This window comes from Shimazuella alba (assembly GCF_009831235.1).
In the GTDB taxonomy this organism is placed as follows: domain Bacteria; phylum Bacillota; class Bacilli; order Thermoactinomycetales; family Thermoactinomycetaceae; genus Shimazuella; species Shimazuella alba.
Map to the genome: position 1 here is coordinate 461,374 of NZ_WUUL01000001.1, position 41,728 is coordinate 503,101.

The 41,728-nt window shown below is 36.6% G+C and carries 43 protein-coding genes, 4 pseudogenes and 2 riboswitches (1 of these 49 cut by a window edge); of the genes and pseudogenes, 18 read left to right on the forward strand and 29 right to left on the reverse strand.

Annotated elements, in window-relative coordinates:
* Positions 1-7, reverse strand: the beginning of a protein-coding gene (locus GSM42_RS02325) for a VOC family protein (RefSeq protein ID WP_160799611.1). It extends 425 nt beyond the left edge of the window; the window shows 7 of its 432 coding nt (coding positions 1-7); it begins with the start codon at positions 5-7; its stop codon lies beyond the left edge, outside the window.
* Between the two features lie 399 nt (positions 8-406).
* Here GSM42_RS02325 and GSM42_RS02330 point away from each other — a divergent pair, with 399 nt between their 5' ends.
* The 3 genes from GSM42_RS02330 to GSM42_RS02340 all read left to right on the forward strand — a co-directional run bounded on the left by GSM42_RS02330 (position 407) and on the right by GSM42_RS02340 (position 1,967).
* On the forward strand, positions 407-790 hold the full coding sequence (locus GSM42_RS02330) for a VOC family protein (RefSeq protein WP_160799612.1): 384 nt from the start codon (positions 407-409) through the stop codon (positions 788-790).
* 74 nt (positions 791-864) lie between these two features.
* Positions 865-1,239: a MerR family transcriptional regulator gene (locus GSM42_RS02335; protein WP_160799613.1), complete on the forward strand. Its 375-nt coding sequence runs from the start codon at positions 865-867 to the stop codon at positions 1,237-1,239.
* Between the two features lie 2 nt (positions 1,240-1,241).
* Positions 1,242-1,967, forward strand: a complete 726-nt coding sequence (locus tag GSM42_RS02340; RefSeq protein WP_160799614.1) for an SDR family oxidoreductase — start codon at positions 1,242-1,244, stop codon at positions 1,965-1,967.
* Between the two features lie 162 nt (positions 1,968-2,129).
* Here the strand turns inward: GSM42_RS02340 and GSM42_RS02345 are convergent, their stop codons facing one another.
* Positions 2,130-2,675: a DinB family protein gene (locus GSM42_RS02345; RefSeq protein WP_237446429.1), complete on the reverse strand. Its 546-nt coding sequence runs from the start codon at positions 2,673-2,675 to the stop codon at positions 2,130-2,132.
* Positions 2,676-2,859: 184 nt separating this feature from the next.
* Here GSM42_RS02345 and GSM42_RS02350 point away from each other — a divergent pair, with 184 nt between their 5' ends.
* Positions 2,860-3,249, forward strand: a complete 390-nt coding sequence (locus GSM42_RS02350; RefSeq protein WP_160799615.1) for a VOC family protein — start codon at positions 2,860-2,862, stop codon at positions 3,247-3,249.
* An 83-nt stretch (positions 3,250-3,332) separates the two neighbouring features.
* On the opposite strand, the gene GSM42_RS02355 is transcribed toward GSM42_RS02350, so the two are convergent.
* From GSM42_RS02355 to GSM42_RS02380, 6 genes are all read right to left on the reverse strand, one after another.
* Entirely contained in the window at positions 3,333-4,016 is a 684-nt protein-coding gene (locus GSM42_RS02355; RefSeq protein ID WP_160799616.1) for a hypothetical protein, read from the reverse strand.
* Entirely contained in the window at positions 4,013-4,906 is an 894-nt protein-coding gene (locus GSM42_RS02360) for an ABC transporter ATP-binding protein (protein ID WP_160799617.1), read from the reverse strand. Before GSM42_RS02360 ends, GSM42_RS02355 begins: the two co-directional genes overlap by 4 nt.
* Positions 4,907-4,911: 5 nt before the next feature.
* On the reverse strand, positions 4,912-5,274 hold the full coding sequence (locus tag GSM42_RS02365) for a GntR family transcriptional regulator (protein ID WP_160799618.1): 363 nt from the start codon (positions 5,272-5,274) through the stop codon (positions 4,912-4,914).
* Positions 5,275-5,479: 205 nt separating this feature from the next.
* Complete coding sequence (locus GSM42_RS02370; RefSeq protein WP_160799619.1) at positions 5,480-6,085, reverse strand: alpha/beta fold hydrolase; 606 nt, start codon at positions 6,083-6,085, stop codon at positions 5,480-5,482.
* Between the two features lie 232 nt (positions 6,086-6,317).
* Entirely contained in the window at positions 6,318-6,680 is a 363-nt protein-coding gene (locus GSM42_RS02375) for a cupin domain-containing protein (protein WP_160799620.1), read from the reverse strand.
* Positions 6,673-6,897, reverse strand: coding sequence for a hypothetical protein (locus GSM42_RS02380; protein ID WP_160799621.1), 225 nt, complete (start codon positions 6,895-6,897; stop codon positions 6,673-6,675). Before GSM42_RS02380 ends, GSM42_RS02375 begins: the two co-directional genes overlap by 8 nt.
* 256 nt (positions 6,898-7,153) lie before the next feature.
* Between GSM42_RS02380 and GSM42_RS02385 the strand changes: the two genes are divergently transcribed.
* Together GSM42_RS02385 and GSM42_RS21270 are read left to right on the forward strand one after the other, a co-directional pair.
* Positions 7,154-7,495 carry a transposase gene (locus tag GSM42_RS02385; RefSeq protein ID WP_160799622.1) on the forward strand — a complete coding sequence of 114 codons (342 nt, stop codon included), beginning with the start codon at positions 7,154-7,156 and terminating at the stop codon, positions 7,493-7,495.
* Positions 7,468-7,662 carry a hypothetical protein gene (locus GSM42_RS21270; protein ID WP_160799623.1) on the forward strand — a complete coding sequence of 65 codons (195 nt, stop codon included), beginning with the start codon at positions 7,468-7,470 and terminating at the stop codon, positions 7,660-7,662. The genes GSM42_RS02385 and GSM42_RS21270 overlap by 28 nt, the downstream gene beginning before the upstream one ends.
* A gap of 57 nt (positions 7,663-7,719) precedes the next feature.
* Here the strand turns inward: GSM42_RS21270 and GSM42_RS02395 are convergent, their stop codons facing one another.
* From GSM42_RS02395 to GSM42_RS02405, 3 genes are all read right to left on the reverse strand, one after another.
* The gene (locus tag GSM42_RS02395) at positions 7,720-8,052 is read right to left on the reverse strand and encodes a hypothetical protein (protein ID WP_160799624.1); all 333 of its coding nucleotides are present in this window, start codon (positions 8,050-8,052) and stop codon (positions 7,720-7,722) included.
* A 227-nt stretch (positions 8,053-8,279) separates the two neighbouring features.
* Positions 8,280-8,462 (reverse strand): NUDIX hydrolase, encoded by a 183-nt coding sequence (locus GSM42_RS21275; protein ID WP_160799625.1) that lies wholly within the window; start codon positions 8,460-8,462, stop codon positions 8,280-8,282.
* Between the two features lie 53 nt (positions 8,463-8,515).
* A complete protein-coding gene (locus GSM42_RS02405; protein WP_160799626.1) occupies positions 8,516-8,800 on the reverse strand; it encodes a hypothetical protein in 285 nt (94 codons plus the stop codon).
* Position 8,801: 1 nt separating this feature from the next.
* Here GSM42_RS02405 and GSM42_RS21280 point away from each other — a divergent pair.
* Positions 8,802-8,953, forward strand: a pseudogene (locus GSM42_RS21280) (Tn3 family transposase); the annotation flags it as partial.
* Between the two features lie 345 nt (positions 8,954-9,298).
* Positions 9,299-9,901 (forward strand): annotated as a pseudogene (locus tag GSM42_RS02420) (Tn3 family transposase).
* A 717-nt stretch (positions 9,902-10,618) separates the two neighbouring features.
* On the opposite strand, the gene GSM42_RS02425 reads toward GSM42_RS02420, so the two are convergent.
* The 6 genes from GSM42_RS02425 to GSM42_RS02450 form a co-directional block, all read right to left on the reverse strand.
* Positions 10,619-10,942 (reverse strand): metal-sensitive transcriptional regulator, encoded by a 324-nt coding sequence (locus tag GSM42_RS02425; protein ID WP_160799628.1) that lies wholly within the window; start codon positions 10,940-10,942, stop codon positions 10,619-10,621.
* Between the two features lie 30 nt (positions 10,943-10,972).
* Entirely contained in the window at positions 10,973-11,608 is a 636-nt protein-coding gene (locus GSM42_RS02430; RefSeq protein WP_160799629.1) for a nitrite reductase, read from the reverse strand.
* A 29-nt stretch (positions 11,609-11,637) separates the two neighbouring features.
* Positions 11,638-12,468 (reverse strand): hypothetical protein, encoded by an 831-nt coding sequence (locus GSM42_RS02435; protein WP_160799630.1) that lies wholly within the window; start codon positions 12,466-12,468, stop codon positions 11,638-11,640.
* 47 nt (positions 12,469-12,515) lie between these two features.
* A complete protein-coding gene (locus GSM42_RS02440) occupies positions 12,516-12,716 on the reverse strand; it encodes a copper ion binding protein (RefSeq protein WP_160799724.1) in 201 nt (66 codons plus the stop codon).
* Between the two features lie 148 nt (positions 12,717-12,864).
* Entirely contained in the window at positions 12,865-13,110 is a 246-nt protein-coding gene (locus tag GSM42_RS02445; protein WP_160799631.1) for a glutaredoxin family protein, read from the reverse strand.
* A gap of 14 nt (positions 13,111-13,124) precedes the next feature.
* Positions 13,125-15,536 (reverse strand): heavy metal translocating P-type ATPase, encoded by a 2,412-nt coding sequence (locus tag GSM42_RS02450; protein ID WP_202404722.1) that lies wholly within the window; start codon positions 15,534-15,536, stop codon positions 13,125-13,127.
* A gap of 760 nt (positions 15,537-16,296) precedes the next feature.
* On the opposite strand from GSM42_RS02450, the gene GSM42_RS02455 reads away from it, so the two are divergent.
* Positions 16,297-17,232: a DsbA family protein gene (locus GSM42_RS02455; protein ID WP_160799632.1), complete on the forward strand. Its 936-nt coding sequence runs from the start codon at positions 16,297-16,299 to the stop codon at positions 17,230-17,232.
* Positions 17,233-17,342: 110 nt separating this feature from the next.
* Here GSM42_RS02455 and GSM42_RS02460 read toward each other — a convergent pair whose 3' ends face one another.
* Positions 17,343-18,578 (reverse strand): MFS transporter, encoded by a 1,236-nt coding sequence (locus tag GSM42_RS02460; RefSeq protein ID WP_160799633.1) that lies wholly within the window; start codon positions 18,576-18,578, stop codon positions 17,343-17,345.
* A 268-nt stretch (positions 18,579-18,846) separates the two neighbouring features.
* Here GSM42_RS02460 and GSM42_RS02465 point away from each other — a divergent pair, with 268 nt between their 5' ends.
* Complete coding sequence (locus GSM42_RS02465) at positions 18,847-19,674, forward strand: squalene/phytoene synthase family protein (protein WP_160799634.1); 828 nt, start codon at positions 18,847-18,849, stop codon at positions 19,672-19,674.
* Positions 19,675-20,350: 676 nt separating this feature from the next.
* Here GSM42_RS02465 and GSM42_RS02470 read toward each other — a convergent pair.
* Positions 20,351-20,895: pseudogene (locus tag GSM42_RS02470) on the reverse strand (dihydrofolate reductase family protein).
* A 506-nt stretch (positions 20,896-21,401) separates the two neighbouring features.
* On the opposite strand from GSM42_RS02470, the gene GSM42_RS02475 reads away from it, so the two are divergent.
* From GSM42_RS02475 to GSM42_RS02485, 3 genes are all read left to right on the forward strand, one after another.
* Positions 21,402-23,486, forward strand: coding sequence for a carbon starvation CstA family protein (locus tag GSM42_RS02475; RefSeq protein ID WP_160799635.1), 2,085 nt, complete (start codon positions 21,402-21,404; stop codon positions 23,484-23,486).
* Complete coding sequence (locus GSM42_RS02480; RefSeq protein ID WP_160799636.1) at positions 23,483-23,683, forward strand: YbdD/YjiX family protein; 201 nt, start codon at positions 23,483-23,485, stop codon at positions 23,681-23,683. The genes GSM42_RS02475 and GSM42_RS02480 overlap by 4 nt, the downstream gene beginning before the upstream one ends.
* A gap of 178 nt (positions 23,684-23,861) precedes the next feature.
* Positions 23,862-24,410, forward strand: coding sequence for a TVP38/TMEM64 family protein (locus GSM42_RS02485; protein ID WP_160799637.1), 549 nt, complete (start codon positions 23,862-23,864; stop codon positions 24,408-24,410).
* 33 nt (positions 24,411-24,443) lie between these two features.
* On the opposite strand, the gene GSM42_RS02490 is transcribed toward GSM42_RS02485, so the two are convergent.
* Both GSM42_RS02490 and GSM42_RS02495 read right to left on the reverse strand, forming a co-directional pair.
* Positions 24,444-25,604: an aminotransferase class I/II-fold pyridoxal phosphate-dependent enzyme gene (locus tag GSM42_RS02490; RefSeq protein WP_160799638.1), complete on the reverse strand. Its 1,161-nt coding sequence runs from the start codon at positions 25,602-25,604 to the stop codon at positions 24,444-24,446.
* A 127-nt stretch (positions 25,605-25,731) separates the two neighbouring features.
* A riboswitch (SAM riboswitch) is annotated at positions 25,732-25,842 on the reverse strand.
* Positions 25,843-26,474: 632 nt separating this feature from the next.
* Entirely contained in the window at positions 26,475-26,633 is a 159-nt protein-coding gene (locus GSM42_RS02495; RefSeq protein WP_160799639.1) for a hypothetical protein, read from the reverse strand.
* 538 nt (positions 26,634-27,171) lie between these two features.
* Positions 27,172-27,282, forward strand: a riboswitch (SAM riboswitch).
* 73 nt (positions 27,283-27,355) lie between these two features.
* On the opposite strand from GSM42_RS02495, the gene metH reads away from it, so the two are divergent.
* Together metH and GSM42_RS02505 are read left to right on the forward strand one after the other, a co-directional pair.
* Positions 27,356-30,808, forward strand: coding sequence for a methionine synthase (metH, locus tag GSM42_RS02500; protein WP_160799640.1), 3,453 nt, complete (start codon positions 27,356-27,358; stop codon positions 30,806-30,808).
* Between the two features lie 12 nt (positions 30,809-30,820).
* Positions 30,821-32,677: a bifunctional homocysteine S-methyltransferase/methylenetetrahydrofolate reductase gene (locus GSM42_RS02505; RefSeq protein ID WP_160799641.1), complete on the forward strand. Its 1,857-nt coding sequence runs from the start codon at positions 30,821-30,823 to the stop codon at positions 32,675-32,677.
* 64 nt (positions 32,678-32,741) lie between these two features.
* Here GSM42_RS02505 and GSM42_RS02510 read toward each other — a convergent pair whose 3' ends face one another.
* The 3 genes from GSM42_RS02510 to blaOXA all read right to left on the reverse strand — a co-directional run bounded on the left by GSM42_RS02510 (position 32,742) and on the right by blaOXA (position 35,194).
* On the reverse strand, positions 32,742-33,188 hold the full coding sequence (locus GSM42_RS02510) for a nuclear transport factor 2 family protein (protein WP_160799642.1): 447 nt from the start codon (positions 33,186-33,188) through the stop codon (positions 32,742-32,744).
* A 113-nt stretch (positions 33,189-33,301) separates the two neighbouring features.
* A complete protein-coding gene (locus tag GSM42_RS02515) occupies positions 33,302-34,177 on the reverse strand; it encodes a peptidoglycan-binding protein (protein WP_202404724.1) in 876 nt (291 codons plus the stop codon).
* A gap of 165 nt (positions 34,178-34,342) precedes the next feature.
* Positions 34,343-35,194, reverse strand: coding sequence for a class D beta-lactamase (gene blaOXA, locus GSM42_RS02520; RefSeq protein WP_160799643.1), 852 nt, complete (start codon positions 35,192-35,194; stop codon positions 34,343-34,345).
* Between the two features lie 173 nt (positions 35,195-35,367).
* On the opposite strand from blaOXA, the gene GSM42_RS02525 reads away from it, so the two are divergent.
* Positions 35,368-36,258: a LysR family transcriptional regulator gene (locus tag GSM42_RS02525; protein WP_160799644.1), complete on the forward strand. Its 891-nt coding sequence runs from the start codon at positions 35,368-35,370 to the stop codon at positions 36,256-36,258.
* Between the two features lie 108 nt (positions 36,259-36,366).
* A complete protein-coding gene (locus GSM42_RS02530) occupies positions 36,367-37,902 on the forward strand; it encodes a DUF4153 domain-containing protein (protein ID WP_160799645.1) in 1,536 nt (511 codons plus the stop codon).
* Positions 37,903-37,939: 37 nt separating this feature from the next.
* Here the strand turns inward: GSM42_RS02530 and GSM42_RS02535 are convergent, their stop codons facing one another.
* From GSM42_RS02535 to GSM42_RS02555, 5 genes and pseudogenes are all read right to left on the reverse strand, one after another.
* The gene (locus tag GSM42_RS02535; RefSeq protein WP_160799646.1) at positions 37,940-38,416 is read right to left on the reverse strand and encodes a hypothetical protein; all 477 of its coding nucleotides are present in this window, start codon (positions 38,414-38,416) and stop codon (positions 37,940-37,942) included.
* A 130-nt stretch (positions 38,417-38,546) separates the two neighbouring features.
* Positions 38,547-39,377, reverse strand: coding sequence for an aldo/keto reductase (locus GSM42_RS02540; RefSeq protein WP_160799647.1), 831 nt, complete (start codon positions 39,375-39,377; stop codon positions 38,547-38,549).
* A 92-nt stretch (positions 39,378-39,469) separates the two neighbouring features.
* Positions 39,470-40,123 (reverse strand): YdcF family protein, encoded by a 654-nt coding sequence (locus tag GSM42_RS02545; RefSeq protein WP_160799648.1) that lies wholly within the window; start codon positions 40,121-40,123, stop codon positions 39,470-39,472.
* 95 nt (positions 40,124-40,218) lie between these two features.
* A pseudogene (locus GSM42_RS02550) lies at positions 40,219-40,320 on the reverse strand (hypothetical protein); the annotation flags it as partial.
* Between the two features lie 6 nt (positions 40,321-40,326).
* Positions 40,327-40,548 (reverse strand): hypothetical protein, encoded by a 222-nt coding sequence (locus GSM42_RS02555; RefSeq protein WP_160799649.1) that lies wholly within the window; start codon positions 40,546-40,548, stop codon positions 40,327-40,329.
* Positions 40,549-41,035: 487 nt separating this feature from the next.
* Between GSM42_RS02555 and GSM42_RS02560 the strand changes: the two genes are divergently transcribed.
* Entirely contained in the window at positions 41,036-41,698 is a 663-nt protein-coding gene (locus GSM42_RS02560) for an SOS response-associated peptidase (RefSeq protein WP_160799650.1), read from the forward strand.
* Positions 41,699-41,728 lie beyond the last annotated feature (30 nt).

Here is a 41,728-nt window from a genome sequence, read left to right on the forward strand (position 1 = left end):
CAATCATGTTTTGACATCTCCTTTCAGTTTATTTTAACATACATACAGTACGTATGTAAATACGATCGAATATGAAAAAAATGAATTCTGAATAATTACTTGGGATTTAAATTCTCCACATCTGTCTCTTCTATATCTACCTCTCCATAGTAAGATTCATTAGATTCGCACATATACTAATAAATCCTTTCCATAACAAAGAAATTAGAAAAACTCAATAAATTTCGGATTTTAGATTATTTTTCCTTTGCATTCACTTATTATTTGGTTGTATTTTTTATTTTTATACTTTGTTTGTGAAGCAAACTTGTTTACAATAATATTTGCATTACTATTTTTCATTTTTTTGATAGCATGGGTAATGGTTTTCTAGTTTTCATTTGAAAGATAGGAAAGGATGTCACCAATGAGGGGCTTTAATCACCTTACCTTGCGGATAAAAAATTTAGAGATTAGCATCGCTTTTTATTGTGATTTACTTGGGATGACTCTTGTTCATCAAGGAAAAAAAGACGCTTACTTACAATGGGGAGAAGCTTGGATATGTTTACTAGAAAGAGACAATAAACCCCCTCTGGAAGATCACTATGGAATGGATCATGTTGCTTTTTCCATCAATGAAAACGAATTTCATTTACTTAAAGAAAAAATAGTCAAACATCAAATTTCATTTGAACGAGAACCAGTGTATCGAGGAGGAGGGCTCTCCTTTCAATTTCGAGATCCAGATGGGATTTTATTAGAATATTTTACAGGAACCCTCAAGAAAAGAATGAAGACCTGGAAATAAGTTTATGAATATATTGACCTTCACACCATGTGATGCTTTATCATGAGAACCAACAATAAGAAGAGGTGAGAAGCATGCAGATTAGCGAATTAGCCCAAAAAACAGGGGTGAGTCTTCGTTCGCTGCGTTATTACGAAGAAAAAAACCTTCTAAACCCAATTCGTTTGGAAAATGGATATCGCCAATACAGGGAAATTGACATCAAGCAGATACAGCTCATTCAACTTTATTTGAGTATGGGTTTAAGTACAACAGAGATCGCTGATTTATTTAATTGCACTGCCCATGGAGAGCGAAAAGAAGCCTGTATACAAAATGGAATTAAAGTAGGTGAGCAAAAGATATCGGAAATAAGAGATCAAATCGAGGTGTTACGCAATGCCGAAGCTCAGCTTATAGAAGTTGTTGCAGACCTTAAAAGTAAATCAGCAGACAAGGAGAACCTTTAAGAATGAATAATAAAATCGCGCTTGTAACAGGGGCAAACCGTGGAATAGGAAAAGAAATTAGCCGTCAATTAGCAAAAAAAAGCTATCATGTGCTGATTGGCTGCCGGAATAAAGAAAAAGGACAGCTTACAGTGGAAGAAATGCACAATGCTGGTTTCGAGGTTGATTTACAAATCGTAGATGTAAGTGATCAAAATAGCATCAAAGAGATGATTCGTGAAATAAAAGATAAATATGGACGTTTGGATGTACTTGTAAATAATGCAGGGATTATTTTAGATCGAGGTATCTCTATCTTAGAAGTGGAAGAAAAGGTAATGAAAGAAACTTTTGAAACGAATTTTTTTGCTGCTTTAACGCTGATACAGGCTGTGATCCCATTGATGAAACAGAGCGAATATGGAAGAATAGTCAATCTTTCATCGGGTCTGGGAGCTTTTGAGATAATGAGTGGAGATGGGCCCATCCAAATAGACGGATCAAGTTCTGCTTATCGGATCTCGAAAACGATGCTCAATGCTTTAACTTGTTTAACTGCTCAAGAAGTTGCAGAACCAAACATCAAAATCAATGCTGTTTGCCCTGGTAGAGTTCAAACGGATATGGGAGGTGCTGATGCACCTAGTAAAGTCGAAGAAGGCGCAGATACTGCGGTTTGGTTAGCAACGCTTGATGAAAATGGTCCAAATGGTGGTTATTTCCGTGATCGTAAGCCCATTGCTTGGTAAAATAACAGTAGAAAGATAACCAGACTCTAGTGAGGATCTACTAAATTATTTTTCCAATATTTATCCATTGTTTACACAAAAATCTCAATCTAAAACAGTCGATTCCTAAATATTAAGAATAGACTGTTTTATTTTATGGTTCAAAAGAATGTAATGAGTTGATTATTTCTTTTGAGTAGCATATAGGAAACGACAATAACCGATCTCAGCAGCATTCTTCATAAGTTCAATGTTTAACCATGCACAAAGCTCATGAAAAGGCTTATCGGTGAATGGCCACTTCGTTCGTTCGCTTGAAAAAAGATCATCCACTGACAACTTACCTACTCGAACAACCCATTCGTCACGTAAATGATAAATTTTGTCTCTTGTTTCTTTCAAACTACCAAAACATTTAACATCTTTATGAGTTAATGTTGCATTTCCAAAAGAGTAATCAAGAACCATGGACCACCAAAATGTGACATGCCAAGTTAACCAAGCAATACTCGCAGGTCCAATATCATATGACTCTGATTCTGGCCAATCGGCTTGGCAAACACCTGATTCATTAAAAATATGAAGTCCCTCAGAAGCTGGTCGCCAGAGATATTCCTCGTCTTGCAAATCAGCTAGATGAATTTCAAGCAATTTCCATGATATTTCAAACTGGAAATTCAGTATATTTCGGATACTGTTTGTTTCTTTTTCCATACGATGATCAATCATAACCACTTCTCTCCAATGGGATAACCCTCAAGATAAATAAACATATAATCATGTTGCTTATCAAACAACTAACATAATATCAAAATGTTTGTTTATATACAATATTTTCTGCATAGCAAAATAAAATTTATTATAATAAAATCATACTTTTTGCAATGACTTTTCATCCAAAGGGGCTATATAAATGGCGATTAAAAAACTAGAACATGTTGGCATCATGGTAGCTGATCTTGAGAAATCGATAGGTTTCTACCGTGATGCCATAGGAATGGAATTGCGTGGTACACTTGTTCATACCAATCCAAGTATTATCTTAGCTTTCCTCTCCTTTCCAAACTCATCTCAGACAGAAGTAGAATTAATCCATGGTTACCAAAGCAATCTTCCAAAAGAAGGCGTTGTACATCATCTTGCTTTTACTGTGGATCATATGGAAACGGAAATCGAACGCCTCAAACAATTAGATGTAACGTTTCAGGATAAAGAAATAACGATTCTCCCTAATGGAGCAAAATATATTTTTTTCTACGGGCCTGATAATGAATCGATCGAGCTTTTTGAACCTGCAACATAAAAAAGAATTTTTGAAGCCTCTTCAAATACTACATAGAAGAAAGAACACCTGAGAATAAGTATCGACTCAAGTGTTCTTTCCATTTAAGAAGTTGCTCTTCTTAACATGAAATAGGAAACTAGGATAAAAAAGATCGTTAACAAACCGATGCCCCAACTAAGCTGAAATGCAGAATAAGCAATGACTTTTGTGAAAATAATTTGCCACCAGTGGAAGTAAGTAATAATCGCAGAAATCAGACTTCCCGCAACTAAGGAAACAATAAGAAGAATCATCATTCCATATCTGCCGAATCTCCGATGAACACTCGAAATAGAAAATCCAAGATAGTAAAGATGGAACATTAAACTGAAAATGACACAAGCTTGTATAACGACATTCCCATCATTTAGATAAGGTAAATGAAAAAAATATAATTCATTTCCCCATGCATTAGTTAAATTATTTTCTACATAAGAAAGCAACGCTAATAGCACAGTAGTGCTAAAACTAACAAAGGCAACCATCAAAAATGTTCCAAAAAAATAGTCTTTTCTTCGAAAACTAAAACCGATGGCAAAGGAAAAAGTGTTTCTTAAGGTCAATAACCCAGTAATCAGCATAAACAAGTAGACACTAGCTACTCCCCCTGTATAGATCGGTACATCACTTAACACTGCAATGATTAGGTTGATAAAAAAACTAGAGAATAAAACAATCAATGGCATGTATAGCCAAATCGAGTTATAACGCAAATGCATTCTTGTTACGTTCCACGCATGATTCATTGTCCCTTTACCACCTTTTCTCTAGATTTAGTTGTCAGATCCACTACGAACTTCTGTAACGAAATAGGAACATACTCTAGTCCTAGTGACTCTGCTTGTTTCTTATTGTTCTCTTCTTTTTTTCCTAACAGAGTAACGGTAACAAGTGATCCTATCTTTTCAACATGTATAACCTCTTTACCTTTCATATAAGTTTCCACCACCTCACTAGACCCCGACACAGAATAAATCCGACTCCTCAATGATTCTGCATCTTCATAAAAAAGTAACTCTCCTCTTTCAATGATGAGAACATGTTCTAATAATTGGCTTACTTCATCAATTAAGTGTGTAGACAATATAACCGTTCGTGGATATTCCGCATAATCTTCAATAAGACGATCATAAAAAATACCTCTTGCCACTGCATCCAAACCTAAATATGGTTCATCGAAAATCGTAAGTGGTGCACGACTGGCTAGTCCAACTACAATTCCAACCGAAGAGAGCATACCTCTAGATAATTCTTTTATTCTTCTATTCAACGGAAGTTGGAAATCTTGCGTGAGTTGGTTGGCAAGTCCATCATTCCAATTTGGATATATGGATTTTGCTGTTGCAAATACATCTGATATTTGAAAATACTCTGGATATGCTTGACTTTCTTTAATAAAACAAATTTGTTGTAACACTCTGGTATTTTCGTATGGTTCTTCTCCAAAAACTTTTACATCACCACACGTCGGGAATAATTGAGCTGTAATCATGTGCATAAGTGTTGTTTTTCCAGCACCATTTCTACCCAATAATCCATAAATCTTGTTTTCCTTTAGTGTGAAGCTCATTTGATAGATCGAAGTAACATCCTTGTAAGCTTTCGTCAATCCATTTATTTCTAATATTTGCCCCATCGAAACTATCCCCTCTCTTGAATCATTTCTGTCAATTGTTCTATCGTGATGCCTAATTTCTTTGCTTCCTGAATCATTGTGACAACATATTGTTCATAAAAAAGCTCCCGCCTCTTTTGTTTCACGATTTCTTGTGCACCTTCCGTTACAAACATGCCTATCCCTCTCTTTTTGTATAAAATCCCTTGATCTACTAGCTGGTTCACACCTTTTGCAGCAGTAGCTGGATTGATTCGATAAAAAGATGCAAATTGATTGGTAGAAGGAACTTGCGATTCTTCCATTAATCTCCCTTCTAATATGTCATCTTCTATCTTTTCAGCGATTTGCACAAAAATAGGACGGCCATCCTCTGGCAACTGTGCCATAACTCCACCACCAATTTGGTTGACTACTTATGTAACTAACCATATAAGATTATCGTCTGGATGTCAATCATTTATCAGAAAAATATGCCCTAAAATATTTTTAAAGTAATATTTATCCATTCAAAATAAAAAAACCGCCTAACGACGGAATTTTTGCTATCTATTCATAAATTGTCTTAATTCATCTACGAGACGCTCTGGTGCTTTATACATAGCCATGTGCCCAACTTCTGATATGTTTCCCATTTGTTATAAAGGCACGTTTCGAGAGGACAACACCATCTTCGCCGCCAGCTAGTATGAGAACTGGGACATTGGATTTCTCCAACACAGACACTCGATCGGGTCGATTTCTCATCGATTCAAGTGCAGCAAGTGCCCCGTTTATAGAAGTTTTATGTCCTATTTCTCTTGCAATCTGTTCGTATTCTGCTAAATTTGCAGGTGCAAATAACTTTGGAATCAAATTATTGACAAAATCATGTAACCCTTCTTCCCGAATCTTTTCCATAGCAGCAACTCTGCCTGCTTTGGCTTCCTCCGTATCAGGGAGAGCAGTGGAATGGATTAATGCAAAACGATCTAATAAATCAGCATATTTTTCTGTAAAAGCCATTAGAATGTATCCACCCAGTGAATGACCAATCAACGAAACGTTCTCTAGTTGCAATTGTTTTAGAAAGCTTGCGATTTCATCTGCATAATCTTCTATCGTAGTTGTCTGATCTGATAGGGAAGATTCTCCATGTCCAGGTAAATCAATTGCGATCACACGATATTGCTTGGCAAGGGGGCTACTACATGATCCCAACTAGGAAACCATGTACCAACACAACTGGTTTTCCTTGACCTTCGTCAACATAAAAAATAGTGGTTCCACTATTTGTTTTTATTGTTGCAAAACGAAAAAAACACGCTATTCTTTCTTTAGGATTATTTTGTTATTAACTAGATAGTGAATCCAGATAGGAAAAATGTAAAATCTTAGATCTCAATACTGTTGGGACAAATGAATCTATAAATCCTCTTTTCTATACTTGATTTTATATTTTTTCAATATTTCTTTTAGTAAATTCATTCTCAACATTACCAGTGTTTACAGTTGTATTTGGTTCAACAAGCATTAAATATACTTCTTCTTCAGCAATAGGAAGGTGTTCAACACCTTTGGGAATAACTACCATTTCTCCTTCCTCCAAAAGGATATCTTTATCCCTTAATTTTATTAACAATTTCCCTTTGACCACAAAGAAAAGTTCATCCTCTTGTTCATGACTATGCCAAACAAACTCACCTTTTAACTTGGCAATCTTAATTTGGGTATTATTAACTTCGCCAATTAATCTTTGACTAAAAAACTCTTGAATCGTAGCAAACTTTTCTAATAGATTCACTTTTTCAACCATTTTTATCACTCCCTTTATAAAAATAATAAACCAAATTTTTAAGGTAGGTCAATTCGTAAGAGACTAATTGAAAATATTCCCTTCTTAGCTTGATGGGCATGGGGATAACCCCCATAGCCATCAAGTTAATAACAAAATAATCCCTCAAAACAAAAACACCTATTCTTTCTTTAGGAACGGAAAGAAAGGATGGCGTGTTTTCTGTGAATGTATCCACCAAATAAGAACTTCATTTGTTTTCACAGGTATTGCAAAAATATCTTTCTCCTACAGAAGTCGAACAGTTGGACAATAGCTACCCAATTTGTTAGACGAAGAAGCAAATGTCGGGGACAAGATCTGGTGACCTTATGTGTTTGGTTGAGTCACAACCTAGCAAGTTCTTCTCTGACTCAGTTATGCAGTGAGTTGGAACCTGCGACAGGATTTAGCATGAGTGCAGAAGGATTAAATCAGCGTTTGAACGAACAGCAGTGTCTTTTCTTCGACAACTATTTGCACAATTACTGAAAGCAGAACTAAGTTCGTCTTGTGCCTTCCCAACCAAATATCAAGATGTTTTCACACGGATTCGCATCCTCGATTCGACCTCCTTTCAGTTACCAGATTCCTTGGCCGAGCATTACCCAGGTTCAGGAGAAAGTAGTCATGCGGCTGGGGTAAAAATTCTATTGGAATATGACTTACATAGTGGACAATTTTTGAATGTAGATATGGGAGCCAGGAAAGGAGATGATAGGCTCTTTAACCCCGTTTGTTTCCCCACTGGGACTTGTGCATACGAGATTTGGGCTACTTTTCGCTGGATAACTTAAAGCTGATCGATCAACAGAAAGCCTTTTATCTATCTCGTTTGCCACTCAAAAACCGAATCTATCAAAAGAATCCAGCACCCGAATTCCTTCGAAATGGAGCAATCAAGAAAAAACAGAGTACCCCATTTGTTAAGTGGTGCAGATCATCTTGTGATAACCCTCCGTAGCACACAGTCATTAACCAAACGGCCATAAAATTTAGAGAGATTTCTTCCTCTACAAAGTTAGTAATTAATACTGATATGATCTTGCCCGATTACTTTGTTTTTTTCTGTGTTATTCAGTATGTATAGATATTCTGGCTTTACATTAGGAGTGGGTGTGGAGCATGTACTTTCATTTACGGTATGGATATAACATTCCAATTCGGGAAGATCCTTTATAATGCTTACGAACAATTCTCTTCCCCATCTGTTTTGATCTTTTAAAGCTAGTTGAACAGCTAACGAACTCCATTGGAAACTTTTAACACCTTCCCTTTTTAGATCCAGAATGTCCTCTTTTCCAATACTGCCGCCATTTTTTAACTTTGCATATGCACTCAGTAAAGTAATCATGCTCGATATACACCTTGTCCAATTCTCACTGAGTTAGGTAAATCCATGAGTTGAGTAGAGATTCTGTCAGATACTTGTTAATTTCCGTATGTAAATGAACATTATTCAATCTTTCAAATTGAATATCAAGGGTTTTTCTTTCTTTTGCTATTGGTTGATTGCTGTAATCATGAGCAAAGTAGAACCAACCTTCCCATTGCTCGTCTTCGATTAAAAAACACAAGAGTCTAGAAGAGAGAAATGTCATGCAATACAATACCTATTTCCTCAAAGGATTCCCTCTTTACTAAATTTTCAGAAAATCCATTTGGTTCGACTTTTCCACCTGGAAAGTTCCAAAAACCATGTGTTTCTTTTAAAAGTAAGAACCTGTCATTCTGTTTAATCAGCACTCTAGAAAATTTCCTCATTATCAATCACACCTTCTTGAATTAATTGCATTTTGATCTGTAAAGCTTGGGATTCAGGTGAAGATAGTGTTTGTTTTAAATCGAATGTGTTTGATCCCTTTTTCTTTGGATAGCTGTTCAGCAGCTTCAATGAAGTATTCTTTGGTGTGGAAGTTTTTTAGAAACTCTGAATGGTTATCTAATTTTCTACTCCTAATACTCAGTAGTTTCAGCCAATCATTATACTCGATATCAATAGAGATAATACAGTCTGCATCAGGTAACATGTCCCAATCAGATTTAGCAATTTGGGATGCTAAATGGAAATAAGGATCTTCAGGATGTATTAACCACTCCATTCTCTTTTTAAACGTAGCAGACACGGAGGAAATCTTAAAGCAATTTTCTAAAAACAGCTCCCATCCTACCTGCAAAGCTTTACAGGAGTTGGGGAAAGTAGTAAAAACCATCTTTTTATAGAATACCTCCATGTGGAAGAAGTGCGTATAGAGAACATGTCTTTGGAATGAAACCCCAAAATCAATTCAAGTGGAAGCATTATCAATCTGAAATCATTTTACTGACCGCCATTCAGGAACTCCAAGAAAAAAGTTGCCGCGAAGCATGTTGTCGAGTTATTTCTCCCACTTCTAAATATCTTTGTTCCCTACCGTTTCCTGTCTCTTGAATCAGTTGCAAATAGTCAATAAGGATACAAGACAATCCCTCTAATAACTACTCTAATAGGGGGTCGTCTTTGACGCCTGGCTCCCTACTTCACGAGTTACCCCAATATAACAAAAAATATCCACTACATATCCTTTTTGAGATTCGTTCATTTCCATTATCTGGTCAAATTGAGCCTTATGACACGGATGCTGGTTCTAGGCCTGATTATGGAAGAGTGGGAAAATATTCAGCGCATCATGTTATCCCTTGTCTTCAAAACCACTACACAAAGCATCATCGTCAGAAAGTTGGGTTCTTATGCTCGTAAAAACAAGACCAAAAGTGCTCTCTGGGAGTATGACAACATCATCAAGAATCTATATTTTTTGAATTATATCGAATCTCCGCCCTTACGACGCAATGTACAAAAGACATTAAATCGGGCGAAAGTTATCATCATTATGCAAAGCAGTCTCCCATGCCAATTTTGGTAAACTTCGTTTCAAAACAGAACAAGGCAGATATGGGGAGAATGCAGTCATCTAATAAGCCAATTGCATTATTTATTACAATGTCAGTATTTTGTCCAACATACTGACTTACAGGGAAGAGAATGGACAAGACTCCGATATGTTGAAACGAATTTCTCCCGTTGTATGGCAGAATATCAATCTCTATGGCCGTTATGAGTTTAATACCAGCAAAGAGTGATTCATATGGATGAGATCATTCAAAAATTAGCTCAGTCGAAAACGATACTAGAAACGGTAACCGACATCTCATCTGAATGACATTAAGGGATTAAGTTCCTCTCTAAACTTATTGGTTCAAGAGGAACTTAATCCTTAATATACCTTTCCGGGGGATATGCAAATTTACCCAATTAGATCTCCGATACTCCCTCGATAAAATAAAGTGTACGAAACGCTTACAACAGGAGAGGGATGGGATGCGTGGTTTACTCAAGGCACCACCAAGCTAAGAGAGTGGAAAGTTAGAAGTCCATCATTTGCATGCCAAGGGTGTAGCGTCCTTTGTATTTTTCAACAACAGACGCAAAAAACAAAATCAAGCGTTTTTTTATTTTTCATATTGATTAATGCAACTGTCTCAAAATAAACTATTGTTACCTATCTCTAACTTTTTAGAAATTGATTTTAAGTCATCAAGAGATATACTTTCTTTATCATTGATAAAATCCAATATTTCCATGATCTTTTGTTCAACTTCTGTATTAGAGTCTATCTTGCCACTTGTATTTCTGATATCAGAAAGTGCTCTATTTCATGTTAATTGAATGGAGGATTTATCTGTATGGTTAATTTCTTTCTTATGTGGAAATCCAATAAAATAAATTCCTGAATAATCTCTTGATATTTCGTTCGACATACTGTACATCTTCCCTCTCAGCTGCAGTAATCTCCACTAACTTGTCCACTAAATTATGTTTGATTTGCCTTTTGTGATAAACAAGTACCATAGTAATTTTAGATAAGCAACTCTGTCCCTTATTTCATCAACTTATGCATCGTTGTCAAAAGCTCGTCGATAACTTCTTGATCTCCTTCTTGAAAACGTTCTATCACGCAACTTTTCATATGATGTTCCAACAGCAATTTCCCTACACTATTTAAAGAGGATTGAATAGAAGCTATCTGGTTTAATACATCATCGCAATACGTATCTTTTTCAATGAGCCCCTTTACTCCTCTTACCTGCCCTTCTATTCTGTTTAGCCGATTCATTAAATTTTTCTTTATTTTTTCGGAATGATGGCTTTTTCTTACTTGATGAACAGAACAACTTTCCTTCTCTATTTGTTGCTTTTCCATGAAAATTCCCGCCTTTCCATGCGAAACCATTCACTCGTTTTCAAAAGAATCACTTACCACTACTCTTAATTTCTCCATAGAAACCCGCTTTACAAACTTAGAAAACTTCTCTTTCTTTTTTCCATTTTCTTGGTAGTGACGAATCAAACCTGTAATGATAGGAATCAATTGTCTTTCCATAATCCCAGAAATCAACTGCTGACCTAGTGCTGCTTTTAACCCTTTGGGTTCACCACCAAGATAGATATCAAATGTATTTCTCATTTTTACAACGCCAATATCTTTTAATAATGGCTCGCTTGTCCCTAGTGCACATCCTGCATACCCAATCTTTAGCGGGCTTGGAGTTGGATGACCTGCAATGGTGGCATCCAATGCTTTGGCGATATCCAAACCAGCTTCTTCTGCACCTCTACAAAAATTACAGGCAATCAAGTTCTTTGAATAGAAACCAGCAGGTTGGATCTTTAAGCCAGTTCTTTGTAATTTTTCTTGTACTTCTTCTATTCGCTTATCGTCCATCACTACATACAGCTGACCAAAATTGGTCATTTCGATATTTGCATCTTCCCCCACAATGGAACCAAGTTCAGCTAATTGCTTTGGTGTAAACAAGAAACCGCCCACTTCAAAACCAGGTGTAACTGCAAATTTTGTCAAAGCCATTCCCCATACTCCCTTGATTCACATAGTATCTATGAGACTTTTACAACAAAAGGAACGGTTAGCACTTTGCCATCGTGCTTAAATTGTCCCCATATTTTGTAAGTTCCGTTCTTTGGAAATGTTGTCATAAATTTCGCATCCGGCCCTGTTGCTTTTTCTTCTATCGGATGAACATGCAAGTAGTCTTTTGCATCTTCTGTCAAAATCACGACGTGTCCAACAGCACCTAAATATGGTTGAAGATTGGTGATAGGTTTCTTGGTTTGATCGTTTTTGATGGTAAAATTCAACACTGCTTCTTTTCCTGCTTGTAAATGGTCGATCGACAGTGAAATCTCTTTACCCTCTACTGACTTGGTTAATGAACTATCGACTTGGATCGGTACTGGAGAAGCAGATTCACCTTCTACATTCACCCATTTACTTTTTGTAGTACTACTTCCACCTGTAGGTACAAAATCGGAAAACAATTTATATTCTCCACCTGATGGAAATTGTGTCTTGATTTCAAAAAGTCCTTTCCCTTTGAACTCTGGATGAATATGGCTGAAATAACGGAGATCCTTACTTACTACAATCAAATGTAATTTTTTCTCATGCGTGATATCAAATTTCTCGATCGGTTTTCCAGTTTGATCCTGAATTTGAATTTGAATCGTAGTATCTTTTTTCGCTTCCGCTTTTCCCTCTTTAAAGGAATAGGTAACTTTGGTTAAATCCTCTTTTTGGTGCTTGGTATTATGGTTGCTGTGCTCTGCATTTTGATTCTGATTGTGATTGCTGTGCGAATTTGTATTGGTACTACATGCAGTTAATAGAGCAGCGCTAACAAGTAAAATTCCAATGGTATGTTTCATCATAAAACCTCTCTTTATATTGAATGGAATCGATCCCTCTTCTCTCCATATCAGACAACTTCGTATCCTTGATCTTCAATCACTTCTTTGATCTGGTCCAAAGACAATTTATTTTCATCATATTCTACAGATACAGTGCCATTAGCTAAGTCAACTTCTCCTTTGGAGCCAATCTCTTTTAAGGCTCCTTCTATAGAAATCACACAGTGATTACAGCTCATACCTTCAACTGTCAACTTTACATATGACATCATTTAACCCTCCTTTATCATTTATTTATTTTTTGACTTGATTTAATCTCTCATTCTTAAATAGAATACCCCCCTAATCTATTCTAGTCAAGTTCGATTTCAAGGGGGGTAAACAATGAACTCTGAAGGTCCCTCCATTTACCATAAATCAACTCTCGATTTTGGATGAAATCGCCTCATAGTTATTCGAAAAACCAATAAAAGCTTGATCATCAATCAAAATCGTAGGTACAACCTGCTTCCCAGCAAGGTTATATACCTCCTGGGGGTAATCGGGATTTGTAGTACAATCTTTTTCCAAGAAAGAAGATCCATTTTCTTGAAAGTATCGCTTTGCTTCATGACAATCTGGACAAGTAGGGATCGTATAGACCACAATATTTTTTTGTTTCATCAACTTTTTTCCTCCTAGTGTTTCACTCGTTGTAAACGTAAGGCATTTAATACGACTGAAACAGAACTAAGAGCCATTGCTGCTCCAGCTAACCAAGGTGCAAGAAAACCAAAAGCAGCAATTGGAATTCCTATTACGTTATAAGCCAATGCCCAAAATAAGTTTTGTTTGATGTTACGCATCGTTTTTCTGCTCATGAAGATAGCGTCAGCAATACTAGATAGATCTCCACGCATCAAGGTGACATCAGCTGCTTCCATAGCTACATCTGTTCCTGTCCCTATCGCCATCCCAATATCAGCTGTTGCTAAAGCAGGTGCGTCATTGATCCCATCGCCAACCATTGCTACTTTCTTACCGCTTGCTTGCAGTTTTTTCACTTCAGCAGCTTTTCCTTCTGGCAATACTTCTGCTAAAATCCGGTCTACTCCCACTTCTTGACCAATTGCGTGTGCGGTCCGTTCGTTATCTCCTGTAATCATTACCACTTCTAATCCAAGTTCTTTCAGGCGTCGAATCGCTTCATGAGAAGTGTCTTTTACTGTATCTGCAACAGCGACTAATCCTGCATATAGTCCATCAATCCCTACTAACATAACCGTTTTTCCTGCTTCTTCGAGTTTAGCCATAACAGGTTCACTATCATTTCCTATTATGTTGTGTTTGGACATCAGCCTTCGAGTACCTATCAATAGTTTTTTCTGCCCTACTAAAGCACGAATACCATAACCTGGAATTGCTTCAAATTCTTCGGATTCAGGTATCGAAATTCCTTTTTCTTTAACCTCTTCTACTATTGCTTCAGCTAATGGGTGTTCCGAATTTTTTTCAGCTGCACCGATTAGTGTCAAGAAATCACGTTCCTTGATTCCATCAGCTATCACTACATCTGTTAATACAGGTTTTCCATTCGTTATCGTTCCTGTTTTATCCAACACTACTATATTGATTTGATGGGTGGACTCTAGGTGTTCTCCACCTTTAAACAAAACACCCCATTCGGCTGCTCGTCCAGATCCCGCCATGATCGACGTCGGAGTTGCTAGTCCTAATGCACAAGGGCAGGCGATGACTAAAACGGCAATTGCTTTTTCTAATGCACCCGCAAACTGCCCAGGATCAACTGCAAAATACCAAATCAAAAAGGTAACAAATGCAATCCCTACAACAATGGGAACAAAAACTCCTGAAATTTGATCTGCTACCCGTTGAATGGGAGCCTTAGATCCTTGTGCCTCTTCTACCACTTGAATAATCTGTGCAAGTGCTGTTTCTTTTCCTACTTTTGTTGCTTCTATAAGGAGTCGGCCATTTTTATTCATGGTTGCCCCAATCACTGAATTGCCTATCTGCTTCTCAACCGGTAAACTCTCTCCTGTCAGCATGGACTCATCGACAGCGGATGTTCCTTCTATCACCTCACCATCTACAGGAATCTTTTCACCTGGTCTGACTATCAAAACATCACCAGCCACTACTTCTTCAATCGGAACTGCTACTTCTTGTCCTTCTCGAATCAACAGAGCTGTTTTGGCTTGTAATCCCATTAACTTTTTTATTGCTTCCGATGAGTGTCCCTTAGCCCGTGCTTCAAATAATTTCCCAAGGATAATAAGTGTTATCAAAACAGAGCTTGTTTCAAAATATAAATTGACTTGATGTTGACCTCCATGACTACCAATGCTCGTAAAACTCAAATACAAACTATAAAAGTAAGCTGCAGATGTACCAAGAGCAACTAACACATCCATATTTGCACTTTTATTTCGTAGTGCTTTGTATGCCCCTATATAAAATGGACCGCCGATCCAAAATTGGACTGGAGTTGCTAACGCAAGCTGGAACCAGGGATTCATAAAGATTTCCGGAACCCAGATAAACGTTGTAAAAGAAAAGTGACTGACCATTGCCCAAACAAGTGGCAAAGATAACAAGGCGGAAATATAAAACTTTCGCTGTTGTTTTCTGATTACTTTTTGTCGATGATCCACATCACCAGAAGCTGCTTCCTTTGTTTGCGCACCATAACCCAGCTTTTCTACTTTTTGAATCATATCTTTTGTCGTAACTCTACCTGGAGAATACTCTATTCGCGCTGTTTCTAAGGCAAAGTTTACCGTTGCTTTTGAAACACCAGGTAGTTTATTTAAACCTTTTTCAATTCGATTCGCGCAAGCTGCACAAGTCATACCCATCAGTTTTAATTCTGCTATTTCTTTCACGGTACCGTATCCGAGGGAGGAAACTTTTGCTTCTAGTTCTCCTGCATTAGTTAGTTTCTCATCATAGGAAACAGTAGCTGTTTCTAACGCAAAATTAACATTGGCATCTGACACACCTTGAATTTTCTTCAAACCTTTTTCAATTCGATTTGCACAGGCTGCACAAGTCATACCTGTGATTTTCATCTTTTGCTGTGTGATCATGGGTGGAACTCCTTCCTTTTCATACCCTATGGGGGTATATTAGAGGTTAAAATTTTTTATCTCTAATGAATTATTCTTTTTGAAGTCCTCATTTTTATCTCAACTGCTCTAATTTTATTCCCTAGGTTATACCGTCATGTTTTTCTAGTTTGATTATAAGCTTCTCAAGAATCATAGCACAATGTAAGTAAATCCATTTGTTAACTTTTTATATCATTGTTACCTCCGTTGTTGGATGTTATAAACCTGATAGACAATGATTTGTGGTTGTTGCTCTTTCTAATAAAAAACATACCATACCCCCCAACCCTATGTAAAGCCCTTTTTTATTTTTTTAAAACAAAAGCTTTACCAATAAACATGTTACCGGAATCCTATCTTTTTTTGAAAATCAGGAGTCGAGAAAAGAATGTTAATCCCTTATATGAGATATCCACACTCTTGATTTTTATCTAATTAGAAATAAAACGAGGAGGATTAAAACCTTCATCTGCACGTTGTAGGAATATTGACTTTGGTGGGCAAAAAAGTAAACTTCCTATATTTGAAATATTTATAAGTAAATACACAACATTCTTAATATAAATTACTTGTTTTAAAGACTACAAAGAATCTGTTACAGTTAAAAAATGATGAGTATGCGTAACAATTTCCACAAGGGAGAAAAAAGTGATTTTGGTAAAATCCATCCAAGACTTGAGAACCACATGGTTTTTCAAGTCTTTTTGTAAACATCAAATAAGAAATAGGAAGGGTAGCAATGAATAAAAATAACCTAATATGTGATGTAGAAACTGGAATTTGCGGGACTTCAACCGATAATGAAATGGAAATCATCGATTTTCATAAACCAAAAGAACAGATCAAACTTTACTACTTTACAGATCCGATCTGCTCTCACTGCTGGGCACTTGAACCAGTCCTTCGTAAGTTTGTTGAACAATATGGTCATTATTTTACCTTTCACACCATTATGGGGGGGTTATTAGAAAGTTGGAATGGATTTGCAGATGTGAAAAATGGAATTAGCAGTCCTTCTGATGTAGCAAGTCACTGGAAAGAAGTAGGAGAACACTCTCGCATGCCTATTGACGGTTCCCTATGGCTTACCAATCCTATTCCATCTTCTTACCCACCATCTCGCGTGTTTAAAATTATGAAACAAAAGGACGAGAATTTAGCCAATGTTTTTTTACGTCGAGCGAGGGAAGCAGTTTTTGTATTTAATAAAAATATTGGAGAAGAAAAGGAGCTCATTCATCTTATAAATCTAATGGGTCTTGATGGGGAAACAATCGTGAAAGAAGCAGAACTACCAACAGGTCAACAACTTTTAAATCAAGATTTCGAATTTGCAAAAAGTTTCGGTGTGCGTGGATTTCCTACTATCATTATGGTCAATGAACAGAATAAAGGTGTGAAAATTGTTGGTACTCGTACCCTAAAAGACTATGTGAACGGACTAAAAAAAGTGCTCCCAATGGATATAGGTATAGAAATAAAACCACAACAACCTTTATTTGAAATTCTCAAAAAAGAAATACGTTTATTTTCTAAAGAAGTTGAAGTACTGTATGACCTCGATAAAAAGCAGATCTTCTCATTCCTAGAACAAGAACTCGATTCCAATTATTATGATATGAAAGAAATTCTAGGTGAAATTTACATCGAAAAGAAACAACCAAGACTTTTATAGAGCATGTTTTTAGAGTGCAGAGTTGGCGCCCATCTTGTGGATAAAAAAAATAAAAGCAGCGGAGTTATCATATAGCCCCACTGCTTTAAAACTCAAAGATATAGACATCATCACTCAACTTGATAAACTTTCTTCAACGTATCATCAGATGGTAGAAAGAAACCAAGAACTCCTAAAATCGGTAAAAAGCCAACAATCGTTATCGTTTTAGAAATGCCAATAGCATCTGCCAAATTTCCAAATAAAATAGAACCAATTGCCCCTAATCCAAAGATAAAACCAACTGTCAAACCTGACATTGTTCCGATCTTACTTGGAACTAACTCTTGTGCATAGACAACAGAAACGGAAAAACTCGTCATCATAATAAATCCGATTAATAATAAAAGAACAAAACTAACGATTGATCCTACAAAAGGAAGAACCAGTGTTAATGGCGCACTCCCTAACAGAGAATATAAGATTACATTTTTCTTTCCAAATCGATCTCCCAACGGACCACCAAAGAAAGTTCCTACTGCTCCGCTGATAAGAAAAGCAAATAAGTATGCTTGTGAGCTCTTTATCGTGAAATGGTAATTTTCGATCAGATAAAAACTATAGTAATTCGTCATACAAACAATATACAAGGAACGAGCTAATAAAATAAACATCGTTAAAATCAATGCAATCCAAATCGTTTTGGTAAGTTTGACTGATTTTGATACTACCTTTTTCTTTGTTAATACTCGTACTTGCAATTCATTGGTATACCATTTTGCAATATAAGCTAATAAAACGACTGCAATTGCAGCTGCGATCGTAAACCAAATAGCACCAAACTGACCAAAAGGTACAAGAATAAGTGCTGTAATAAGGGGAGCTAATGCTTGACCTGAATTACCACCTACTTGATAAATCGATTGTGCTAAACCCTTTTTAGAGCCTGCAGCTAAATGAGCCACCCGAGAACCTTCTGGATGAAAAACAGCTGAGCCAATCCCTACCAAAGCTACACTAATAATAATCCAACTATAGTTGGGAATAAGTGCTAGTAACAACATCCCGATTAAAGAACACGCCAATCCTATAGGCAGCGCATATGGCATTGGCTTCTTATCAGAAAACCAACCTATCACAGGTTGAAACAAAGATGATACAATGTTTAATACGGCTGCAATTACACCTAATTGAGTAAAGCTTAATCCCATTTCCTTTTCCAAAATCGGAAACATAGCAGGAACAACCGCTTGAAGGGTATCATTTAAAAGATGGCAGATACTAATAATAAACAATATTTTGTAAGTCGTAAGAGCCGCCATTTGATTTGGATTTTCTTGCGTAATCGTTGAAGCTGGAGAAGCCATATCTTTACTTCCTTTCTTTATTTCACATCCACATTTGTAGAATAACATTCATCGGTTAAATATTGAAGGTCTGAAACGGTTATGAAATGTTTTATTCTATTATCATTGGACGATACTAAAAAGAAGATATTCCCATCTAATACATGATAATTTTTACAATTCAATTCTTTCCTGAGTTGATGAATCAAGTATAATAGAAAAAAGTGTCTTATTTTGTTAATGAAAGAGATAGAGAGCAAATACTGATACAAAGGGTGACCACAACAGAATGAACCAATCTAGTACAAGCGCTTTACATAAGGAAGCATTTGTTATTTTAGAAAAAACAAGTAGAACTTTTTTTATCCCTATCAGCTATTTAACCGATGGCTTAAAAGAAGCTGTAGCTGCTGCTTATTTATGCATGAGAGCTATCGATGAAATCGAAGACGATCCAAAGCTTCCCACAGATGTTAAACATAAATTACTGACAGAAATCAGTGGATTATTAAAAAAACCAACATTTGATGAAACGAGATTAAAAAATTTATATGAACCTTATCAAGCCCAACTACCCGAAGTTACCCTTCGTTTAGCCGATTGGTTAAAACTATGTCCTCCAGCTCTTACAGACCGGGTAGCAGAAGCAACCTCTATCATGGCACAAGGAATGGCAAAGTGGGTAAACAAAGATTGGCAGGTCCGCTCCGAAGAGGATCTGGACGAGTATACATACTATGTTGCTGGGCTGGTAGGTGTCATGCTATCGGATATTTGGGAATGGCATGATAATACTCAAACAGATAGAGATCTAGCTATTGCATTTGGTAGAGGTTTGCAATCAGTGAATATCTTACGCAATCGATCGGAAGATAAAGAACGTGGTGTGAGTTTCTTCCCTGATGGTTGGGGTGAAGATGAGATGTTCTCCTATGCAAGGCGCAACCTAGCATTAGGCGATGCTTACATTAAAAGTTTAAAATCTGGTTCTATTCTTCATTTCTGCCAGATCCCACTTGCCCTAGCCCATGGCACTTTGGATGGCCTGTCACAAGGAAGAGAAAAAATCAGTAGAACAGAAGTTAAGGATATAGTAAGCAAAGTAGTTGGTGAATAGACAATAGAAAGGATAAATGAGTTACTCTTATGTGGGGTAACTCATTTTTATGACATTGATTTTCTAATTCCTATGTTCATTACTCTACTATCTCTAGTCTTTTACAAAATTGTGCTTGCTGGTATATTTTGAAATAGCGATACTTTCCATCCTTCTTGATTTCTTGTTGTAACTACTGTCTGAAGTGCATTCAACACTGGACGTAACTTCATTTTTCCCAACTGATACCATTCCTGCTATTTCCCTTAACTTCGAAAATGGCATTAGATGATCGTATATCTTCATTCTGTTCGGAAACACAGCTTACTATCAAAACCAGTCAACTCCTCCACTAGCTCAAATACACAAACATACCAGCCGCATAGAATCAATTTCTCCGTTTTTCATCTAATACTTCTCCAATTTTACGCGTGATAAAAAAATTATCAGCTTGAACAACATACTCCTACTACGTCTTTATATCTACAAGTGTTTGTCCTGCTTTCGTCGCTTCGATGTCTTCTAGTTTTAGTATTGGTTGAAAATCAAGTTCATACAGATACATACATTGACTTCGAGATTTTTTCTCCAAAGCTTTAACAGTAGTTTCCAATATCGCGTGATTAAATTTTTAAGTGTCTGGGTGTGCATTAAACCACCAAATGTTTCATATTTATTCTCGTTGTTTCTGTCATCTTTATTTGTATTTAATTTTATATTTTGGTAAAATAACTCCGTTTTTATATTGTTTCAGTTCGATCAATTCTAAATAAATTTTCTTTATACTAGATCCAAAAAGTGGAATACCTTCTCCAATCATTACTGGATTAACTTTTAACATAAGGGTGTCAATCAACTCATGATCAAGAAGTGAACCAGCAAGTTGACCACCACCACTAAGCCAAATTTTCTGATTTGTTGTCTGCTTTAAATGCTTGATAAATTCAATTGCATTGTCTTTCACCAATTCTACTTCTTTATTGGATTCAAATTTGATTGTTTTCGAGAATACATAATGTTTTATTCCATCGTAACCTGGCTCACCTGGTTTTTTTCCAAATTGAAATCCATACTCGTACGTTTTTCCACCCATTAAAACCGCATCATATCGTTGAATAGCAGAAATAAAATCTGGAACATGCTCATCATCATAAATAAAAATAGTGTCATCTGCTACCCATTTAGATCTGCAATGTACCCATCCGCTGTTGTTGCTACATGATAAATCAACTCACAAGTCATATCGAAATTTACCTCCATTGGGATATAATGGTATAAACTTTTCTAAAAAGGTTACATTCATTTTTTAAGAACATTACAAAACCCCTCAACCATTTTTCGGTTAGGAGTTAGGTGTCGCCACAAAAAGACACAATAACTACTCAAATTTTAAAGAGTCCATATTTATCCATTCATATAATAAAAAGCCTATAATTCTATCCAAATGAGATAGATCATAAATATTTCTTTTAAAAATAGAATTAGTGGCACATTGGCTTTTCATCATCCTTTTCGTTTCATCATCTTTCATGCTAAAGTGAAAATCCATCTAAGTCAATGTAAATTAAATTTAATCTTTTTTTAAATAAATCAAAAAAAGAATATAAAATAGTGCTAATTTTTAGTTATTATAACTTTGTAAATATATTTGCAATTATCTCGACTGAAATAATTACCTCTATTTTCACACTTATACCATGTTATTATAATATTCATAACTAAATTTATATTTAGAAAGGAAATAGAAAATGAAAAAACATTGGTGGTCTTATCTGATATGGGCTTTTATTTCCGTTCTTGGCGCTTCAGGGTTTGCGATACTCGCTTTAAAACGTGGGGAAACAGTTAATTCTTTTTGGATGCTCATTGCTGCTGTTTGTACTTACGCCGTTGCGTATCGTTTTTATAGTCGATTTATGGCAAAAAAAGTATTTGAATTGGATGATCAGCGGAAAACACCTGCTGAAATTCATAACGATGGGAAAGATTTTGTTCCAACAAATAAATGGGTACTATTTGGTCATCACTTCGCAGCGATTGCTGGTGCCGGCCCTTTAGTTGGACCCATTTTAGCTGCGCAGATGGGATTTTTACCAGGAACAATTTGGGTCATTGTAGGCGTCGTACTTGGGGGAGCAGTACAAGATTTTATTATTTTATTTGGCTCTATGCGTAGAAATGGAAAATCGCTCGGAGAAATCGCTCGACAAGAAATCGGTCCTGTCTCAGGTTTTACATCTTTAATTGCAATCTTAGGAATTATGACTATTCTGCTTGCCGTATTAGGATTGGTCGTTGTGAAAGCGCTTGCCGACAGTCCCTGGGGTCTTTTTACGATTGCAATGACCATTCCCATCGCACTTCTTATGGGAATTTATATCCGCTATATAAGACCCGGAAAAGTATTGGAAGCTTCACTCCTTGGAATCTTTTTATTGCTACTTGCTCTGATGGGTGGACAATATGTTGCAAATAATCCTACACTCGCTCCTATGTTTACTTTAGACGGGACGACTATTGCTTGGATGATGATTATTTATGGATTTGTTGCTTCCGTCATACCCGTATGGCTACTTCTTGCACCACGGGATTATTTGAGCACTTTTCTTAAAGTTGGGACGATTTTTGGATTGGCACTTGGCATCTTACTCGTAATGCCAGATCTACAAATGCCTGCGTTGACGAAATTTATTGATGGAACAGGTCCTGTATTTTCTGGAAACTTGTTTCCGTTCGTCTTTATTACCATTGCTTGTGGCTCTATTTCCGGTTTTCATGCACTCGTCTCCTCTGGGACTACTCCCAAAATGATCACACGTGAATCACAAGCACGATTGATCGGATATGGTGGAATGATTACCGAATCTTTCGTGGCCATTATGGCATTAATCTCCGCTTGTATCCTAACACCTGGAGTCTACTTTGCTATTAACAGTCCTGCAGCAGTGATTGGTACAGATGTAACAAGTGCAGCTCATGTAGTCACACAATTTGGATTTACGATTACTCCAAATGATCTCACACACTTAGCAGATCAGATCGGCGAAAACTCCGTTATTTCCCGCACAGGTGGAGCACCTACACTCGCCATTGGCATGGCAACTATTTTCTCCTCTATCATGGGCGGAGATGCATGGATGGCTTTCTGGTATCATTTCGCTATATTATTTGAAGCAGTATTTATTTTAACAACTATTGACGCTGGAACAAGGGTTGGTCGGTTTGTTTTGCAGGATTTACTGGGTCGATTTTCTCCAAAACTAGGAAAAACAGACTGGTATCCTGCGAATATCTTGACTAGCGCAATTATAGTTGCTCTTTGGGGATATTTCCTCTATCAAGGAGTAGTCGATCCTCTTGGAGGTATTAATACCTTGTGGCCTTTGTTTGGGATTGCCAATCAGATGTTGGCAGTGATTGCTTTGACAGTAGGTACAACCATTCTCATCAAAATGGGGAAAGCGATTTATTCTTGGATAACGATCGTACCATTGGTTTGGCTGACAAGTGTTACCATGACAGCTGGTTGGCAAAAATTATTTGATGCAAACCCAGCAATTGGTTTTTTAGCAGCAGCTGACAAATACCAAAGTGCGATTGCTAGTGGAAAACTCTTAGGCGTTGCGAAAAACATGGATCAAATGAATCAGATTGTATTCAACAATTTAGTAGACGCTGTATTAACTGGTGTTTTCATCGTACTTGTTTTGATTATTCTGATCGACTCGATCCGAATTTGGTATAAACTTATAGTAAAACAAGAAAAAATCCCACTTTATGAATCGAAATATGTTAAAAATGAACCCCACTCTGATGGAGGGATACAAGTATGAATGTATTAGCTTGGTTCAAGCCATTTCGTATCATTGCTGATTACTTAAATGACATGGCTGGCGTACCTAATTATAAGCGTTATATCAACCATTTTCGAAAATATCATCCAAATGAGATTCCGCTTTCGGAAAAAGAATTTCACAAACAGGCAACAGATGAAAAATATGGAGGAGGAAGTATTCGTCGGTGTTGTTAATAAATAAAAAAGAAATGTTCTATATGAACGTTTCTTTTTTTGAGTAATATAAATTATTTCAAAAAAACTGCCTTTTGTGTATCATTATTCTCTTTTTCAGCCCATACTTCGCTTATAATGATCAATACAAAGAGTTGGCAACGCTAGCTACAGATGAGAGAGTTTGAGGGGAATTATTATGCAGCATCAGATCGCACATATACTTGATACTTATCATGAATATGCAATTATATTGAGTATCTTAATAAGTATATTTATAAGTATTATTGGCTTCATCCCTAGTGTTTTCCTCACGGCACTCAACATAAAACTTTTTGGACTTGTTGGAGGTTTCATCGTATCTCTTGTAGGAGAAGCATTGGGTGCTCTTGTTTCTTTTTGGTTATATCGACTAGGATTTCAATACTTTGTACAAAACAAAACTTCTGATTCTCCTAAAGTACAGCAATTATTATCGGTACAAGGAAAAAAAGCGTTTTACCTTATCCTCTCTCTTCGTCTTGTTCCTTTTATTCCATCTAGTCTTGTAACACTGTTTGCAGCACTAGGGAAAATTTCATGGATTTCCTTTGCATTAGCTAGTACAATCGGAAAAATCCCCGCATTATTTTTGGAAATTTACTCTGTAAATGAAGTCTTAAACGGATCACTCATTGGAAAAATAATACTCACCCTACTATCATTAGGGATTTTTATTTACATCTGGAAAATGAAAAAAACAAAATAAATTAATAAAAACCAGACCATAACAAAAAATTTTTCATCTCGCGACTGAGAATGATATTTTAAAATCAAGAGCTTGAGTCAGATCATCTATTAAATCTTCTACGTTTTCCAATCCTACCGAAAAGCGTAATAAACCATCTGTTATCCCATGTTTTAGTCTTACTTCTATCGGCATCGCAGCATGTGACATCATTGCGGGATAGGATAGAATGCTCTCAACAGAACCCAAACTGACTGCTACTATAGGAAGACGGATTTTTTGGAGTAGCTGCTTTGCTTTTGCTTCACTACCCACATCGAAAGAAAAGACAGCACCATGCCCACTCGACTGCTTGGTTTGTATGTGATGACCATCATGATCACTTAATCCTGTATAGTACACTTTTGCTACTTCTGTGTGGTCTTGCAGCCACCTTGCCAATATTCCTGCATTTTTAGTAGAGACATCTAACCTTGCTTGAAGTGTTTTTATGCCTCGAAGAATCAGCCATGAATCTTGAACGCCTAAAACTGCACCAAACGAATTTTGAAGCATTTTTACTTTATTAGCTAGTTCTTCATCTTTCACCGCAACAAGACCTGCAATTACATCACTATGCCCACCTAAAAATTTGGTAGCACTATGCACCACGATATCGAAGCCGAATGAGAGCGGCTGTTGATAATACGGAGTTAAAAATGTATTGTCTACAATGGATAAAAGTTGATTTTCGCTCGCAATTTTCGCCACTTGTCGTAAGTCTGTTACTTTAAGAGTGGGATTGGATGGAGTTTCGACATATATCCCTTTGGTATTTGGTCTAAGTGCTTCTGTTATTGCCTTTGTGTCTGTTGTATCCACAAATGTACTATCAATGCCAAATCGACTCAATACTTGAGTTAGTATGCGATACGTTCCCCCATATACATCTTGAGATACAATAAGATGATCTCCTTTGGACAACAACAGAAGAACGGTAGAAATAGCTGCCATACCAGAGGCAAAAGCAAAACCTCGACAACCGCCCTCTAGCTTGGCTATGGTGTCTTCTAAAGCTTGCCGTGTGGGGTTACCACTGCGTGTATAATCAAACAATCCGGGATTATCCAGGTCAAACTGATGAAAAGTAGATGCTTGATAAATCGGGATACTTGAAGCCCCGGTTTGTAGATCCAATTCATTTCCATTATGCAGTAACAATGTCTCCATTTTCATCCCAAACCACTCCCTTAAAGTTATACTAGGCATTTATCCGAGGGTATTCACATTTGTCTGCCTCATTTTTTTACACCAAAAAGCCCCTTCTCCCAAGAGAAGAGGCCGGTTTTATCCATAGCTTCCTCTCTTATCTATCAGGAAAACATTCCTGCAGGAATTGGCACCATATTGATCGATTGGATCAATTGGTTGCCGGGTTTCATCGGGCCAGTCCCTCCACCACTCTCGATAAGAGAAATATCATTTTTATTTGGTTAACAATTTGCACTAGTTATTATAAGGGTATCTTACCTGATAGTAGAAGTCAATGAAATATAGAATCGTTCAAACAAAAGTATATGAATAAGATGTCCAGTGAGGATAGAAACCGGTTTCGTACATGGAAGGAATATTTGAGAATTAATCATACAATCAAAATTGATGTATAAGGTTAGGATCTTCTTTTAGGTTATTTTTTCACTCCATCTATTTATTTTTGATTTATTTATGTGACTCATTCTGGTTAGATGCGCACATTATTCATGATAAGGTTACTGTCAGTCCACAGGGTAATTTCCATTTATTAGGAAAATTATAATCCATTGTTCAGCTGCTGTTTTCTTCTCATATATAATCACCGTTCTATCATTTCTATCATTTGAAAGCCCGTTTCCGTATGAATTGCCAAATGAGCTAAATTTAAATATCTAAAATTTCATTCATAATTTGGTTTAGTGTGATCCAGCCATTCATTTTTTCTTGTAAATCTTCATCGTTTTTTGCATCAATAAATTATTACCTGTTTTATATTTGCCTCTCCCAGAAAAGTCAGTTAATATTCTAGTTCGTTAGATAAACCCATTTATATGATTACATTCACTTCAGTCCTTAGTTGCTGATTTTAGGATCTGTTTTTGTCTTCCACTTCTCGATAAATAGCTCTAATAAAAGAAAACCCATTTTTTCTAAATCGTTCTGTGTATACTCTTCTGAAATCTCTAAAATATCGTTTATCATGACTTGTCGAGCTTGATCATACTTATTCAACTGCTCATCTCTCCTAAGTCGTCAGATAGATTCCACTTATATGTTTCCCTTGCACGCCGTTTGCTGGTTCGAGAACAAATGCGAAGAAATAATAAAGGCCCCTTGTATTTACATTTTTAAAAAAATAACTACCCTAGCACCAGTAAAGTCCATTAAATGACTATTTTGTACTATTATTAATGTTTTGTTATTATTTAACATACAACATGGATCACAACACATTCCCAATATCATAGCAGCCATCATCCAACTGTCTTCACTACTTAACTTTGTTGGTACTCCAAAGCGAAGATAGCAGCGAAACAACCCCAAAAAACTACCACAGTTGGGCTACCCGCTTGCAAATAGCCTTCTGATAGCAATTGAGATCCACTGGTAGCAATGATTCGACTCTACTCTGAATAAAATAGTCAGATGGATATGGTAACAACTTCAAATAAATTATATCATGAAGTGAAAAAATGTTCTTTTTTTCAATTTTCTGTAGTATAATTAATAGTTAGGAATAAATGATTCCCCCCAATTCAACTGAATATTTCTCTTATCAAGAGTGGTGGAGGGACTGGCCCGATGAAACCCGGCAACCAATTGATCCAATCGATCAATATGGTGCCAATTCCTGCGGAATATGTATTCTGCGAGATGAGAGTCGACGATATAATCGATCACCTTTCATCTCGTTGAGATGAAAGGTTTTTTATGACTAATAAAGGATGGTTGCCATGAACAGAAAATCAATCGAACAGAGGCTCAAAGAAAAAATATTAATTATTGATGGTGCGATGGGTACTATGCTTCAACGTGCGCAACTAACTGCAGAAGATTTTGGAGGGGAAGAGTACGAGGGCTGCAATGAACTACTAAATGTAACTCGACCGGATGTTATCCTTCAAATCCATGAAGCTTATTTAGATGCTGGTGCTGATATCATTGAAACGAATACATTTGGTGCCACTTCGGTTGTTTTGGCAGAATATGATGTCCAACAACGGACTACAGCAATCAACCGAGCGGCAGCGCGTATCGCATGTACAGCACGTGATCATTTTAGTACAGTAGATCACCCTCGTTATGTAGCTGGTTCACTTGGTCCTACTACGAAGACATTGACAGTAACTGGAGGTATTACATTTTCAGAGCTATCTGTCTCTTACTACGAACAAGTAAAAGCCCTTTTGATGGAGGATATCGATCTGCTTTTACTTGAGACCTCTCAAGACACCCTAAATGTAAAAGCTGCTTGTATCGGGATAGAGCGAGCTTTTAAAGAAAGTAACAAACGAATCCCCTTGATCATCTCAGGTACGATTGAACCAATGGGAACGATGCTTGCTGGACAAAATATTGAGGCATTTTATTTATCTATCGAACATCTTAAGCCTCTTGCTGTTGGGTTAAACTGTGCGACAGGTCCTGAGTTTATGAAAGACCACATCCGTACCCTTTCTGGATTGGCTACTTGTGCAGTTTCTTGTTATCCAAATGCAGGTCTTCCTGATGAAGATGGAAACTATCTCGAAATTCCCCCATCTTTGGCGAAAAAACTGAGTGAATTCGCAGAGGCGGGATGGCTCAACTTAGTTGGTGGTTGTTGTGGAACAACACCTGAACACATTCAGGCTATCGCGCAAGCAATTGATCCTTATCAACCTCGTCATCTGGCTCATCCCCACCTCCCTGCAGTTTCTGGTATTGAATCTGTCTTTGTCGAAGATGATAATCGCCCTTTACTCGTTGGAGAACGTACCAATGTAATTGGTTCCCGTCTCTTTAAATCTTGGATAGCGGAAGAAAAATACGAAGATGCTTCAGAAGTAGCACGAAAACAAGTAAAAGGCGGGGCACAAATCATCGATATCTGCTTAGCTGATCCTGATCGTGATGAACTTAAAGATATGGAAAGATTTCTGCAATTTGTAACCAAAAAAGTGAAAGTACCGCTCATGATTGACTCTACAGATCCAAAAGTAATTGAAATGGCGCTTACTTATTCACAAGGTAAAGCAATTATCAACTCTATTAACTTAGAAGATGGTGAAGAACGCTTTGCAGAGGTGATACCACTTTTACATCGCTTTGGAGCCTCTGTTGTAGTAGGAACAATTGATGAAGAAGGCATGGCAGTAACCCGTGAACGCAAGTTAGCAGTTGCTAAACGTTCCTTTGATTTGTTGACAAAGAAATATGGAGTAAATCCGAACGATATTATTTTTGATCCATTGGTATTTCCAGTCGGTACTGGTGATGAGCAATATATTGGCTCTGCACTGGAAACGGTAGAGGGGATACGACTCATCAAACAATACTTGCCTACTTGTACCACGATACTAGGCGTTTCAAATGTATCCTTTGGATTACCAAATGCAGGTCGAGAAGTACTCAATGCTGTTTATCTTTATGAATGTACAAAAGCTGGACTTGATTATGCGATAGTCAACTCAGAACGATTGGAACGGTATGCTTCTATACCTGTTGAAGAAAAACAATTGGCAAGAAAATTACTCTTTGATACCAATGACACCAATTATGATGAAGTACTGGCTGCTTTTACGGACTATTATCGAGAGAAAAAAGTAGAGAAAAAACCATCTACACAAACGTTATCACTCGAAGAACGGTTAGCAAACTACGTTGTAGAAGGTACCAAAGATGGATTAATCTCTGATCTGGATCTTGCTCTTAAAACCTCTTCCCCACTGGAAATTATCAATGGGCCTCTGATGGCTGGAATGGATGAGGTTGGCCGATTATTTAACGATAATCAATTAATTGTTGCAGAAGTCCTTCAAAGTGCAGAAGTGATGAAAGCCTCTGTAGCTCATTTAGAACCTTATATGGATAAAGCAGATACTACGTCCAAAGGAAAAATTATACTAGCCACGGTAAAGGGAGATGTCCATGACATTGGTAAAAATCTAGTAGAAATCATCTTGTCGAACAATGGATATAACATTGTAAATCTTGGGATAAAAGTTACTCCTGAACAGTTAATTGCTTCTTGTCGCGAAGAAAAACCGGATGCAATTGGCTTATCTGGTTTACTTGTTAAATCTGCACAACAAATGGTGATCACTGCACAAGATCTACAAGCTGTTGGAATCGATGTTCCTCTATTAGTCGGTGGTGCCGCTCTTTCGAGGAAATTTACCGATAATCGGATTGCTCCTGCTTATGCTGGTCCTGTTCTATATGCAAAAGATGCCATGCATGGATTAGACATAGCTAATCAGTTAAGCTCTCCAAGTAGACGGGAAATTTTCATCAAAAAATTTCATCAAAAGAAAGCAAAGACAGTCTCTGAACAAGAAACGGGAAATATACCAATCAACCTTTCTCGTACTCCTGTTACCCGTTCGCCAATTGACCGAAATGTACAACTATATCCTGCTCCTGACTTTGCTCGTCATATTTTACGAGATTACCCGCTCACACACCTGCAAGCTTATATCAACGAGCAAATGCTATTAGGTAAACATCTAGGAATAAAAGGAAACGTAGAAAACTTATTAGCAAATGAAGATCCAAAAACAATCGAACTAAAAAAACAACTAAGTCATCTATGGAATGAAGCAGTTACAAAAAATTATTTATCACCACAAGGAATATATCAATTTTACCCGGCACAATCTGACGGAAACACTGTAATGATTTACGATCCGAGCGACCATTCCAAGATAATAGAGCGATTCCATTTCCCTAGACAACAAGTAGAACCACACTTATGCTTGGCCGATTTTCTCCGTCCGGCCAGTTCAGGAGAAATGGATTCTGTTGGCTTTTTTGCGGTAACTGCTGGTACAGGTGTACGTCAACTTGCTGAAAAGTGGAAAAATACTGGCTCCTACCTGCACTCCCACATGATACAGGCTCTCGCTCTTGAGTTAGCAGAGGGATTTGCAGAACGTATCCACCAAGTCATGCGCAGCGCTTGGGGTTTCCCTGATCCGATAGAAATGACTATGAAAGAGCGTTTTGGAGCACGTTATCAAGGAATTCGGGTCTCTTTTGGCTATCCTGCTTGTCCAGATCTAGAAGACCAAAGAAAACTATTCAACCTCCTAAGGCCAGAAGATATCGGGATAGACCTAACAGAAGGATTTATGATGGAACCAGAAGCGTCTGTCTCAGCGATGGTGTTCGCTCATCCACAAGCTCGTTATTTTAATGCTCTTTAGGAGGATTTAAAAATGAAAGTTCCTATTCGTGATTATATAAAAAACCATGTTTTACTCGGTGATGGTGCAATGGCAACATACTTATTTCAACAAGGTGTGCCTGTGCGTACATGCCAAGAAGAATTAAATCTTAATGAACCAACTCTTATCGAAAGTGTCCATCGTGAATATGTAAAAGCAGGGTCCAAAATGATTGAAACCAACACTTATGGAGCCAATCGAGAGCGTTTAACTCGATACGGTTTGGAAAACAAAGTAGCAAAAATTAATCGAGAAGCAGTAACCATAGCAAAAACAGCATCTCAAGATGATGCCTATGTCTTCGGATCTATCGGTTCTATCCTTGCTGGACGTGTGATGGAATACGATCCAGAAGAATATATGGATTTATTTGAAGAACAAGCAACAGCACTCTTATATGGCGGTGTGGATGGCATACTACTCGAAACATTTTTAGATCTGCATGAACTAAAAATTGCAGTTCAAGCCGTTCGTAATCTGACTGATATCCCACTATTCGCTCAATTCTCACTGTTAGAAGTCGGCCGAACCAGAGATGCCTATTCACTATCAGAAGCATTTAAAGAACTAGAAGGAAAAGTGGATGGAGTCGGCCTCAACTGTCGTCTTGGACCAGTTGAAACATTGCGAAGCTTAGAAAAATGTATTGTTCCAAATTCTTTACTACTCTCGGCTTTCCCCAATGCAGGGCGACTCGGAATCACCGATGGTGAAGTAAAACATAAATCCCGCCCATCCTATTTTGCAGAAACCGCAGAGCTCATATTGGAACAGGGAGTTTCCATGATAGGAGGATGCTGTGGAACAGCACCTGCACATATCGCTCAAATACGGGAAATTGTAAAAAAATACAAACCAAATAAGCGGAAAAATCCAGCTATTGATGAGCTAGCTAGTAATAGAAATAGAAAACTTTCCATTCACGAGCAGAAAAAAGATTCCATCCTGACAAAAGTACAACACCAACGAACGATCATCTGTGAGTTCGACACACCAAAAGATTTGGATACCAGTGAGTTCCTCCTCGGTTCACGTAAATTGCATGAAGCAGGAGTTGATTCGATCACCATGGCTGATAATGCACTAGCAACGACCAGAATGAGCAATCTTGCATTAGGAGCTATTTTGAAATCGCAACTTGGATTAAATCCGCTTTTACATGTAGCTTGCCGTGATCGCAATCTTATCGGACAGCAATCTCATCTTATGGGGTTACATGCCCTTGGGATTGATCAAATATTAGTAATCACAGGTGATCCATCACGGATAGGTGATCTACCTGGAGCTAGCTCTATTTATGATGTTACCTCATTTGAATTAATTCGCATGGTCAAACAGCTAAATCAAGGCATCTCCTTTTCAGGAAAACGATTGAACCAATCAGCAAATTTTGTAGTAGGTACAGCACTCAATCCCCATGTTCGGAAGATCGAAAAAGCAGTAGAACGATTGGAGAAAAAAATAGAAGCTGGTGCAGATTTTGTAATGACACAACCTCTTTATGACCATAAGAGCATCCATCGTTTATACGAAGCTACTCGACATATCGAGATACCTATCTTTGTTGGTATCATGCCGATCACTAGCTATCGAAATGCACTCTTTTTGCATAACGAAATTCCTGGGATTAAAATTACAGATGATGTTTTAACTCTCATGTCAAATACATCAAATCCGCAAGTAGCAAGGAAATTAGGTATAGATATTACAAAAGATTTATTAGATTGTGCAATGGAAAAATTTAATGGAATCTACTTGATCACGCCCTTCACATTCTGGCAAATGAGCGTAGAACTCACGCATTATATCCGACAGAAAGATCAAAGATTGGAAAAAGCTCTACTTTAAAGTATTGGTTCTATATAAAAACCCATCATTTTTAATAGATGGGTTTTCTCTAGTTGACTAGTTTCTAACTCATATCTTTACGCCTTGGTGTAAATTTTAGTACTTCATTTATTTGTGCAGTATCAAAGTAAAAAGGAGTAGCTTCTACAATTAAACCATTCTGTAATCTCAGATATTCTGAAAATGGCTGTGTGATGATCTGGCCGGAATCCCGCGCTACTAAGCTTAAAGTACAATTTAAAAAAAGAAATTCTTCATCGATAGTTGCTTTTACATTTTCCACCTTCATCGATTTCCAATATTTATTCATCGTACTCCAAAGTTTACCTAGTTCTGTATATCCAGACCAATCCCCGGCATAAGGTAAAAATTCAGGTTCATGCACCACAATTTCTGGATGAAAAACAGATTTCATTTCCCTATTCGTCTGTCCATCTGTTTGCATGTATTGCAATTCCGCTTGAAACATTCTTTCTATTAGATCCATTGCTTTCATTTGTACTGTGTTCAAAATAACCCCTCCCTTTTGCACAAATTCTATCACTTACAAACTAATGAAATATTGCCGTCTTATTTTGCAATAAAAAACAACTACCTTTTTATAGTAGTTGTTTTTTTATCCAATTAGTTATTGGAAGTGTTCACTTTTAAAATTCCACTTTGTTTAACAAGGCGATTCCAAGTTTCAGGACCAGGATAACCATCAGCATCCTGACCTAATTTAGTACCTCTCCAGCCTTGTGCCAATTGGAATTCTTGGACATTAAGACGATCCGCTTCTGTAAATACATTGGATGGTCCAACACGATAGTGTTTACCATATCCAGTTCTTTGCAACATCACACCTAATTGATACACATATTTGTTATTGGCGCCTTTGGTAAAATATTTTTTACCAGGATAAGATGCACTATAATTTGCAGATGAATTAGCTCCTACATTTGGATTGCCTTTCCATTTGCCATCACTCTTACCTGAATGAATCCAAACAGCCGTATTCAATGGAACAATGTTAAATAATTCTACTACATCTTTGTTCTGCATCCGGATACAGCCAGCGGAAGCATGTTTTCCTATCGAGCTTGGATTGCTCGTCCCATGAATACCATAAATGTTTCCACCATCACCATTTACTTTCAAACCATGCCACCGTACACCTAGTGGATTGTCTGGATTTGGTTTACCGTTTACGGTACCAGGAACGTTTTTCCATTGTGGATTTACCGTTTTTACTACAATTGGAAATGTCCCTTCTGGAGTCGCTGATTTTGGAATTACTTTTGATCCTGTAGGAATCTTTGCAGTGTTTGCCCCAGTAGCAACTGGATACACTTTCATTACCTTGCCATTTTTATAAAGATAGAGTTTATTTGACGTTTTGTTAATCTCTATCTTGTAAGAAACAGCCGCTGCATCCGTTTGGTAGGGGAGCGTAAACCCGATCACCATCGCCATCATTATTGCCACAGATAGAAATGAAAATACCCTTAATTTATTCATTTTTCTCTCCTCTCTATCTCTACAAATATTTCAGACATATTTAGCATAACGAAAAGTTTTATTATTGAGAAGAGGCATTCTTGTGTCATTTTTATAGATGTATATAAAATTTGTATAACAAACATAAAAAAAGAAACCCCCGAATATTCAGAGGTTCACATATTACTAATAAATATTTTTATCCTTTAAAATATTGAGTGTAATCTCTTTTGCTTTTCCACTGCTTGCATAATTGGAGGCTTCAATATTTGTTGCAAAAATATAAGTGTTCCCATTCTTTTCTACATAACCGATAAACCAACCATTGATCGGAGTACCATTGATCACAGCATTTTCCCAACCAGTTCCCGTTTTACCAGACAACATAGCACCATTTTTTTGTTCCAATACAAGAATCTCTTTCACCAAATCAATATTGTGTTTGGAAAATGGAAGCTGATAGGTTGTAAACCTTTTTAAAAACTCCACCTGTTCGAAAGGAGATATTTTCAATGAAGATTGCAACCAGAAATTTGTCAATCCGCCAGAAATATCACGGTTCCCATAAGATATAGCATTCAAATAAGTTTGTTCTCTAGCTACTCCCAATTGCTCTGCTACCCGTTGGAAATACCAAATAGTAGAATTTTGAATAGCCATGGTTAAAGTCTGGTCTTGATTCCAGCTTTCGATTGGATACTCGGTTCCATCCCATTTAAAAGTAGTATTTTGATCTTTGAGAACACCCTTTTGCAGACCAAATAAAGCATGCGGTACTTTAAACGTAGAGTTAGGAGAAACACGCTTTGTACTTTTTTCTTTGTTATAAATGGTATATTGGCTTTGTTTTGTATCATACATGACAAAAGTACCATCATAGCCTGTAAAGTAGTTCTGTAGATCCTCATATTGAACATGAGGCTTCTTATTTCGGTGTTCCGATAGTTCTTTTGCCTCCGATTGCTGAATTATGCCAATCCAATTACCAACTGCTATACTCGCAATAGCAACGGAAAAAGCTACTTTTTTTACTAGCATGTTTTTATCCTCCTTGTACGGTCCAAGTCAACTTCATTTCTACTACAAACTTTTCTTTCAAGTTGACAAGATTTATAATAGCAGAACATTAATAAATATAAGTAATAGCAAATACCTATAGGATATATAACATAAAGTTATAAACAAATATTTTTATAAGAGGTATAAATCCCATGCTCACCATGAACCAACTGAAATACTTTGTTACCACAGTACAGTTAGGAAGTATCAACAAAGCAGCAAAAGTTCTCTACATTTCTCAGCCAGCATTAACCAAACAGATAATAAAATTGGAAGAACAAATTAATTGTAAATTAATGGAGCGGACATACAGGGGAATAGAGTTAACAGAAGCTGGACGATATTTATATAACCAAGCAACCATGATCTTAGATAAACTGAAAGAAACAGAAAATCATTTACATTCATTTCAACACAAAAAAACAGTCCGTATTGGAGCATTGCCTAGTATTGCAAATTACTTTCTTCCTGATTTTTTACAGAATAAAAAGCTATCTTTTATTCCAAAGGTTCTGGTACAAGATCTTACACAGATGCTAGCTAATTCCGTGGAAGAAGGAAAAATAGATATGGCCATCGTTCAAGATTTCGATGAAACTCTATCCTTGAATGTTTTTCATCTTTTTACGGAACGATACGTTTTGGCTTTACCTAAAAATCATCGCCTATCCAATTTAGAACCAATCCACTTCCATGATTTTATTTCATATCCGATTTATATGTGGCATGATCCGAGCGATTTACGTCAGTCCCTTCGAATTCTATGTAATTATTATAAAAAAGAAGCAGTATTTATAGATGTACCATGGAATGAATCGCTACTAGCGCATATTCTGCAAAAAAAAGGCATCACGTTTATCCCTGAAATCGTTAGTAAGCATTTAAAGACAGATGAATTAGAAATAAAATCAATAAAACCAAGTTCATTCGGTCGGAAAATTCAAGTTATCTATAAAAAAGAGAAAAAGGACATCGTATCAAAAATATTCACTGAACCTAATATCTTTGATACGATGTCTGTTCAATCATATTTTCCATTTTAAACCTCAGTGACTACTTTCATTTGATTTTCTTTACAGACTCTCCCCAAATCATCTTTTGTTATATAATGAATAATATTTAAATAATGTATATAAATAAGGAGATTTTGCATGGCTGAACCTACAAATCTTACCAAACAGAATGTGATATTACTACTGGGAAGTTTCATTTTGGGTGTTATTTTTGATTATCTTTTTTTCGATAAGACCGCTGGAATCTCTTTTCCGATTTTTTGGATTCTTTTCCAAGCTTTTTTTTACATCATTTTTCGTGACAAGCTCATCTTCGAGAAGAATTTTGAATGGTTTCTTACCATACCCATCTTTCTTTTGACACTCACCTTCTTCCTATTTTCTAGTGATGTATTTATGCATCTCAACGTATTGGTCATAGGTATTCTCTTTATATTTCAATCTATATTACTAACTAAAAATAATAAAAACCCATGGTATAAGGTCTCTTTTATTGGAGAGGCATTTATCAAAACTATCGAATCACTTGCGAATCTACTAGTCCCCTTTAAACTAATTGGAAATTTGGTGAGATCAAAAAGTACAAAGTCAGCCTATGGAGTTGTCGGAAAGGTATTTATTGGAGTTCTGTTCTCTTTGCCTCTTATCGGGATCATTATTGGTTTACTAAGTTCCGCTGACAGTATTTTTAACCACTGGGTAAACGAAATTCCAAATTTTCTATGGAGAATTGATTTGGGAGATTGGCCAACTCACTTATTTTTGGTATGCATTGTATTTTTCGTAATCGTGATGTATTTTTGGGCTTTGAAACACCCATTGAAAGCAGAAACTGTAACGATCGAAATCGAGAAAAAGAAACCTATACATATTGATGGGATTATTACCCTGACTATTTTATCTCTTATCAATATCGTCTATGTCCTTTTCACTGCAATCCAAGTTTCTTATTTATTTGGCGAAGCGAAAAACTTATTACCCAAAGGAGTAACCTACGCTCAATATGCAACAGAAGGATTTCATCAACTCGTAACAGTAACGGTTCTAAATATTTTTATTGTTATTTTTGTTATCTATCTCGTGCAAAAAATCCAACCTGTCATTTATCGTATTGTACAAATATTATTAAGTGTTTTAACAGTATGCACTAGCTTCATTTTATTATCTGCGTTTCTCAAACTATCCTTATATGAAGAAGTGTATGGATACACCTATACCCGTATTTTAGTCCATGCTTTTATGGTATTACTCTCATTGCTATTTATTGTCGCACTCATCAAAACATGGAAAAATGATATTTCTCTATTGAAGTACTATGGAATTATCTTTTTAGTCTGGTATATCACATTGAATTATATAAACATCGATCGTATTATCGCCAAGCAAAATGTAGAGCGATACCATCAAAAAAAGGAAGGTGCTTTTGTTCAACCACCCAAGCAAGAATATGACCGATACGGGGAAACAAAATACATTGACTTATATTATTTAGATCAACTTTCTTATGATATCGTCCCATATTTGTTAGAATTGCGAAAAGAGCCTTCTTTACGACCAGCCATCGATAAACAATTACGACAAATAAAAGCTGGATTAACAATAGAAAAAGAAAACTGGCAATCCTTTAACCTTTCCAGATATCGTGCCATACAGCTTTTGAAAGAGCTAAATTGAAACGAAAAACCAGCCTTTAACTTTGGGCTGGTTTTTATTACCATATACGTTTTATCTGTTTATATTTCTCTATTTCCTTTAGAACATCATTTGGTTTTGCAGCTAGCATTGGGATAAGAATATTGGCAAGTAGTCTGTTTTCTTTATTTTTGACCCTTATTAGTTTCCCCATACGCTTATACTCGATTTCGCCGATTTGATTCCAAGGAATAAAAACATTCCCATTTCGTATATCGAGTGGAGTTAATCCCTTTTTTGTAATGGTTAACAATGGATTCTTTACCTTTAAGTATTTTCGATGTATACGTAAATTCATAAAAGAGATAATGCCTAAAATTGCAAAAAAGAGGATCGGTACGACGAGAATCCAACTCTTTTTGATCGGGTAATTCATTTGAATAGAAGTAAGCCACATACTCAAAATTAAAAAACCAACACCAACAAAAAAGAAGATGAATAATAAATTCACTAAAAATTTCCGCAACCTACTACTACGTTTTTGATAAATTTCCATGAGATCTATCCCCTAGAAGCTGTATTATTAGAAGTTGTCTTCCTCTGTATATTCTCTCTTATTCTATCAACTATATATGGAAAACGAAACCATATCGAAGACATGGTTTCGTTTTCTTATCAACCGTTATTTAAAAATCAAAATTATCTGGATCGGGTCCAAATCGATGGTTTCTATTTAATTGATTTAACAATGTAATGTCCTCTGGCTCCAGTTGAAAATCAAAGATATTAGTATTTTCATCAATACGACTAGGCGTGATCGATTTTGGAATTGTCACTACTTCATTTTCAATATCCCAACGAAGAATGATTTGTGCTGGAGTTCTATCATATTTTTCAGCTAGTTGCAAAATTGTTTTCTCTTCTAAAAAATGCCCTTGCATCAATGGGCTCCATGCTTCCACTTGTATATGATGCTTCCGGCAATATGCCCTTAATTCATCTTGGGTAAGGTAAGGATGAAACTCTACTTGGTTTACCATAGGAACAATTTCTGCTGTCGCAAGCAAAGTATCCAAATGGTGAGTTTGAAAATTACTAACCCCAATTGCGCGAACTTTCTTCTCTTTGTACAAAGTTTCGAGTGCTCGCCAAGTTTCGGTATACTTGCCTTCTACTGGCCAATGTATAAGATACAAATCAATATAATCAAGTTGTAGACGTCTTCTGCTTGCTTCAAACGCTGCTAGAGTAGATTCATAGCCTTGATCGCTATTCCAAACTTTTGTGGTGATAAACAGATCTTCTCGGTTAGCTTCACTTTTGATAATGCCATTACCTACCCCAGTCTCATTTTCATAGACTTTTGCAGTGTCAATACTTCGATATCCTAAACGAATGGCAGTCTCTACCGCTCGTTCTACTACTTCCCCTTCGGGAGATTTCCAAACTCCTAGCCCAAATATCGGCATTTTCACACCATTATGTAAAACAACTGTTTGATTCAATCCTGAACTCATGTAAAATCCTCCTTATGTGTTCGGCTTAATCGAATGGGTAGAGTCATTAATATCGGATATCCGATGGATAAACTCACCCTTTTCCTATTTTATCATAATCCAAAAATGGTTTCTGCAATTGGAGTAATGTCTCCTTTCTCACCATAATGCACAATTCGTAAATACTCTCCATAGACTAATGACCTGCTATCCGAAGAATTCATCCAATTATGTCTTGTAATGACACGATCCTCCCACGGAGAAGTGTCGAAGGGATAAGAAAATAGAGAGATAGTAGATGGAAGGTTTTTTTGTAGCGTCCGATATTGACGACCTGCTGCATAATTTTTACAGATAAAAGCAAGTGTCTGTATTTTAGAATAATCAATTATTTTTTTGGTGAACAGAAGATTTTCTAATGAATCAGTAGATTGATCCTCTATCATCATAGCACGATCTGGTACTCCAAGTTTTATCAAATTTTCTCTCATCACATGAGATTCTGGACGATCTTCAAATTTCCATGATGGGTGACGCGTTGCCCCTAATTTGATCCCGCCAGTCAATACTATTTGATCTACTATGTCAGACTGATACAGTTGGAAAGCCGTTTGCCAACTTCCAGGATGTGTACCACCAAAGACTAACAGTAAATCACACTTTTTATTCTTGAAGATTAACTCTTTTTCATCTAAGAAAACCATCTCTGTTAGACTTTTGACCTGTTGACTTGTTAATGGAGGCACATCTGGGAATTTTGGAATCATTTTTTACACTCCATTCTTTGAATATTCCCTCCAATCTACTTTCTTGAGCTGGGGGATTCTTGGGTAAATCTTCCTACACAGCTAGTGAACCAAGCTTATACCATAGTCCCTATGACTAGTAATTGCAATTCTTCTTGCAATATGTTAGGAGATGCATTGATATCTCGGTCATGGTATTCCTTGCAGTTCGGACACTTCCAACTTCACAAGCTCAGTACTTCTCGATTCCGATACCCAAAACAGGAACAAAGCTGGGAAGAAGGAAACTGTTTTCCTACCTGCTGGATCGTTCTCCTATACCAACTAGTCTTGTAAGTAAAGTATTGAAACAAATTCTGCCCAAGGTTAAATACTTGTTCAACTTGTAGAGGATGGATAACCCCCTTCGTTAAACGCTGAATCATCTCCACCCGTTGAAATATCAATAGCTGTGCAACTCCAAAAATCTGGACATAATCCTGCTATCGAAACAAACATAGTAAAATTTTTCTCAACAATGTAATGTTTATTGGGAGCAATATCTCTATTGGATAATATGATTGCTAAAATTTCATCTTCGTTGCTTGAAGAATTCAAAGTTTACTCTACAAGATGGTACAAAGTGATCGCGAGGTTCTAGAAGAATGAAAAAAACATTGAAAACATATTAGAACAGTTAAAAGACGAAAGAAATATATCGAAGTGGGAAGAAAAATTGATGGATCATTTTGAAAAAAACTAAGTGATACAAACATAATCATCCTAGATAGCTTTTATTCTTGACGATAACAATCATATGTTTTAAAAATAGATTGCCTGTCTCTACAAAATAACCAATCCCTATATGTTATATTATACCTGAATGCAAAAGCAGAACCTCTTTTATTCGGAATATGGATTTCCTGATAAAAACTTTGGTGGAGCTGATAAATTATGTGTGGACGTATCACCTTATACACAGAGGAAAAACAATTAGAAGATAGATTTCAAATCACACTAGAATTCCCCATTTCCAAACGATACAACATTGCTCCCACTCAATCTGTTCTTGGTATCACAAAAGAAAATGGAGAAAGGAAAGCAAATCTATTTCGTTGGGGCTTGGTTCCTTTTTGGGCCAAAAATATCAAAATAGGAACCAAAATGATTAATGCACGCGCGGAAACTTTGCAAGAAAAACCAAGTTTTAGACATCTAATCAAACGAAAACGATGCCTCATTGTTTCCAATGGTTTTTTCGAATGGAAAAAAGATGGAAATAACAAACAACCTTACTTTATTCAAGTCCATAATGGAAAACCATTTGCTTTTGCTGGTCTTTGGGACACATGGAAACAAGATGACCAAACGATCACAACATGTACCATCATCACTACTACTCCAAATGATCTGATGAGTGAATTACACCACCGAATGCCTGTCATTTTAGATCGCGAAAAAGAAGAAGTGTGGCTCGATGAAACGCTTACAGATGTGGAGTATATCAAAAGTCTTCTTACTCCTTTTGATGAAAAAACAATGAATGCCTATCCTGTATCTACTAATGTAAATAATCCCCGGAACGATCATGTAGATAACATCTCCTCTATTTCTTGATAGACAAAAAGCATTCTTAATAAAGAATGC

Bases quoted from the DNA above. Each gene is read 5' to 3' on its own strand.
- GSM42_RS02350 (WP_160799615.1), top strand. From the start codon at position 2,860: ATGGCGATTAAAAAACTAGAACATGTTGGCATCATGGTAGCTGATCTT.
- GSM42_RS02435 (WP_160799630.1), bottom strand. From the start codon at position 12,468: ATGATGAAACATACCATTGGAATTTTACTTGTTAGCGCTGCTCTATTA.
- GSM42_RS02405 (WP_160799626.1), bottom strand. From the start codon at position 8,800: ATGGAGTGGTTAATACATCCTGAAGATCCTTATTTCCATTTAGCATCC.
- GSM42_RS02460 (WP_160799633.1), bottom strand. From the start codon at position 18,578: ATGGCTTCTCCAGCTTCAACGATTACGCAAGAAAATCCAAATCAAATG.
- GSM42_RS02430 (WP_160799629.1), bottom strand. From the start codon at position 11,608: ATGGCTTTGACAAAATTTGCAGTTACACCTGGTTTTGAAGTGGGCGGT.
- GSM42_RS02365 (WP_160799618.1), bottom strand. From the start codon at position 5,274: ATGGCACAGTTGCCAGAGGATGGCCGTCCTATTTTTGTGCAAATCGCT.
- GSM42_RS02455 (WP_160799632.1), top strand. From the start codon at position 16,297: ATGAATAAAAATAACCTAATATGTGATGTAGAAACTGGAATTTGCGGG.
- GSM42_RS02360 (WP_160799617.1), bottom strand. From the start codon at position 4,906: ATGGGGCAAATATTAGAAATAAATGGATTGACGAAAGCTTACAAGGAT.
- GSM42_RS02395 (WP_160799624.1), bottom strand. From the start codon at position 8,052: ATGATTACTTTACTGAGTGCATATGCAAAGTTAAAAAATGGCGGCAGT.
- GSM42_RS21275 (WP_160799625.1), bottom strand. From the start codon at position 8,462: ATGAGGAAATTTTCTAGAGTGCTGATTAAACAGAATGACAGGTTCTTA.
- GSM42_RS02355 (WP_160799616.1), bottom strand. From the start codon at position 4,016: ATGAATCATGCGTGGAACGTAACAAGAATGCATTTGCGTTATAACTCG.
- GSM42_RS02475 (WP_160799635.1), top strand. From the start codon at position 21,402: ATGAAAAAACATTGGTGGTCTTATCTGATATGGGCTTTTATTTCCGTT.
- GSM42_RS02540 (WP_160799647.1), bottom strand. From the start codon at position 39,377: ATGAGTTCAGGATTGAATCAAACAGTTGTTTTACATAATGGTGTGAAA.
- blaOXA (WP_160799643.1), bottom strand. From the start codon at position 35,194: ATGCTAGTAAAAAAAGTAGCTTTTTCCGTTGCTATTGCGAGTATAGCA.
- metH (WP_160799640.1), top strand. From the start codon at position 27,356: ATGAACAGAAAATCAATCGAACAGAGGCTCAAAGAAAAAATATTAATT.
- GSM42_RS02345 (WP_237446429.1), bottom strand. From the start codon at position 2,675: ATGATTGATCATCGTATGGAAAAAGAAACAAACAGTATCCGAAATATA.
- GSM42_RS02530 (WP_160799645.1), top strand. From the start codon at position 36,367: ATGGCTGAACCTACAAATCTTACCAAACAGAATGTGATATTACTACTG.
- GSM42_RS02330 (WP_160799612.1), top strand. From the start codon at position 407: ATGAGGGGCTTTAATCACCTTACCTTGCGGATAAAAAATTTAGAGATT.
- GSM42_RS02525 (WP_160799644.1), top strand. From the start codon at position 35,368: ATGCTCACCATGAACCAACTGAAATACTTTGTTACCACAGTACAGTTA.
- GSM42_RS02340 (WP_160799614.1), top strand. From the start codon at position 1,242: ATGAATAATAAAATCGCGCTTGTAACAGGGGCAAACCGTGGAATAGGA.
- GSM42_RS02480 (WP_160799636.1), top strand. From the start codon at position 23,483: ATGAATGTATTAGCTTGGTTCAAGCCATTTCGTATCATTGCTGATTAC.
- GSM42_RS02490 (WP_160799638.1), bottom strand. From the start codon at position 25,604: ATGAAAATGGAGACATTGTTACTGCATAATGGAAATGAATTGGATCTA.
- GSM42_RS02505 (WP_160799641.1), top strand. From the start codon at position 30,821: ATGAAAGTTCCTATTCGTGATTATATAAAAAACCATGTTTTACTCGGT.
- GSM42_RS02535 (WP_160799646.1), bottom strand. From the start codon at position 38,416: ATGGAAATTTATCAAAAACGTAGTAGTAGGTTGCGGAAATTTTTAGTG.
- GSM42_RS02515 (WP_202404724.1), bottom strand. From the start codon at position 34,177: ATGAATAAATTAAGGGTATTTTCATTTCTATCTGTGGCAATAATGATG.
- GSM42_RS02465 (WP_160799634.1), top strand. From the start codon at position 18,847: ATGAACCAATCTAGTACAAGCGCTTTACATAAGGAAGCATTTGTTATT.
- GSM42_RS02375 (WP_160799620.1), bottom strand. From the start codon at position 6,680: ATGGTTGAAAAAGTGAATCTATTAGAAAAGTTTGCTACGATTCAAGAG.
- GSM42_RS02440 (WP_160799724.1), bottom strand. From the start codon at position 12,716: ATGTCATATGTAAAGTTGACAGTTGAAGGTATGAGCTGTAATCACTGT.
- GSM42_RS02485 (WP_160799637.1), top strand. From the start codon at position 23,862: ATGCAGCATCAGATCGCACATATACTTGATACTTATCATGAATATGCA.
- GSM42_RS02445 (WP_160799631.1), bottom strand. From the start codon at position 13,110: ATGAAACAAAAAAATATTGTGGTCTATACGATCCCTACTTGTCCAGAT.
- GSM42_RS02335 (WP_160799613.1), top strand. From the start codon at position 865: ATGCAGATTAGCGAATTAGCCCAAAAAACAGGGGTGAGTCTTCGTTCG.
- GSM42_RS02545 (WP_160799648.1), bottom strand. From the start codon at position 40,123: ATGATTCCAAAATTCCCAGATGTGCCTCCATTAACAAGTCAACAGGTC.
- GSM42_RS02450 (WP_202404722.1), bottom strand. From the start codon at position 15,536: ATGATCACACAGCAAAAGATGAAAATCACAGGTATGACTTGTGCAGCC.
- GSM42_RS02560 (WP_160799650.1), top strand. From the start codon at position 41,036: ATGTGTGGACGTATCACCTTATACACAGAGGAAAAACAATTAGAAGAT.
- GSM42_RS02425 (WP_160799628.1), bottom strand. From the start codon at position 10,942: ATGGAAAAGCAACAAATAGAGAAGGAAAGTTGTTCTGTTCATCAAGTA.